Origin of the sequence: Streptomyces sp. NPDC006294, from assembly GCF_042870895.1 — a bacterium.
Lineage (GTDB): Bacteria > Actinomycetota > Actinomycetes > Streptomycetales > Streptomycetaceae > Streptomyces.
Genome location: NZ_JBIAHV010000003.1, coordinates 244,360 through 300,348, shown reverse-complemented (window position 1 = coordinate 300,348; position 55,989 = coordinate 244,360). Strand labels below are relative to the sequence as shown.

The window sequence follows — 55,989 nt, the reverse complement described above, 5'->3', positions numbered from 1 at the left end:
TGTACCGCTCGGCGCTGGACGGCCGGCGGATCCTCGTCCTGCTCGACAACGCCCGCGACGCCGCCCAGGTCCGGCCGCTGCTGCCCGGCACCGAGGGCTGCGCCGCACTGATCACCAGCCGGGTGCGGATGGTCGACCTGGCGGGCGCGCACCTGGTGGACCTGGACGTGATGTCCCCCGAGGAGGCGCTGCAGCTCTTCACCCGGATCGTCGGCGCCGAACGCGTCGGCGCGGAACGGAAGGCGGCGCTGGACGTGGTCGCGGCGTGCGGTTTCCTGCCGCTGGCGATCCGTATCGCCGCCTCGCGGCTGGCGGCCCGCCGCACCTGGACCGTGTCGGTCCTCGCGGCCAAGCTCGCCGACGAGCGGCGCAGGCTGGACGAGCTCCAGGCGGGCGACCTCGCGGTGAAGGCCACGTTCGAGCTCGGCTACGGGCAGCTGGAGCCGGCCCAGGCCCGCGCGTTCCGTCTGCTGGGCCTCGCGGACGGCCCCGACATCTCGCTCGCCGCGGCCGCCGCCGTACTCGAGCTGCCGCCGCACGCGACGGAGGACCTGCTGGAGGCGCTGGTCGACACGTCCCTGGTGGAGTCGGCGGCCCCCGGCAGGTACCGCTACCACGACCTGGTGCGCCTCTACGCGCGTGCATGCGCGGAGCGGGACGAGTCCCCGGAGGCGAGGGAAGCCGCCGTCTCCCACCTGCTGGACTTCTATCTGGCGACGGCGGCCCGGGTCTTCGCCATGGAGCGGCCCGGCGACCGGCTCGTGGTCCATCTGGAGCCGACGGGTGACGCCGGGCTCGAGTTCGCGCATCTCGACGACGCCCAGGACTGGCTCTACGCGGAGGCCCACTGCCTCCTGGCCTGCGCCCGGCAGGCGTCCCCCGGACCGCAGTTGCGGCGGGCGGTGGATCTGCTCTGGGCCGTGCAGAACCTGGCCGAGTCGGGAGCGAACTCGAAGGTCTACGAGTCCGTGGCCTGCGGCGCGGTCGAGGCGGCACGGGCCGCCGGCGACACCCGCACCGAGGGCCGGGCGCGCACGTCGATGACGAACGTCCATCTCGTGGCGGGCCGTTACGACGACGCGGACGAGGAGGCCGCCCAGGCGGCGGTCCTGGCCCGCTCGGTGAGCGACCCGGCGCCGGTCTACTGGTCGGACAACGACCGGGGGATCATCGCGTTCAACCAGGGGCGCCACGCCGAGGCGGAGGAGCATCTGCGGCGGGCGATGGAGGGGTCGCGGGCGGACGGCAACCTGCCGGGCGAGGCCAGCGCCCTGTGCAATCTGTCCCGTATCCACGTCGTCACCGACCGCCCGGACGAGGCCATCGCCCTGGCCCGGGAGGGTGTGGCGCTGTACGACCGGATCGGCCACGCGCTGCGGCTGGCCAATGCCCGGTACGCCCTGGGCATCGCGCTGACGGGCGCCGGCCGGCCCGCGGACGCCCTGGAGGAGCTGCACACCGCGCTCAACCTGTTCGAGGCGAACCGGCAGCGCCTGTGGGAGGGCACCACGCACTTCCGGATCGCCCAGGCCCATCTCGCCGCCGGCCGCCCCGCCCAGGCGGCCCAGCACGCGGAACAGGCGCTCGCGATGGGCTGCATCGGCGGCGACCGTACCCGCGGCAACACTCTGATCACGCTCGGCCGGGCGCTGGAAAGCCTCGGCCAGGCCGACCGGGCGCGCGCGTGCTGGCGCGAGGCGCTCCTGCTGCTCGAAGAGTCCGGCGCGGTCGAGGCCGAGGAGGCCCGGCAGCTGCTCACCACTGGACTCAGGGCGGCCTGAGCCGCCGGGAAAAGCGCGGGCCAGGGCGTTCATCGATTGTTTATGCTCGTCCGACACTCTCAGAGGTGTTCGGTCCGACGCGTCGGGGGGCCAACTGGACCGGGTACCCGGCCTTCTGCCCGGAGGCCATCGGGGGAGTCTCTGGGCGGAAGGCCATCTTCAGCCACGTCGGTCGATCCCAACGGGGGACAGAACATGAGCAGCACCGAGAAGAGCGACGAGCAGATCACCACCATGGGCGACCACCACTCGCCCGTCCCGCCCGCCGACGGGATCACGACCCTGGGCGACCACCACTCGCCGGCGCCGCCCGCCGACGGGGTCACGACGCTCGGCGACCACCACTCGCCGGTGCCGCCGGCCGACGGCACCGCCATCACGACGATGGGCGACCACCACTCGCCCGCTCCGCCGAAGGGCTGACACGACCAACAACGACGGGGAACGGCCGCGGCGGCGCGGAGGGGGAGCCGCCGCGGCCGTGGCATGTCCGGTGACACCCCTAGCCGGCCATGTGACTTGACGCACACCACGACACGGCGTCAACAAAGTCACTGTTCGGACAAAACCAAAAGGATCTCAGGCAGAAACGCAGCACAACCACTCGATCGCAGTGTGTACTTGGGCGCGTCCGCCCTCAACGGACCACATTCCCTGCCTTGCTGAGGTCCATATCGATGATCGAGATACCCGAGCTGGCCGCCGGCGGCCTGGCCGCCGGGACGCTGGCCGCCTTCGCCCTGGGCGGCGGACTGCTGCGCTCCCGCCGGGAACGGGACCGGCAGCGCACCGAGATCGAGACGCTGCGCGGCCGGCTCGACGCCTCCCGTGACGAACTCGCCGGGGCCACCGCCGCGTTCGCCGCCGAGGTCGAGCACCTGGCCGCGAAGCGCATGCCCGCGGAGGCGACCCGCTGCGCCCATCCGCACGTACAGGTCCCCGGACCGCTCGGCCCCGCCGGCGCGGGGACGGACTCGGTCCTCGAGGTCCTGCGCACGGCGATCGCCCAGGAGCGCAAACGGGTCGACGCCGCCGCCCGCGCCGGTATGCGCGGCACCACCCGGGAGATCCAGGCCGGTCTCTACCGGCTCCAGGACGTGCTGCACGGACTCCAGCAGCGCTACGACGACCCCGAACTCGCCCAGACCCTGTTCGCGCTCGACCACGAGAACGAGCAGTCCCTGCGCCGCGCGCAGGTCGCCGCCGTGGTCTGCGGCGCCTGGGTCGGGCTCGCCCGCGAGGAGTCGCACCTCGTCGACGCCGTCACCGGCGGCCAGGCCCGGCTCGTCGGCTACCACCGCGTACAGGTGCACCACCATCTCGAGCCTGGCACCGCGCTGGTGTCGCACGCCGTGGAGCCGGTCGCCATCATCGTGGCCGAGCTGCTCGACAACGCGCTGCGCCACTCGTCGCCGGACACGGGCGTCGTGGTGAACCTCGAACGCGTCCACCACGGCGTCACCGTGACCATCGACGACGCGGGCGTCGGCATGGCCCCCGACGAACGCGCCGACGCGCAGCGGATGGTGGCCGGCACCGACCCGATCCTGCTGTCCGAGCTCGGCGACCCGCCGCGGATGGGGCTCGCCGCGATCGGCCAGCTCACCCGGCAGTTCGACCTCTCCGTCGACCTGTCGACGCCCTCGCCCTACGGGGGCGTCCGCGCGGTCCTGCTGGTCAAGAACCATCTGCTGTCCCACATCGACCCCGTGCTCCACCCGCCCGCCGCGAGCGCCGCCCCCTCCACCCGGCGGCCCGAGGCCCAGGAGCAGGAGCCGCGGCCCGACCAGATCCACCAGGGCCGCGCCCCGCAGGAGGACGAGCCGGTACGCCCGTCCCCGGCCCCGTACGAACCCGCCCGCACACCGGCCCCCTCCGTGCCCGAGCAGGAACCCGAGCACGAGCACCAGCACCGGCAGGCCCCCGACCCCGGCCCCGACGGCGAGGTGCTCCCGCAGCGCCGCCGCCGCGTCCGCACCCGGCCGCAGACCGACGCCCCGGCGCCCAAGCGGCCCGCCCGCACGCCCGAGGAGTCCGCCGCGGCCCTCGGAGCCCTGCAGTCCGCCACCAACGCGGCCCGCGAGGCCGCCGCCACCGAAGGGAACGACCCCAGATGAACAGCCGCGAGACGGGCGACACGGCCTGGGTGCTCGACCCCATCCTCGAGATCCCCCACGTACGGGCCGCCGTGCTGCTCACCAGGGACGGTCTGGTCTCCGGGTTCTCCGCGGCGCTCGCCCAGGACTCCGCCGAACGCGTCGCCGCGATCACGTCCACCGTGCAGGGCGCCTGCCGCACCGCGGCCGCCGCGTTCGCCGACGCCTCCGCCGCCCAGCTGCGCCAGGTCGTCATCGAGTCCGACCACGGCTACATCCTGGTGGCGCCCACGGACCACGGGACCTGCGTCGCCGCGTACGGCGGACCCGAGGTGCGGCTCGACCTCCTGGGCCACCGGGTCCACTCGCAGGTCGCGCGACTCGGTGAGAAGGCGATGGCCGCCGCCCCGCGCGACGGCGTCTCTCCCGTATGACCGGCCGCCGGAGCGGCCGGCCGCTGGTCCCCGCCTACCTCTCCACCGGAGGCGTGGCCCGGCCCAGCCGCAACAGCCTGGAGCGCCTGTCCGTGCTGACCGGCACGGGCGGGCCCGCGCCCGCGGGGCTGCCCGCGGCCCAGCACGCCCTGCTCGGCGCGCTGGACGGCGGGTCGCTGACCGTGGTGGAGAGCGCGGCCGTGCTCCGGCTGCCGGTCTCCGCACTGCGGGTGCTCGCCGCAGCCCTGATCGACCAGGGACTGGTGAGCGCGCGCCCGCCCGTACCCTCCGCCGCCCCGCCCGACCGTGACCTGTTGAAGAGAGTGGCCGATGGCCTCCGCGCCCTCAAGCTCTGACCGGATGTCCAGCGCGTCCGCCCCGCCCGCCGCCCAGCACGGGCTGCATCTGCCGGACACCGCCAGGGAGTTGGTGAAGATCCTGGTGACCGGCCCGTTCGGGGTCGGCAAGACCACCCTGATCGACTCGGTGTCGGAGATCCGCCCGCTGCACACCGAGGAGCATCTGACCGAGGCGTCCGCCGGGGTCGACGATCTCGCCGGTGTCCGCGACAAGACGACGACGACCGTCGCCATCGACTTCGGCCGTGTCTCGCTGGGCGACTCGGTCGTCCTGTATCTGTTCGGCACGCCCGGCCAGGAGCGCTTCCGCGCCCTGTGGGACGACATCGCCTTCGGGGCGCTCGGCGCGCTCGTCCTGGTCGACACCCGCCGGATCGACGAGTCGTTCGACGTCCTCGGCCTCGTCGAGGAGTCGGGCGTGCCGTACGCCGTCGCGCTGAACACGTTTCCCGACTCCAAGCAGTACACCGAGGAGCAGTTGCGCCGCTCGCTCGACCTGGAGCCGGACACCCCTCTCGTCACCTGCGACGCCCGCGACACCAACGCGTCCGTCGACGCGCTGCTCGCCCTCGTCCAGCACCTCATCGACCGGATGACCCCGGAGGAACGGTGACCGCCTACCCCGCCCGCGCCGACGCGTTCACGCTGTCCGCCCCGGTACGCCTGTGGGAGGACGGCTTCGCCGCCGACCCGTTCGCCTACTACGCGACGCTGCGTGCCCAGGGACCGGTCGGCTGGGCCGAACTGGCCCCCGGCGTCTCCGCGTACATCGTCACCGACCGGCGCGCCGCGCTCGATCTGCTCCACGACACCGAGTCGTTCTCCGTCGACCCCCGGCCCTGGGAGAAGACGGTCGCGGAGGACTCGCCGGTCCTCGGCATGATGCGCTGGCGGCCCAACGCCCTGTTCTCCGACGGTGACGCGCACATCCGCTACCGCCGCACCCTGCTCGACGCGTTCGACCTCGTGGAGCCGCACGACCTGCGGGAGCGGGTGCACCGGTCCGTGGACCTCCTGGTGTCCCGCTTCGGGCCGGACGGCGAGGCCGACCTGGTCACCCAGTTCGCCCGCCCGATGATGGCGCTGATCTTCAACAACCTCTTCGGACTGCCCGACAGCGAATCGGGCCGGCTGGACGCGGCGCTCGGCCAGATGATGGAGGGCGGCGACCGCGCGGCCGAGGGCGAGGCCGAGTACGGCAAGTACGTGATGGAGCTGATCGGCGCCAAGACGGCCGAGCGCGGCGACGACCTCACCAGCCGGCTGCTCGACCACCCCCTGGGACTCACCCCGGAGGAGGTCACCTGGCAGGTGTTCCTCATGCTCGGCGCGGGCCACGAGCCCTCGGCGAACCTGATCTCCAACGCCCTGTCGCGCATCCTCGGCAACTCCGCCTACTACTCGACCCTCACCTCCGGCTCGCGTCCCGTGCTGGACGCCGTCATGGAGGTGCTGCGCTACGAGACCCCGCTCGCCAACTACGGCGTGCACTTCGCGCGCGAGTCGACGAGCTTCCACGGGATGTGGCTCCAGGCCGCCGTGCCCATCGTCATCTCCTTCGGCGCGATGGGCCACTTCGCGGAGCGGGACTTCGCCGGGGCGCACCATCCGCACGACGCCTCGCACATGTCCTGGGGCGCCGGTCCGCACTCGTGCCCCGTGAAGCAGCCCGCGCTGCTGATCGCCACGGAGTCCATCGAACGTCTCACCCAGTGGCTGCCGGACCTGCGGCCGCTGGTGCCGCGCGAACGGCTCGACTGGCGGCCCGGCCCCTTCCACCGATCGCTGACGGCGCTGCCCGTCGGCTTCACCCCTCGCAGCCCCGACCAGGCAGGAGACCGCGCATGACCGCGTCCACCCGTGTGGCCATCGATCCGTTCGGCGCCGACATCGTCGCCGAGAGCGCCCGGCTGCGCTCGCTGGGACCGGTGGTGCCCGTGGAGCTGCCGGGCGGGATCCCCGCCTGGGCGCCCACCGGTCACGACACCCTCAAGTCCCTGATCCTGGACCCGAGGGTCAGCAAGGACCCGCGCAAGCACTGGTCGCTCTTCCCCACGATCGGCGAGCAGCCGGACTGGGCCTGGATCCTGGGCTGGGTCGGCGTGACGAACATGCTCTCCACCTACGGCAGCGACCACACCCGGCTGCGCAAGCTCGTCGCGCCCAGCTTCACGGCCCGCCGCACCGAGGCGATGCGCGACCGGGTCGAGGCCATCACCGAGGAGCTGCTGGCCGGGATGGAGGCCGCCGGGGCGGACGGCTCGGTCGTGGACGTGAAGGCCGCGTTCGCCCATCCGCTGCCGATGCGGATGATCTGCGAGCTGTTCGGGGTGCCGGACCATCTGGTCGACGGCACCGCCCGGCTGATCGCCGCGATCATGGACACCTCGGACCCGAGCCCCGAGCACGGCGCCTTCGTCCAGGAGCAGATCGTCACGGTCCTCGGTTCGCTGATCGCCCACAAGGTCGAGAACCCGGGCGACGACATGACCACCGAGCTGATCAAGGTCCGCGACGAGGACGGCGACCGGCTCGGCGAGGAGGAGCTGCTCCACACCCTGCTGCTCGTCATCGGCGCCGGTTTCGAGACGACGGTCAACCTGATCGGCAACGCCGTCGTCGCGCTGCTCGAGCACCCCGAGCAGCTGGCCGCCGTACGGGCCGGTGAGCTGGGCTGGGACCGGGTGGTCGAGGAGGTGCTGCGCGTCCGGCCGTCCATCGCGAGCCTGCCGCTGCGTTTCGCGGTCTCGGACATCACCGTCGACGGTGTGGTGATCCCGGCCGGCGACGCCATCCTGACGACGTACGCCGCGGCGGGCAACGACCCGGCCCGTTACGGCGCCACGGCGGCCGACTTCGACGCCATGCGGGCGGCCGACGACCATCTGTCCTTCGGCGTCGGCGTGCACCGCTGCATCGGCGCCCCGCTGGCCCGGATGGAGGCGATCACCGCGCTGCCCGCGCTCTTCGACCGCTTCCCCGGACTCGCGCCCGCGTTCAAGGACGGCGAGCTGAAGCAGGTGCCGTCGTTCATCGCGTACGGCTGGCAGGAGATCCCGGTCCGCCTCCAGGGCTGAACCGGCCGCAGGTCAGCCGCCGCGGCGCGAGCGGAGCTCGGTCTTCAGGACCTTTCCGCTCGCGTTGCGCGGCAGCCCGGCGACGAACTCGACCTGCCGGGGCACCTTGTAGTTCGCCATCTCCCGCCGTGACCAGGCGATCAGGTCGTCGGAGGTGAGCGTCGAGCCGGGCCGGCGGACCGCGTACGCCTTGCCCACCTCGCCGAGCCGCGCGTCGGGCACGCCGACGACGGCCACGTCCGCGATGTCGGGGTGCAGGCCGAGCAGCTGCTCGATCTCGGCCGGATACGCGTTGAAGCCGCCGACGATGAACATGTCCTTGATCCGGTCGGTGATCCGCAGGTTGCCCGCCGCGTCGAGGACGCCGACGTCGCCGGTGCGCAGCCAGCCGTCGGGGGTGAGCGCGGCGGCCGTGCCCTGCGGGTCCTCGAAGTAGCCGCGCATGACGTTGTGTCCGCGCACCAGGATCTCGCCGGGCTCCCCGGGGGCGGCGAGGACGCGGACCTCGGTGCCGGGTATCGCCCGCCCGGAGGTGGTGGCGACGGTGCCCGGGTCGTCGTCCCGGCGGCACATGGTGACGATGCCGCTCGCCTCGGAGAGGCCGTACGCGGTCAGGACGGTGGCGACGCGCAGTTCGCCGCGCAGCCGCTCGACCAGTCGGAGGGGGACGACGGCGGCGCCGGTGACGACGAGGCGCAGGGCGCTCAGGTCGTGCCGGTCGCGGGCCGGGTGGTCGAGCAGCGACTGGTGCAGGGTGGGCGGGCCGGGGAGCACGGAGATGCGCTCGGCGGCGATGTTGGCGAGGACGGTGTCCACGTCGAAGACGGACTGGGGGACGATCGTGGCGCCGCGGGTGAGGCAGGCGATGACACCGGCCTTGTAGCCGAAGGTGTGGAAGAACGGGTTCACCACGAGATAGCGGTCGCCCTCGCGCAGCCCGGCCAGCTCGCTCCACAGGTCGTAGCAGCGCAGGGTCTGGGCGTGGGTGATGACGGCGCCCTTGGGACGGCCGGTGGTGCCGGAGGTGTAGACGATGTCGGACGGGTCCTCCGCCGTGACGGTCCCGGCCCGTTCACGCACCGTCGCGGCGGGGACGCCGTCGCCGCCCGCCAGGAAGTCCTTCCAGGTGCGGTAGTCCTCGGGTGCGGTGTCGGCGAGGACGACGACCTGGTCCAGGTCGGGCAGTTCGACGTCCGCGCGGCGCAGCGAGGCGACGTAGGACGTGCCGAGGAAGGTGCCGGTGACGAAGAGGAGCCGGGCGCGGGAGCGGCGCAGGACGTAGCCGGCCTCGGCTCCTTTGAAGCGGGTGTTGAGCGGGACGAGCACGCCGCCGGCGCTCACGGCGCCGAGCGCGGCGACGATCCAGTCGAGGGTGTTGGGGGCCCAGATCGCGACCCGGTCGCCCTTCTGGATGCCGGCGGCGATGCACGCGGCGGCGGCGCGCTCGACGCGTTCGCCGAGCTCCGCGTACGAGATCCGGGTGCGGCCGTCGACGACGGCCTCGCGCCCGCCGTGCCGCCGCGCGGCGCTCCGCACCAGCTTCGGGATGGTGCCCCACTCCAGGTCGCCGCGTCGCATCGCATGCCTCCTGTACGGCCGTCCGCACTAGCTGACGGTACGTCAGATTAGCTGTACGCTCCGGCCATGGCGACCCTCAAGGACAAGGCAGCGATCGTCGGAACCGGCCGGACGGCCTTCGCCAAGCGGCTCCCGGAGCCGGAGAGGACCCTGGCCTGCCGCGCGATCCTCGCCGCGCTCGACGACGCCGGCATCTCCCCCTGCGAGGTGGACGGCTTCGCCTCGTACACGATGGAGGAGACCGACGAGGTGGAGGTCGCCAAGGCCATCGGCGCCGGCGACGTCACCTTCTTCTCCAAGGCGGGTTACGGGGGCGGCGGCTCCTGCGCCACCGTCGCGCACCTGGCCGCGGCCGTCGCCACCGGCCAGGCGCGGGTGGGCGTCGCCTGGCGGTCCCGCAAACGCGGCTCCGGACCCCGCCCCTGGACGAGTACGGCCGCGCAACTGCCCACCCCCGCCCAGTGGACCCGGCCCTTCGGCCTGCTGCGGCCCGCCGACGAGATCGGGATGCTCGCCCGCCGCTACATGCACGAGTACGGCGCGACCCGCGACCACTTCTTCAACGTCGCCCTCGCCTGCCGCAACCGCGCCAACCAGAACCCCGCCGCGATGATGTACGAACGCCCCCTGACCCGCGAGATGTACATGACCTCCCGCTGGATCAGCGAACCGCTCTGCCTCTTCGACAACTGCCTGGAGACCGACGGCGCGCTCGCCTGCGTGGTCGTGAGCGCCGAGCGCGCCCGCGACTGCCGGCAGCGGCCCGTGTACGTCCACTCCGCCGCCCAGGGCCTGCCCGCGCAGCACCACGGGATGGTCAACTACTGGAACGACGACCCGCTCACCGGACCCGCGTGGACGGCGGCACGGCAGCTGTGGAAGCAGGCCGACTTCGGCCCCGAGGACGTGGACGTGGCGCAGATCTACGACGCGTTCACCCCGCTGATCCCGCTGTCGCTGGAGGGCTACGGCTTCTGCGGCCGGGGCGAGGGCGCCGCCTTCACCGAGGGAGGCGCGCTGGAGATCGGCGGCCGGCTGCCGCTGAACACCGGCGGCGGCGGCCTCAGTGAGGCGTACGTCCACGGCTTCAACCTGATCACCGAGGGCGTCGCGCAGCTGCGCGGCGCCTCGACCGCCCAGGTGCCGGGCGCGGAGACCTGCCTGGTGACCGCCGGCGAGGGCGTACCGACATCGGCACTGCTGCTGAGGAGCTGAGATGCTGCGACCGGTCATCGACGACGACGGCGCCCCGTTCTGGGCGTACGCGGCCCGCGACGAGCTGCGCGTCCAGGCCTGCGCCGCCCCCGGCTGCGGCGAGCTGCGCTTCCCGCCCCGCCCCTGCTGCCCGCACTGCGGCTCGTTCGCCGTCGAGTGGCACCGGATGAACGGCCGCGGCCGCATCTGGTCGTACGTACTCCCCCACCCGCCGCTGCTCCCCGGTTACGCCGAACAGGCCCCCTACAACGCGGTCGTCGTGGAACTCGCGGACGCCCCGCGCATCCGGCTCGTCGGCAATGTGGTGGCCGCCCCGGACGCGCCGCTGAACTCGGTCGACCCGGCCCGGCTGCGCATCGGCGCCGGGGTGCGCGTGGTGTTCGACGGCGACGCGATGCCGCGCTGGCTGCTGGAGCGCTCATGAGCGTCCGGGTGGAGACGGACGAGGACACCGGCGTCGCGCTGGTCACCCTCGACCGGCCCGCGCGGCACAACGCGATCGACCTGGCGACGGCGGCCGAACTCCGCTCGGTGTGGCGGGAGTTCCGCCACGAGACGTCGGTGCGCGCGGTCGTGCTCACCGGCGCGGGCGGCAAGGCGTTCTGCACGGGCATCGACCGCTCGGCCGAGGTCCCGCAGCCGCCCTCCCCCTACTCGGTGGACGACCCGCTCCTCACCGTCGGCCCCAAGGCCAACGACCTGTGGAAACCGGTGATCGCCGCCGTGGAGGGAATGGCCTGCGGCGGCGCCTTCTATCTGCTCGGCGAGAGCGACTTCGTGATCGCCTCGCGGGAGGCCACGTTCTTCGACCCGCACACGACGTACGGCATGGTCAGCGCCTACGAGACCGTCTACTTGGCGCAGCGGATGCCGGCCGGCGAGGTCGCCAGGACGGCCCTGATGGGCACGGCGGAACGGCTGACGGCCCGCCGTGCGTACGAGATCGGCCTGGTCTCCGAGCTGACCGGGCCGGGCGGTGCCGTGGCGGCGGCGCTGCGGGCCGCGGCGGTGGTGGCCTCGCACCCGACGGACGCCGTCCAGGGGACGGTCCGCGCGGTGTGGTCGGCCGGTGAGGCGTCGCGCGCGCGGGCGCTCGCCCATGCCCCGCACCTGGTCGCGCTCGGCAACCTGCCGCCACAGCGGCAGGCCGAGCTGTTCACGAGCGGGCGGGGCAGGGGCGGCTTCCGGCTGCGCTGAGCCCCTGGGGACCCGGCCGGGGGCTCAGATCCGGCTGACCCGCGTGACCTCGCACTTGGTGTACTCCGAGCCGTCGCCCGAGCCGGTGTACGGCGTGGTCAGCTCGGCGGTCCGGGTGGCGTCCGCGGCGACGGCGATCCCGGTCTTCGTCGCGGTGGCGGGCACCACGGTGCTGCCGGCGCCGCCGGTGAACTTCATGGTGACGTTGTAGTCGTAGTCCAGCGCGCCGCTGTTGTCGATGCTGATCTTCGCGGTCAGGTTCTTCGCCGCCGGGTCGTACTTGCACTCGGTGATGCTCACATCGCGGGCGGCCTTGTCGGCGCTGGAGCCGCCGGGCACCGAACCGCCCGAGCCGCCCGAACCGCTGGAGCCGCCGCTGCTCGAAGAGCTGCTGGAGCTGCTGCTGGAGTTGTCGCAGCCGCCGCCGGAGCCGCGGGCTCCGGTCAGTGCGACGATGGCGATGCCGAAGACAGCGATGGCCCGCACATGACGGATCTTCACGTTTCAACCCCCGTTGAAAGTGTCGGTAGATGGGCTCGATTGACAAGCGCACGTCACCCTAGCAGCGGCAACGGCGGCCTCCGGCCCACGCACGCCGACGGCGGCCGCCCCGTGGGGCGGCCGCCGTCGGCGTGACAGGACTCATGTGCGGGGCGGGGCGGACCACTCCGCCCCGCGGTTACTTCGTCGGCTTCTTGCCCGTAATGCCCAGGTGCACCAACAGGGCGAGATTCGACCTGAGTTCGGCCTGCTTGACGCCCCAGGTCGTAAAGCCCTTCTGGTGCGAGGCGACGGCCGCCAGCATCGCCACCAGAGACCCGGCCATCGCCGCGGGGCTGACGTCCTTGTCGACCTTGCCCTTGCCCTGAAGCTCCTTGACGGCGTCCGTGAGGGAGTTGGTGACCGAGTTCAGGACCTTCATACGGATCTTGTAGAACCGCTTGTCGCCCTCGGCCGCACCGAGATCGACGACCCGGAGGATCGCGTCGTTGCGACGCCAGAAATCGAGGAAACCCTCGACGAGTTCCTCCGCGGTCTGCCAGCCGGCCTTGCCGGTCCAGGAACGCCCGGAGACCAATTCGGTCAACTGAGCGCCTTCCTTGGCCATTTCCTCCGCGATCTCCAGTACGGCGCCCTCGACGTCGGGGAAGTACTGATAGAACGTCGCGGGCGAAGTGCCCGCTTTCCGGGCCACGTCGATGACTTTGACGTCCCGGTAGGGCGAGGAACTGAGCATCTCGCTGAGGCAGTCGAGCAGCTTCTGCCGCGTCGCCTGGCCGCGTCGTCCCGCGACCCGGCCGTCGACGGTGCGCACTTGTCCTGTCATGCCGTCAGCTTACCGAGGGGTGATCGGGGCGCGATTCGGCCGACTGCAAATGGGGTGCCGACCACAGAGCGCAATAGTGTTATCAACAGCCTGTGGACAACTTCGGTGGACAACTCAGCGAAATCAGCCCCGCCCTGATCGGCTTCGAACGTCCACCCCCAACCACTTCCCCCACCGCAAAGCAGGGCCTTTCCGTTCAAAGGTTCGATTTGATTCCGCGCGCACCGCGCGCTGCGCCGTTAGCTTGAAAGTGACGGGCACCACACCGGGTACCACGCCAGGTACCGCACCGGGCGCCGCACCCAGGGAAGGAATCAGGTCCATGGCCGCATTCACAGAGGGCACGCCGTGCTGGGTGGACGCATCGCTCCCCGACGTGGAGGCGGGCAAGCGCTTCTACGGCGAGCTCTTCGGATGGACCTTCACCGAAGGGGGCGGCGGCCAGGTCCCCGGCGGCGGCGCACGCGCACGGCACGCCGACGCGTACAGCGACGGACGCCTCGTCGCCGCGCTGACCCCCAAGCGGGACGGGCGGATGCCCACCGTCTGGGGCGTCTACTTCGCCACCCCCGACGCCGCCGCCCTCGGCCGGCGCATCACCGAACAGGGCGGCCAGGTGATCAGCGACCCGCTGCCCGCCGGCCGGAACGGCACCTCCGCGGTCGTCGCCGACCCCGGCGGCGCGGTGTTCGGCCTGTGGCAGGCGGACCGGCGTACGGGCTTCGAGAAGCACGGCGAACCGAACTCGTACTGCTGGACCGAGGTGTACACCAGGGACCCGGAGCGCACCGACGCCTTCTACGAGTCGGTGTTCCGCTTCCAGGGCACGGACCTGACCGGCCCCATGGCGGGCTTCCGCATGTGGTCACCCGCCGGCACGGAACCGGGCGAGGCGACCGCCGTCGGCGGCCGCAGTGTGTTCACCGACGAGTTCCCTCCCGAGATGCCCGGCCACTTCCTCGTCTACTTCTGTGTCAACGACTGCGACGCGGCCGCGGAGACCGTCGCCCGGCTCGGCGGCCGGGTCCGCAGCGCGCCCGCCGACACCCCGTACGGCCGGATCGCCACCTTCGGCGACAACCAGGGCGCCGTCTTCGCGGTGCTCGCCGAGCCGGACCGGTCGGCGGCGCCCGGCCGGGAGCAGCGCGACGAGGAGACGGCCGGGAGCCGCGGATCCCACCGGTTCGAGCCGCCGGCGCCTGACCCCGCGAAGGAGCCGGAAGCGGCCGTGACCAGGCCCTTCGAAACCCCCGGCGCCGACGAGCACGAGGCCGAGGACCCCGGCGGCACCGCCCGCCGGAAAGCGGGCTGAGTCCTCACCGCGCGCCTTGCCGGCGAGGGCGGCGCGGTCGTACGGCGGCCTCACAGAAGTGCCCGAATCGCGGTGAGACACCCCGATCCGCCCCCGGGTTCGCAACCGTGGCCCCGGACAGGAAGAATCAGGGTGCTCACCGCTGAGGGTCTCGATGGTGAGACCCTGCACGGGGCTGTATGTGACGGGCTTCAATTCGTGGGAGCCCGTACGGGGAGGTGGCACGCAAGTATGGAGCAGCTGACGCAGCACGACCCGAGACGGATCGGTCCGTTCGAGGTGCTGGGCCGGCTCGGTGCCGGCGGCATGGGACTGGTCTATCTCGCGAGGTCGGCATCCGGCCGCCGGGTCGCGATCAAGACCGTGCGAACCGAGCTCGCCGAGGACCAGCTGTTCCGCGTCCGCTTCACGCGCGAGGTGGAGGCGGCCCGCGCGGTCAGCGGCTTCTACACCGCCGCCGTGGTGGACGCCGACCCGCGGGCCGCTGTGCCGTGGCTGGCCACCGCGTACGTACCGGCGCCCTCGCTCGAGGAGGTCGTCAACGAGTGCGGGCCGCTGCCCGCGCAGGCCGTGCGGTGGCTCGCGGCGGGCATCGCCGAGGCCCTGCAGTCCATCCACGGCGCGGGCCTCGTCCACCGCGACCTCAAGCCGTCCAACGTGCTGGTCGTCGAGGACGGGCCCCGGGTCATCGACTTCGGCATCGCGTCCGGCGTCTCCAACACCCGGCTGACGATGACCAACGTCGCCGTCGGCACCCCCGCCTACATGTCGCCCGAGCAGGCGCGTGACTCCCGCAGCGTGACCGGCGCGAGCGACATCTTCTCGCTCGGCTCCACCCTCGTCTTCGCCGCCACCGGGCACGCCCCCTTCCACGGCGCGAACCCGGTGGAGACGGTCTTCATGCTGCTGCGCGAAGGACCCGACCTCGAGGGGCTGCCCGACGAGCTGCGGCCGCTGATCGACTCCTGCATGCAGATGGAGGCCGCGCGGCGGCCGACCCCCGAGGACCTGCAGGCACAGCTCGCGCCGCACCTCTTCTCGTCCGGCGGCGACGACAGCGGCACCGCCTCCGCGTGGCTGCCCTCACGGGCCAACGCCATGATCGAGACCCGTCGCGGCGGCGGCCGCGCCACGGCCGCGGCCCAGCGTCACGCGCCCTCCCGGCCCGCGACCCCGCCGCCCGCCCCGCAGGCACCACCGCAGGCACCACCGCAGGCGCCCCCGCCCCCGCCGGTCGCGCCCGACGGCGGTCCCGTACGGCTGCCCGGCTCCAACGTGCCCATCGGCCCCGGTCCACGGGTCGCGGACGCCGGCCGCGCCGCGCTCGCCGAGGCCGCCCCCGCCACCGGCTGGGTCCGCCCGCCCGGCGGGCTGAACGGCGCGGAGCCCGGCGCCGTGGCCACGGCGCCCGCGCCGGTCCCGCCGCCCGCCCAGGCGCCCGACCCCGGTCCCGGTCACTGGCGGCCGTGGCGTTTCCGCATGTCGAACGATGTCTGGGGCACGCCGGTCGTCGACGGCGACCTGCTGTACGTCACCTCGTTCGAGGTCCACGCCCTGGACGTGGGCACGGGCCGCCGGCAGTTCAAGACCCGTGACGTGGCCTGGGCGATGGCCGTCGCCGCGGGCCGTATCCACGCCTCCGACGGGCCGACGCTGTACGCGCTGGACGCCACGAGCGGCAGCGAACGGTGGCGGCTCCGGACCGACGCCTGGGTGTACTCCCTCAAGGTCGACCGCGGCACGGTCCTCACCGGCACCCGCGGCGGCGGCGTACAGGCCTGGGAGGCGTCCAACGGCGAGAAGCTCTGGGAGGTCACCGGCGCCCAGACCGACTTCGAGACCCCGGAGGCCGGCCCCGCGATCTTCGGCGACACCGTGTACGTCTGGAAGGACGCGCGGCTGCGCGCCCTGGAGGCCCGGACCGGCGACGAGCGCTGGTCGTACCCGATCGGCGACGCGGCCTCGTGCGGAAACGTGCCCGTTCGGGTCCAGCCGGCGCCCGACGGGTACGTGTACGTCTCCGCGGGCACCCGCGTGCTCGCCTTCGACATCGCCTCCGGCCTGGTGCGCTGGCACTTCGAGGCCCCGGCCGTGTTCCTCTCCCCGCCGGCCTTCGCCCCCGGCCCCGCCGTGACCGGCGGCGGCGTGTACCTCGCCGACTACCTCGGCACCGTCTACGCGCTCGACGCCACGACCGGCAAGGACCGCTGGCGCATCGCGACCGAGTCCCGCCAGTCCAGCGAGCCGGTCCTGGTCGCCGCGGGCAACGTCCATGTCGGCAGCGGCAGCGCGCTCTACACGCTCGACGCGGTGACCGGCACCCCGATGTGGCGCTTCGCCGCGGGCGGCGAGGTCGTCGGCGCCCCGGTCGTCGCGGACGGCCGCGTCCACTTCGGCTCCGCGGACCACGTGCTCTACACCCTCGACGCGAGCGGCGGCCAGCTCCGCTGGAAGCTCGCGACGGGCGGCGAGATCACGGGGTCGCCGGCGGCGCGGAACGGGGTGGTGTACGCGTGCAGCAAGGACCGGTGCGTGTACGCGCTGGACGCGGTGAAGGGCACGGCGACGGGCCGCGGCTCTCGCTGACGCGGCGGATCCGCTGCGCGGGCCTTGTCCCCTACCCTCCCCCTGCGAACGCCGGCCGGGCCGACCGTGTCAGCCTCGCCGGCGTTGGAGGCGCGGGTCCGGGCAGAGCCCGGTTACGGGAAAGGGAGAGTGGGGGAACACGCCCGCCGCAGGCGGCACCCGCCCCACCCGCATGTCGACGACGCGGACCCGCGCGTTCCGGATCGCGCTCGCGGGGTACCCGACCCCCCGTCACACCACCCCGCGGCTGACACAAGGAGGCCCGGCGATGATCCGCAACGTCATCGGTTCGATCCTCGCTCTCGTCGGAGCGACGGCCGCCGTATGGAGCCCCTTCCGTGACTGGTACGACGGCCGCCTCGGGCGCGACTACCGCATCCAGGACCTCTTCGGCGGCATCAGCCAGAACGAAGGCGCGCTCGTCACGTCCATCCTGCTCCCCATGGCCTTCGCCGCCCTCGTCACGCTGGTCGGGCTGCTGCTCAGGTCCCGGCTGCTGGTGATGCTCGCGGGCGTGATCGTGCTGGGGTTCACCATCCTCTGGATGGTCCGCCAGGGCCAGGCCGCCGGGAGTCTCACGGCCGGCGGTGACGGCGCCGGGCTCGGCCTGGGCGTGGCGCTCGCCGGCGGCGGCGGTGTGCTGCTCCTGCTGGCCGCCGCGCTGATGAGCGGCCGCACCGCCCTGCGGCGCAGGCGGGAGGAGCCGTACGACGAGGAGCCCCCGGGGCACGCGCCCGCGGACGACTGGGGTCCGTACGACCAGGAGCCGAACCACCCCCACCGGGACGCGGACACCGCGCCGTACCGGCAGCAGCCGTACGACGAGGGTCCCGAGCACGGCGCTCCGGAGCGGCACTCGAGGTTCAGGCGCCACTGACCTCGCGGCGCGAGATCCGGAAGATCCGGATCTCGCGGTCGACGCGCGCCTGGTAGGCCGCGTACGGCGGCCAGAAGCGTACGGCCGCCTGCCACGCCTCCGCCCGCGCCGCGCCCGTGAGGAGCGTCGCGCGGACGGGGATCGTCGTGCCCTGCAGGCTGACCTCCGCGTCGGGGTGGCGGAGCAGGTTCGCCGTCCAGGCCGGGTGGGCGGGCCGGCCGAAGTTGGAGCCGACGAGGAGCCGGCTGCCCGTCTCCTCCGGCACGCAGGCGAGCGGTGTGGACCTCGGCAGCCCGGTTCGCGCGCCCCGGACGGTGAGCACGAGGCCGGGCAGCATCCGGGCGCTCGGCAGCACCTTTCCCCGGGTCAGGCGGTGGACCGCACGGTCCAGCGCGGGGACGGCGTGCGGCGCGACCTTCGCGAAGGCGCGGGTGGCGGAGACCTTCTGGATCAGGCGGAGGGCGGTGGACATCAGGCCGCCGTCCCCTCGAAGAGCCCGGCCCGCTCGGCGGCGGCGTCCCGCAGCCGGTGCACGGGGCCGAAGAGCGTTTCGTCGGCGGCGGCCCGCTCGACGTACCGGTGCGCCCCGCCGTCGCGGGTGCCGCCGGTCAGCCGGACCGTCTCGCCCGCGACGGTCCGCAGGGCGTCCAGGCCCTGCGCGAGCGCCGACAGGCCCGCGGCAGGGTCCCAGGCCGCGTAGTACGCCGCGGAGCGGGCCGCCTGGACATGGACGTACAGGTCGGCGAGCCGGTGCCGGGCGGCCTCGCCTGCCGGGAGGTGACCGGCGGCCCCGGACAGTACGCCGGCCGCCGCGCCCGCCGCCTCCGCCGCGAGCAGCGCGGCGACCGTGCGGCCGGTGGCGGCGAGGGCGCCGGGGACGTCGGCGCCGTCGTCCGTGCCGAGGAGCGCGGCGGGGCAGTCGCGGAGCTGGAGCGCGGCCCGGGGCCGGGTCGGGTCGGGGGTCGTGAGCGGGGCGCGGGTCAGTCCGGGCGCTTCCGCGTCGACCTGGAAGAGCAGGGCGCGGCTGCGCGGGAAGCCGCCGGTGTGCGCGGCGACGAGCAGCAGCCGCGCGCTGTGGGCGTCGAGGACGTCCGGCGCCTCGCCGTACAAGGTCCAGCCGTCGCCGCCGCACCGGGCCTGGATGCCGCCGGCCCGGCCGCCGCCCGCCCATGTGCCGGCGGTGTTGTCGCCGGTCAGGGCGAGCGCGTCGCCGAGGCCGCCGGGGACGGCGAGGGTGCAGGTGAGAGTGGTGTCCGCGATACGCGGCAGGAGGGCGGCGCGCTGTTCGGGGGTGCCGAGGGCGAGGACCAGGGGTGCGGCGAGACCGGCCGTGGCGAGCAGCGGGGACGGCAGCATGACCCGTCCGGCCTCCTCCGCGGCGACGGCGAGGTCGGCGAGAGGACGGCCCGCGCCCCCGTACGCGGCGGGGAGCGCGAGGCCGGTCAGGGCGAGCCGGGCCCATGTCTCCTGGTCCAGCCCGTCGGCGCCCGGGCCGGTGAGCGATGCGCGCACCGTGCGGCGCACCTCGTCCTGCTCGGCGGTGAGGACGGCGTCCATCCGAGGCTCCTCTCCACAACGACACGTGACCCGGCAACGGACCTGACGGGCCGTCATGTTAGATCCGCCGGGCGCGGATGCCCAGACGTCTCCCGTACCCGTCGTCCGCTGCCTGATGTACCGTCAGTTCTATGCCCTCCACACCGCGCAAGGTCGCCGTCGTCGGCATATCCCTCTCGGACTGCGGCCGTGTCGACGGCCCCACCCCCTACGCGCTGCACGCCCAGGCGGCCCGCCGGGCGCTCGCCGACTCCGGCCTCGACCACTCCCTGGTCGACGGCCTCTGCTCGGCCGGTCTCGGCACGCTCGCGCCGGTCGAGGTCGCCGAGTATCTGGGGCTGCGGCCGGTCTGGGTGGACTCCACGGCCGTCGGCGGGGCGACCTGGGAGGTCATGGCCGCCCACGCGGCCGACGCGATCGCCGCAGGTCACGCCGACGTCGTACTGCTGGTCTACGGGTCGACCGCACGCGCGGACATCAGGGCGGGGCGGCGCACGTCCGACCTCTCCTTCGGCGCCCGCGGCCCGCTCCAGTTCGAGGTGCCGTACGGTCACACGCTCGTCGCCAAGTACGCGATGGCCGCGCGCCGCCATATGCACGAGTACGGCACCACCCTCGAGCAGCTCGCCCAGGTGGCGGTCCAGGCCCGGGCGAACGCCGCCGCCAACCCGGACGCCATGTTCCGCGACCCGATCACCGTCGACGACGTGCTCGACGGGCCGCTGATCGCGGACCCGTTCACCAAGCTGCACTGCTGCGTCCGCAGCGACGGCGGCTGCGCGGTGCTGCTGGCGGCCCAGGAGTACGTACCGGACACCGCGCAGCCGCCGGTGTGGATCCTCGGCGCCGGCGAGCACGTCTCCCACACCACCATGTCCGAGTGGGACGACTTCACCCGCTCCCCGGCGGCGGTCAGCGGCCGGCTCGCGTTCGAGCGGGCCGGGGTGCGGCCCGGGGAGATCGACGTCGCGGAGATCTACGACGCCTTCACGTACATGACCCTGGTCACCCTGGAGGACCTCGGGTTCTGCGCCAAGGGCGAGGGCGGCGCGTTCGTGGAGCAGGGGCGGCTGCTGCGCGACGGCGAGCTGCCGGTGAACACCGACGGCGGCGGCCTCTCCGCCTGCCACCCGGGGATGCGCGGCCTGTTCCTGCTGGTCGAGGCGGTACGCCAGCTGCGGGGCGAGGCGGGCGGCCACCAGGTGCGGGCGGCGGACGGCCGGCTGCCCGAGCTGGCGGTCGCGTCGGGGACCGGGGGCTGGTTCTGCTCGTCGGGGACGGTGGTGCTGGGCCGGGGGTGAGCCGCCGTCACCGGGGCGCGGGATGTTCAATGCCTCCATGGACCACGAAGAGCGCGACCCCCGGGCCGCCTTCCGCGCACTGCTGCACGCGCAGCGGGTCTGGGACGTCCCGCTGCCCGCGTTCGACCCGGCCGGCGCGCCCGCCGAGCCGCTGCCGCTGTTCCACCGGTGGTTCGCCGAGGCCGTGGCGGCCGGGCAGCGCGAGCCGCACACCATGACCCTGGCCACGGTGGACGAGCAGGCCCGCCCCGACGCGCGGATCGTGATGCTCCACGACGCGGACGAGCACGGCTGGCACTTCGCGACGCACGCCACGAGCGCCAAGGGCCGGCATCTGGCGGCCCGGCCGGAGGCGTCGCTCGTCTTCTACTGGCCCGTCCAGGGCCGCCAGATCAGGGTGCGCGGCCGGGTGAGCGCCGCGTCGCCCGAGGAGAGCCGGGCGGACCTGGCCGTCCGTTCGACGGGGGCGCTCGCGGCGGCGCTGACCGGCCGGCAGAGCGAGGTGCTGCCGTCGGTGGCCGCGCTGGCCCGCGCCTCCGGGGCCGCGTGGGAGCGCGCGCGGTCGGAGCCCAACGCACCGGTGCCGTCGTGGACGCGGTACGTGGTGGAGCCGCGCGAGGCCGAGTTTTTCCAGGGCGACGAGCGGCGTCGGCATCTGCGGCTCCGCTACCGGCGGACGGCGGACGGCACGTGGGAGCGGGAACTGCTCTGGCCGTGACGGGGGCGGCGTACGGGCCGGAGGAGAGGCGTCACGCGGGGCGGAAGACGGGCACGGTCACGCCGTCCTCCCCCGTACGGAAGTCGGCCGTCAGCTCCATCCCCACGGCCAGCCGCTCCGGTGCGCAGTCCACGACCTCGGTCATCATCCGGGGCCCTTCCGCCAGTTCGACGAGCGCCGCCGTGTACGGGACGCGGTCGCGGTGGGGCCGCAGGTCGTTGCGGTGGACGACGGACCAGGTGTAGAGCGTCGCCCGGCCGCTCGCCCGTTCCCAGCCGGCGTTCTCGCTCCAGCAGTGCGGGCAGAACTCGCGTGGGTAGTGGTGCGGCCGCCCGCAGTCGGCGCACCGGCGGATCAGCAGCTCGCCCGCGGCGGCCGCGTCCCAGTAGGGGCGGGTGAAGTCGTCGATGCCGGGGGTCGCCGGGGTGGCGTCGGTGCGCGGACCCCGGCCCGTCACAGGAAGAGTCCGATGGCGTGGTCGAGCGACCAGGTCTGCCAGGACATGGCGAAGAGGGCGACGAGCGAAATCAGGGCCATCATGGCGTTCTGCCCCTGCTCGGCCCAGTCGTGGATCATCAGGACCAGATAGAGGACGTTGAGCAGCAGCCCGCCCGCCAGTGCGATCGGCGTGAGGAATCCGGCGACGAGCCCGAGGCCGAGGGCGAGTTCGGCGTAGACGACCACATAGGCCATGCCCCTGGGCCGGGGCGTCACGACCTTCTCGAAGCCGGTGCGGACGGGCCGCCAGCGGTGTTCCGCGGCGACGCCGGCCGCCCAGGCGATACCCGTCCCGCGCTCGAACCAGCCCTTCTTGTCCTTGTGACGCCAGCTCTCCAGCCACCACAGGCCGAGGCCGATACGCAGGACGGCGGCCCATTCGGCGCCGGTGAGCCAGATCGTCCGCATGACCACCCTCCTTTTCTGACGGTACGTCAGTTTCGGCTGGACACCGGCGCCCGCGCAAGAGGGCGGGGCGCCGGGACGCACACAAGGTGTCCGGGTCGTGACCGATTCGCAACCGAACCCGGCCTTGACTGAGACCCATCAATTCGGTGGGTCACTACGCTTTCACCCATGGCCGCCGAAAAGGACACGCACAGACACCCGGGCACCCACCGGACGAACGACCGTCCCGTGTACGTCGTCGGGGGCGGCCCGGGCGGTCTCGCCGCGGCGGCCACCCTGCGGCAACGGGGCGTGCGGGCCGTCGTGCTGGAGAAGTCCGAGGCGGTCGGCGCCTCCTGGCGGCGTCACTACGACCGGCTCCACCTGCACACCACCCGCAGCCTCTCCGCCCTTCCGGGCCTGCCGATGCCGCGCTCGTTCGGCCGCTGGGTCTCGCGCGACGACGTCGTGCGCTACCTGGAGAAGTACGCGGAGTTCCACGAGCTGGAGATCGTCACCGGCGTCGAGGTGTCCCGTATCGAACCGGCCGGGAGCGACTGGCTGCTGCACGCCACCGGCGGCCGGGAGCTGACCGGCCGGGCGGTCGTGGTGGCCACCGGCCACAACCACACGCCGCACCTGCCCGACTGGCCGGGCCGCGAGACGTACGGCGGCGAGCTGCTGCACGCCCGCGACTACCGCGAACCGGCACCGTACGCGGGCAAGGACGTCCTCGTCGTCGGGGTGGGCAACACCGGCGCCGAGATAGCCGTCGACCTGGTCGAGGGCGGGGCCGCGCGGGTACGGCTCGCGGTGCGCACCGTCCCGCACATCGTGCGCCGCTCCACGGCCGGCTGGCCCGCGCAGCGCACCGGCATCCTGGTCCGCCGGCTGCCGGTGCGGCTGGTGGACGCGGCCGGGGGCCTCATGTCCCGGATCGCCGTGCCGGACCTCGCCGAGCACGGGCTGCCGCGCCCCGGCACGGGGCTGTACTCCCGCGTGCGGCAGGGCGCGATCCCGGTGCAGGACGTGGGTCTGATCGACGCCGTCCGCACGGGCCGGGTCGAGCCCGTCGCGGCTCTCGAGTCGTTCGACGACGGCAAGGCGGTGCTGGCGGACGGCAGCCGGATCGCCCCGGACGCCGTGATCGCCGCGACCGGGTACCGACGGGCGCTGGAAGGCATGGTCGGGCACCTCGACGTACTGGACGAGCGCGGCCGGCCCGTGGTCCACGGCGGCCGGACACCCCGGCAGGCGCCCGGCCTCTACTTCACCGGTTTCACCAATCCGATCAGCGGCATGCTCCGCGAGATGGCGATCGACGCGCGCAAGATCGCGAAGGCGCTGTCGTAGCCCCGGCTCCCGGGCTCCCCCGGCCGGGCGGGCATTGTGTGTGCGGCACCTGTTCCTGACTTTCCGTCAGTTCGCTAATCTGACTGTGCGTCAGTTAAGTGGCCGGCAGCTCGGCCATCGAGCAGGAGCGGAGACCAGCGATGCTCGGATCGACTCACGGCACACTCACCTCCGGCCTTCGCGCGCGCGTCGTCGCCTGCGGCGATCAGCCCAGAAACGCCGTCCACGAGGCGGCCGGACCGGCCGCCCTCGCCGGCGACCTCGACGTCGGCGGCCGTCCGCTGCACGCGCCCGTGCCCGACCTGGACCGGTTCTTCCACCCCTCCTCCGTCGCCGTCGTCGGCGCCTCGGACACGGAGGGCCGGCCGAACACCGGCGTCACCCGGCAGCTCGTCGACTGGGCCGCCCGCGCCGGCGCGCGTCTGCACCCGGTGCACCCCACTCGTACGAGCGTCTTCGGTCTGCCCTGCGCACCGTCCGTGGCCGACCTGCCGGAACCCGTCGACCTCGCCGTGCTGCTGGTCGCCGACCCGCTGCCGGTGATCGAGCAACTCGGCGAGGCGAAGGTGCGGTTCGCCGTCGCCTTCGCCTCCGGTTACGCGGAGACCGGCGAGGAGGGCGCCGCCGCCCAGGCGCGGCTGGCGGCCGCCGTGGAGCGTTCCGGTGTCCGGCTGCTCGGTCCCAACACCAATCTGAACGCCTTCGAGAGGTTCCGCGACGACCTCGAAGGGCCGGCGATCGCCCTCGTCACCCAGTCCGGCCACCAGGGCCGGCCCGTCTTCACCCTCCAGGAGCTGGGCATCCGCCTCTCCCACTGGGCGCCCACCGGGAACGAGGCCGACCTCGAGACCGCCGACTTCGTCTCGTACTTCGCCGAGCGCCCCGAGGTCGGGGCCATCGCCTGCTACCTGGAGGGCCTGAAGAACGGCCGCTCCTTCCTGCTCGCCGCCGACCGGGCGGCCCGCCGGGGGGTGCCGGTCGTCGCCGTCAAGGTGGGCCGCACCGAGACCGGGGCGCGTACGGCCGCTTCGCACACCGGCAAACTCACCGGCAGCGACCAGGTGGTGGACGCGGCGATGCGGCAGTTCGGCGTGATCCGCGTCGACGGTCTCGACGAACTCCAGGACACCGCGGCCCTGCTGGCCCGTGCGCGCCGGCCGGCCGCCGACGGGGTGGCCGTGTACTCGATCTCCGGCGGTACGGGGGCGCACTTCGCGGACCTGGCGACCGCGGCGGGCCTGCGGCTGCCGCGGCTCAGGGAGGCACGGCAGGACGAACTGCACCGGTGGATACCGCCGTATCTGAACGTGTCGAACCCGATCGACAACGGCGGCCACCCGGTGGGCGATGCGCGCGGCCGCCGGATCATCGACTCGATCCTGGCCGATCCGGAGATCGGCGTGCTGATCTGCCCGATCACCGGACCCTTCCCACCGATGAGCGACCGGCTCGCCCAGGACCTGGTCGACGCGGCGGAGACCACCGACAAGCTGGTGTGCGTGGTGTGGGGCTCGCCGCTCGGCACCGAGTCCGCCTACCGCGACACGCTGCTCGGCTCCTCCCGCGTCGCCACCTTCCGCACCTTCGCCAACTGCATCACGGCGGTGCGCGCCCATCTGTCCCACCACCGCTTCACGGCCCGCTACCGCTCCCCCTTCGACGACGCCCCGCGCACCCCGTCCCCGTCCTTCCGCAAGGCGCAGGCGCTGATGCAGCCGGGCCGGCAGCTCAGCGAGCACGCGGCGAAGAGCCTGCTGCGCGCCTACGGGATCCGGGTGCCGCGCGAGCAGCTCGTCACCAGCGCGGCCGCCGCGGTACGGGCGGCGGCGCTGGTCGGCTACCCGGTGGTGATGAAGGCGTCCGCGCCGCAGCTCGCGCACAAGACGGAGCTGGGGCTGGTCAGGATCGGCCTCACCTCCGCGAGCCAGGTGCGCGACACCTACCGCGAGCTCACCGACATCGCCCGTTACGAGGGCGTCGGCCTCGACGGCGTCCTGGTGTGCCAGATGGTCGAGCGGGGCGTCGAGATGGTCGTCGGGGTCGCCCAGGACGAGCTGTTCGGCCCGACCGTGACGGTGGGGCTCGGCGGCGTCCTGGTCGAGGTGCTGCACGACACCGCCGTACGCGTCCCGCCCTTCGGCGAGGACCAGGCCCGGGACATGCTCGGCGAGCTGCGCGGCCGCGCCCTGCTGGACGGGGTGCGGGGCGGGCCGCCGGTCGACGTGGACGCGCTGGTCGAAGTGGTCCTGCGGGTCCAGCGGATGGCGATGGAGCTCGGCGACCAGCTCTCCGAACTGGACGTCAACCCGCTGATGGTGCTGGAGCGCGGGCAGGGCGCGGTGGCGCTGGACGCGCTGGCGGTGTGCCGGTGACGCCGGGGGTCCTGCACCGGACCGACGGGGCCGTCTCCTGGATCACCCTCGACCGGCCCGAGGTGATGAACGCGGTGACGCCGGACCAGCGGGAGCGGATCATCGCCCTCCTCGCCGCCGCGTCGTCGGACCCCGCGATCCGCGCGGTCGTCGTCACCGCCACCGGGCGGGGCTTCTGCGCGGGCGCCGACCTGCGCGGCACGCCGTCGGGCGCACCGGCCCCGGGTGACGTCGCCCGTACGATCCGGCTCGGCGCGCAGCGGCTGATCGGGGCCGTACTGGACTGCGAGAAGCCGGTGATCGCGGCGGTCAACGGCACGGCGGCGGGCATCGGCGCCCACCTGGCCTTCGCCTGCGACCTGGTCCTGGCGGCGGAGGGCGCGCGCTTCATCGAGGTGTTCGCACGCCGGGGCCTCGTGCCCGACGGCGGCGGCGCGTACCTGCTGCCCCGGCTGGTCGGCCCGCGGCGCGCCAAGGAGCTGATGTTCTTCGGCGACGCACTCTCCGCCGAGGAGGCGGCACGCCTGGGCCTGGTCAACCGGGTCGTCCCCGCGGACGCCCTCGAGAAGACGGCCCAGACCTGGTCCACCCGCCTCGCCACGGGCCCGACCCGCGCTCTCGCCCTGACCAAACACCTGATCAACACCTCCCTGGACACGGACCGCGCGACCTCCTTCGCGACGGAGGCCGCGTCCCAGGAGCTCAACATGACGACCCACGACGCCCAGGAGGGCGTGCGGGCATTCCTGGAGCGCCGCGCGCCGCGCTTCGAGGGGCGATGAGGGGCTGGCCCCGTGGTCCGATGCGCGTGGGGCGGCCCTGCACCAACCGGACAACCGGGCCGCGCCCCGGAGCTGTGACCTTCCGCCCCGTGAACCGCGCTCGAGGGTTACTTTCTGACGGCACGTCAGGTTCAATGGACAGCGTGATGGGACACGCAGCCATGGCCGCCACCGCCGTCCGGTATCTCCGGTCCGCCGGAGGGGCCGTCGACGCCGAGGTGTACGAAGCGTCGTCTGCGCCCGCGCTGCGGGCGGTCGGGGAGGACGAGCGGCCGCCGGTCGGGCCCGGTGCGTTCCGGCGGGTGCTGGGGCACTTCGCCAGTGGGGTGACCGTCGTGACGGCCGTCGACGCGGACGGGCCGGCCGGGTTCGCGTGCCAGTCCTTCGCGTCGCTGTCGCTCGAACCACCGCTCGTGGTCTTCATGGTCGGGCGTACGTCCACGACGTGGCCGCGGATCGCTCGGGCCGGGCGGTTCTGTGTGAACGTGCTCGGCGAGGAACAGGGCGGGCTGTGCCGGGGCTTCGCCGTCAGCGGGGCGGACAAGTTCGCCGGGGTGGCGTACCGGGCGGCGCCCGTGACCGGGGCCCCGCTGCTGGACGGGGTGGCGGCCTGGATCGACTGCACGGTTCAGGCGGTGCACACCGGCGGCGACCATCTGATCGTGGTCGGCCGGGTCGAGGCGCTGGACGCGGACGAGGAGCGCGCGCCGCTGCTGTTCCACCGGGGGCGGTTCGGGCGCCTCTCGGGGCTCGACGTCTGATTCCCGCCAGCGGCGGCGCCGCCCGTCGCGGAGGCTGGGCCCATGACCACCCCACACGAGACACGGGCCATCGACCCGGACGTACTGAAGCAGTTGCGGGAGCGTGACGACGCCGGGCACACCCGGCGGCCGTTCACCGACCCGGAGGGCGGCGCACCGCTGCGCTGCTGTCTGCGGCACAGCGAGGCCGGTGAGCGCATCGTCCTCGTCTCGTACGCGCCGCTGCGCCGCTGGGCGGCCGGGACCGGCGCGGAGCCCGGTCCGTACGACGAGTGCGGGCCGGTCTTCATCCACGCGCAGGAGTGCGCGGGCTGGACATCGGGGCCCGGCTACCCCGCCGAGCTCCACGGCGCGCGGCGGGTGTTGCGCGCGTACAGCTCCGACGGGCACATCCTCGGCGGGACGCTGGTCGAGGTCCCCCGGGAGCGCGCCGGGGAGGTGGACGCCGTCCTGCGGGACGTGTTCGCCGACCCGGCGGTGGCGTTGGTGCACGTCCGCGCCGTCGAGCACGGCTGCTTCATGGCCGAGGTCCGGCGCACGGAGCCGGCCTGATCCGGCCCCGCACCCCCGGGCTCAGAGAGGCTTCGGCAGCGGCCTGCGGCGGATGACCAGGGCCAGCAGGGCCGCCGCCGCGCACAGGGCGCCGGAGGCGTACCAGACCACGTCGTACGAGCCGAAGACGTCGCGGGCGACGCCGCCGGCGAAGGCGACGACGGCCGCGCCGACCTGGTGGGAGGCGAGGACCCAGCCGAAGACGATCGCGCTGTCGTCGCCGTAGTGCTCGCGGCACAGGGCGATCGTCGGCGGGACGGTGGCGACCCAGTCGAGGCCGTAGAAGACGATGAAGAAGATCATCGGCGGCTGGACGGTCGGCGCGAGCAGCATCGGCAGGAAGAGCAGCGAGACGCCGCGCAGCGCGTAGTAGACGGCGAGCAGGCGGCGCGCCTCGAAGCGGTCGGTGAACCAACCGGACGCGATCGTGCCGACGACGTCGAAGACGCCGATCACGGCGAGCAGTGACGCGGCCGCGGTGATGGGCATGCCGTGGTCGTGGGCGGCGGGTACGAAGTGGGTCTTGACGAGGCCGTTCGTGGAGGCGCCGCAGATCGCGAAGGTGCCGGCGAGGAGCCAGAACGGGCCGGTGCGGGCCGCCCGGAAGAGTACCTGGACCGCCCTGCGCGCCGCTCCCGGCACCGGGTCCGGCTTGGGCGTGAAGCCTTCCGCGCCGTACGCGGCGATGCCCACGTCCGCCGGGTGGTCGCGCAGCAGCAGCCAGACGAACGGGACGACGGCCAGCGCGGAGAGCGCGACGGTGATCGCGGCGGGCCGCCACTCGTGGTTCTCCACCAGCCAGGACAGCAGCGGCAGGAAGACGAGCTGGCCGGAGGCCCCGGCCGCGGTGAGGATGCCGGTGACCAGGCCGCGGCGTTTGACGAACCACCGGTTGGTGACGGTGGCCGCGAAGGCGAGCGCCATCGAGCCGGAGCCGAGGCCGACGAGTACGCCCCAGTAGAGGACGAACTGCCAGGGCGCGGTCATCCACACGGTGAGCACCGAGCCGGCCGCGATCACGGTGAGCGCGACGGCGACGACGCGGCGGATGCCGTACCGGTCCATCAGGGCCGCCGCGAAGGGCGCGGTCAGTCCGTACAGCGCCAGGTTCACGGAGACGGCGAAGCCGATCGTGCCGCGCGACCAGTCGAACTCCGAGTGCAGTGGCTCGATCAGCAGGCCCGGCAGGGACGCGAAGGCCGCGGCGCCGATGATCGTCACGAAGGTGACGGCGGCGACGTACCAGGCGCGGTGGATGCGGGGCGGTCGGCGCAGTGGCTGCTCAGAGCCGGGGTGCGGGGCGGTTGTCTGGGTCACGTCACCCAGCTTCCGGTTCCGTGCCGTACACAACGAGTGGCCCGACAGACAGTGTTCGATAGGATCGGGCCATGACGGAGACCCGGCGGCATCGTGTGGTGGTCCTGGCCCTGACCGGGCTGCTCCCCTTCGAGCTGGGCATCCCGCACCGGATCTTCGGGCGCGCCAAGGCCGCCGACGGCGGTCTGCTGTACGAGACCGTCACCTGCGGTCTCGCCGCGGGCCCGGTGCAGACGGACGCGGACTTCGCCGTCACCGTCGAGCACGGCCCGCGGATTCTGGCCACGGCGGACACGGTCGTCGTCCCCGCCTCGTACGAGCTCGGGCCGGTCTACGAGGAGGGCCGCCTCACCGACGAGCTGGCCGCCGCCCTCGCGTACATCCGGCCCGGCACCCGGATGGTGTCCATCTGCACGGGCGGGTACGTGCTGGCCGCCGCCGGATATCTGGACGGGCGCCCCGCCACCACCCACTGGTCGTGCGCCGAGCACTTCCAGCGGCTCTTCCCGTCCGTCGCGGTCGACACGGACGTGCTCTTCATCGACGACGGCGACGTGCTGACCTCTGCGGGGGTCGCCGCCGGGATCGACCTGTGTCTGCACATCGTGCGCCGCGACCACGGCGCGGCCGTCGCCAACGAGGTCGCCCGCCGGACCGTCGTACCGCCGCACCGCGACGGCGGGCAGGCCCAGTTCATCCACCGGCCCGTCCCCGAGCCGCAGGTGGCGACGACCACGGCCGCCAGGGCCTGGGCGCTCGCCCGGCTCCACGAGCCCTTGCAGCTGCGGGACCTGGCGGACCAGGAGTCGATGTCGGTACGGACCTTCACGCGGCGCTTCCGCGAGGAGGTCGGCATCAGCCCCGGGCAGTGGCTCACCCAGCAGCGGGTGGAACGGGCCCGGCATCTGCTGGAGTCCACGGATCTGTCCATCGACCAGGTCGCCACGGACGCCGGGTTCGGCACGGCCCAGTCGATGCGCCAGCACCTCCAGGCGGCGCTGGGCGTCCCGCCGACCGTGTACCGGCGGACGTTCCGGGCGCGCGCGGTGCGCGCCGAGGACTGACGGGCAGCAGGCGAAGGGCCGGCGCCGGTCAGAAGGTGAGCACGCCGCGGGCCACCCGTCCGTGCCGGGCGTCGTCCGCCGCCTTGGCGAAGTCCTCCACGGGGTACGTGGCGGTGACCAGTTCGTCGAGGAGGAGCAGGCCCCGCCGGTACAGGTCCGTGTAGAGGGCGATGTCGTGCTGCGGGCGGGAGGAGCCGTAGCGGCAGCCGAGGACCGACTTGTCCAGGAAGAGGGACGCGGGCAGGAAGTCGGCCCGCGCCGACGGGGACGCCATGCCGAGCAGGACCGCCTGGCCGCGGCGGTCGAGCAGGTCGATCGCCGCGCGGATCAGCGCGGTGCTGCCGACGCACTCGAAGACGTGGTCCGCCCCGGTGGGCAGGACCTCCCGCACGCCGTCGACGGAGGCGAGGAAGTCCGTGGCGCCGAACCGCCGCGCCGCGGCCTCCTTCGCCGGGTTGCTGTCGACGGCGACGATCGCCGACGCGCCCGCGATCCGCGCCCCCTGGAGGACGTTGAGGCCGATGCCGCCGGCGCCGATGACGGCGACGGTGTCGCCCCGTTCGACCCTCGCCCGGTTGAGTACGGCGCCGACGCCGGTCAGGACCGCGCAGCCGATCAGCGCGGCGGAGGTGAGGGGGACGTCCGCGGGGATCTTCACGGCCTGGACGGCCTTGACGACCGTCCGCTCGGCGAAGGCCGAGTTGGCGGCGAACTGGAACACGGGGACGCCCGCGCGGGAGAAGGGGCGGCCGGGGCGGCCGATGGCCCGGCGGCACATCGTGGGGCGGCCACGGTCGCAGTCGGCGCAGGCGCCGCAGTTGGCGAGGGTGGACAGCGAGACGTGGTCGCCGGGGGCGACATGGCCGACACCCGGGCCGACCGCCGCGACGACGCCGGCGCCCTCGTGGCCGAGGACGACCGGCACGGGGAAGGGGATCGTGCCGTCGACGACGGACAGGTCGCTGTGGCACAGGCCGGCGGCGGCGATCTCGACCAGGACCTCGCCCGGGCCGGGGGCGCGTATCTCCAGGTCGTCGACGACCCGGACCTGCGCCCCGTCGAACACGACACCTTTCACCACGGCTCCTTCGGCCGGCCGGGCGTCCGCCCGGCGATGACGATATGGCGACGGACCTCGCACGGGCCGTCACGCGGTCCGAGCGGCTCACCCTGTCCGAGCTGTCGGCGCACGGCTTGTACCCGGGCCACGCGGTCCGAGCTGTCGGCGCGCTTCACGCGCCCAGCCGGGTGCCGCGCCGGGCGGCGGCCGACATGGCCTCCAGCTGCGCCAGCAGCGGCATGGGGTCGGTGCCGACCGTGCCCGGCAGGAAGTCGGCGATACGGTCCGGGGTCCACGGCCCCTCGGCGTAGGCGGCGCGCAGTTCCCTGGGCTGGGCCCAGACCGCGATCTTGGGGCCGGCGATCGTGTAGACCTGCCCGGTGATCCTCTCGGCGCGGGCGCGGTCGGAGAGCAGATAGACGACCAGGGCGGCGACGTCCTCGGGCTCGCCGATCTCCTTGAGCTCCATCGGGACGCCTGCCGACATGCGGGTGCGGGCGACGGGGGCCACCGCGTTCGCGGTGACGCCGTACTTGTGCAGCCCGAGCGCCGCGCTGCGGACGAGGGAGATGATCCCGCCTTTCGCCGCCGAGTAGTTGGCCTGCGAGACGGACCCCTGGTGGTTGCCGCTGGTGAAGCCGATGAGAGTGCCGGAGCCCTGGGCCCGCATCACCGGGGACGCGGCGCGGAAGACGGTGAAGGTGCCCTTGAGGTGGGTGGCGAGGACGGCGTCCCATTCCTCCTCGGCCATGTTGAACAGCATCCGTTCGCGCAGGATGCCGGCGACGCACACGGCCCCGTCCAGGCGTCCGTACTCGGCGAGCGCCACGTCCACCAGGCGCCGGCCGCCCGCCATGGTGGCGATGTCGTCGGCCACGGCGACCGCCGTGCCGCCGGCCGCCTCGATCTCCTCGACGACGGCGTCGGCGACCTCCGACGTGGGCGAGGCGCCGTCGACCGAGACGCCGAGGTCGCCCACGACGACGCGCGCGCCCTCGGCGGCGCAGGCCAGCGCGACCGCCCGTCCGATGCCGCGGCCGGCTCCGGTCACGGCGACGGCCTTGCCTGCCAAGAAGTTCCCCACGACCGGCCCCTTCCCGTACTTTCTGACGGACCGTTAGATTCTGGGGAGTCGGACGCACGAACACAAGCCCCGGGGAGGGCCCATGTCACTGCCGGCCGCGTTCCACGACATCGCGAAGCGCGTCAACAACTGGGGGCGCTGGGGCGGCGACGACGAGATCGGCACGCTGAACCTGATCGACGACGAGGTGGTGACGGGCGCGGTCGCCGAGGTGCGCAGTGGCGTGCGGGTGCCTCTCGCGCTGCCGCTGCGGCAGGGCGGGGTGCAGACCGGCGTCATCCCGGGGCGGATCGACCCGCTGCACACGATGGTGCAGATCAACCAGGAGCTCTTCGGGCCCGGCACCGTCGCGACCAGCGACGACACGGTGACGATGGGCCTCCAGGCCGCCACCCACTGGGACGCCCTGACCCACGCCTCGCACTCGCGCCGCCTCTACAACGGGCGCCCGGCGGACACCGTCACCCCGCACGAGGGCGCCCGCTTCAGCGGCATCGAGAAGATCCCGCCCGTCGTCTCCCGCGGCGTGCTGCTGGACGTGGCCCGCGCGAAGGGACTCGACCGGCTGCCCGGCGACCACGCCGTCACACCGGAGGACCTGGACGAGGCGGCCGCGTACGGGCGCGTCACCGTACGCGGCGGCGACATCGTCCTCGTACGGACGGGACAGATCCGGCTCCTGCTGGGCGGCGACCGGCACGGCTACGGGTTCCCGTCGCCCGGTCTTTCGGTGCGCACGCCCGAGTGGTTCCACGCCCGGGACGTCGCCGCCGTCGCGAACGACACGCTCACCTTCGAGATCTTCCCGCCGGAGATCGACGGCCTCTGGCTGCCGGTGCACGCGCTGCACCTCGTGGAGATGGGCATGCTGCAGGGTCAGAACTGGAATCTGGAAAAGTTGTCCACAGCCTGTGCACAGAGGGGCCGGTACGCGTTCCTGCTCTCCGCGATGCCGGAGCCGTTCGTCGGCGCCACCGGCACACCCGTCGCGCCGGTGGCCGTGCTGTGAGGCCGAAGACGGGCTCAGGCCCGCGCGCCGCGACGGAGGCCGGCTCAGGCCCCGCGCGCCACCACGGGTGCGCCGGTCAGCCGGGGCGCGCCCGCGGGCAGACCGCGGTCCACCTCGCACCAGATGGACTTGCCGGCGCCCTCGCGCTGCCAGCCCCAGCGGTCCGCGAGCCCGTCGACGAGCTCGAGGCCGCGGCCGCCGGTGTCCTCGCCCCGCGCGTGCCGGGGGCGCGGCGGGCAGGCGCTGACGTCGACGACCTCGACCCGGACCGTGCCGGCCTCGGCGGCGCCGCCGCCGAAGAGCATCCGCAGCACCGCCGGACAGCCGGTGTGCACCACGGCGTTGGTCACCAGCTCCGAGATCAGCAGGATCAGCGTCTCGGCCAGCCGCTCGTCGTCGCCCACCGGGGACTTGACGAGCCGCGCCCTGGCCCATCTGCGGGCCCGCCCCACTTCCGAGGGGTCGGACCCGATCTCCAACTGCACCTGAAGCACCTGCACCGCTCACACCACCCGAACCGGCGGACACATAGCCTCGCGCCTCACAGCCATAACGGAATGTGATTCCCTTACAGCACAGCTTGATTGACTTACAGTCACCGCTACAAGCGCTTCGGGCATATTCCAGCGCGAAGGAGTACGCGTGGTGCATACTGTGCGACGCACTCCGCGACGAGTCGAACACAGTGCCGCAGAACGCATTCGCACAGGCCGAACAGTGCGCATCGACGGTTCCGGGACCGCCGTACCGGCGGCACCGTGAGACCCCGTCATCGCAGCGACTCGCATCCAACGGAGCGTACCGGAGTGGCGCGCCGACTCCGCCCTGTGACGAGTCGTCCGAAGGACACAACCCGATATCGACGCAACGTGACGAATCAGAGCGCTGAGGCCAAGGCTTGCGCGTTCATCTCCTCGGCCTGCGCCGTCGTCAGCCACATCCGGCCGCGCAGCAGGGCGCGTTTGAGGAAAAGGTGGACGTCCGCCTCCCAGGTGAAGCCCGTCCCGCCGAACACCTGAAGACAGTCCCGGGCGTTGCGCACCGCCGCGTCGTCGGCCAGCAGCTTGGCCCCCGCGGCCTGCGCCGGGCCGGGGACGACGGCCGCCGCGTAGACGGCCGCGCGGGCGACCTCCGTACGCACCAGCATCTCGGCGCACAGATGCTGGACGGCCTGGAACGCGCCGACGGGCCGGCCGAACTGGACGCGGAGCCGCGCATGGCGCACCGCCTCCTCGAGGGTGCGGGCGGCGCTGCCCAACTGCTCGGCGGCGGTGAGCAGGACCGCGGGGACCGGCAGGGCCGCGGACGGCGGCGGCGGCGTGAGCGGAAGCCGGTGCAGCGGCGTGAGCGGGTCGAGGGACCGCACGGCGGCCGCCTCCCGCACCTGCACGACAGCCGGTGTGTCCCCGAGTGTCACGACGGCGTCCGCGTCCTCGAAGTGCTGTACGAAGGGGGCGAGTTGGTGCGCACAGGTGACGACCGCCGTACCGTCCGCCGCGCCCGGCACGGTGCCCGCCGCAAGTTGGGTCGCCACCAGCGGCCCGGGCAGCAGCGCCCGGCCCGCCTCCTCGAAGAGCAGCACCGCCTCCGGCAGCCCCAGCCCGACGCCGCCTTCGCTCTCCGGCAGCCGCAGCGCGAAGAACCCCGCCCGCCCCAGCTCGCGCCACAGCTCCCGGTCGACCCTGCCGCCGTGGTCGACGGCGGCCCGCAGCGCCTCGCGCCCGAAGCGGCCGGCGAGCAGCTCACGGAACGCGCCGCACAGCGCCCGCTGGTCGTCGGTGAGCCGGAAGTCCATCAGCGCCCCCTGGGCAGGCCGAGGATGCGCTCGGCGACGATGTTCCGCTGGATCTGCGAGGTGCCGGCGGCGATCGTGTACGAGAGGGAGGACAGCCGCTGCACGGTCCACGGCCGTGCCAGGTCGAGCGCGTCCGGTCCGAGAACCTCGGCGGCCGCGTCGAACAGCTCCTGCCGGGCGTGCGAGTAGCGGAGCTTGAAGACGGAGCCTCCGGCGCCGGGGACGCTGCCGCTCGCGGCCGCCTCGCTGACGTTCCACTGGACGAGCCGCCACAGCGCCGTGAACTCGGCGTGCAGCCGCCCCAGTCCGCGGCGGACCACCGGATCGTCCCACCTGCCGTTGGCCCGCGCCACGGCGGCCACCTCGGCAAGGGTGCGGCGGCAGGCGACGACCTCGCCGGCGAAGGCGGTGCCGCGCTCGAAGGAGAGCGTGACCATGGTGACGCGCCAGCCGTCGTTCTCCTCCCCCACCCGGCAGTCGGCGGGCACCCGCACCTCGTCGAGGAACACCTCGGCGAACTCGGCGGATCCGGCGAGGGTGCGCAGCGGCCGTACGGTGACGCCGGGCGCGTCCATCGGCATCGCGAGCCAGGTGATGCCGCGGTGCCGGGGGGCGGCGGGGTCGGTGCGGACGAGGAGTTCGCACCAGTCGGCGACCTCGGCGTGCGAGGTCCAGATCTTCTGCCCCGTCACGACGTACGCGTCGCCGTCGCGGACCGCCTTGGTGCGCAGCGAGGCGAGGTCGGAGCCGGCGTCCGGTTCGCTGAAGCCCTGGCACCAGATCTCGTCACCGCGCAGGATCGGGCCGAGCCAGCGTTCCCGCTGCTCGGGGGTGCCCTCGGCGGCGATGGTCGGCCCGGCGTGCAGCAGTCCGACGAAGTTGGCGCCGACGTACGGCGCTCCGGCCCGCTCCGTCTCCTCCAGGAAGATGAGCCGCAGCGCCGGGGACGCGTCCCAGTGCACGTTCCCGTAGCCGGCTTCGTACAGCGCCCGCTGCCAGGCGGTGTCGTACGCGCGTCGCGCCGCCCAGTCGTCGGGCGGCGGCTGCGGGGGCAGCTCCGGCAGGGCGGTGGCCAGCCAGTCGCGCAGCCGGGCCCGGTACTCCTCCTCGGCGTCCGTGTACGCGAGGTCCACTACGCGTCCAGGTCCAGGCCGAGCATGCGGATGGCGTTGCCGCGCATCAGCTTGTGGACGGTCTCGTCGTCGAGGTCCTTCACATGGTCGAGGGCGACCTCCTTGGTGTGCGGGAAGGTCGAGTCGACGTGCGGATAGTCGGTCTCGAAGGTGGCGTTGTCGCGGCCGACGACGTCGAGCGAGGCGACGCCGTGCTTGTCGCGGAAGAAGCAGCAGAAGATCTGCCGGTAGTAGTAGGTGGACGGCGGCTCGGGGATCAGATCGCGCACCCCGCCCCAGGCGCGGTGCTCCCGCCACACGTCGTCGGCGCGCTCCAGGGCGTACGGGATCCACCCCATCTGGCCCTCGCTGTAGGCGAGGGTGAGGCGGGGGAAGCGGACGAGAACGCCGCTGAAGAGGAAGTCGGTCATCGACGCCATGGCGTTGTTGAACGACAGCGCGGCCTGCACGGCGGGCGGCGCGTCCGGGGAGGCGGCGGGCATCTGGGAGGACGAGCCGATGTGCATGTTGACGACCGTGCCGGTCTCCTGGCAGACGGCGAAGAAGGGATTCCAGTAGCCGGAGTGGATCGACGGCAGCCCGAGGTGGGTCGGTATCTCGGAGAAGGTGACGGCGCGCACGCCCCGCGCGGCGTTCCGGCGGATCTCGGCGACGGCGAGCGTGACGTCCCACAGCGGCACGATGCACAGCGGCACGAGCCGGCCGCCGCTGTCGCCGCACCACTCCTCGACCATCCAGTCGTTGTAGGCCCGTACGCAGGCGAGCGCGACCTCCTTGTCGTGGGCCTCCGCGAAGGTCTGGCCGCAGAACCGCGGGAAGGTCGGGAAGCACAGGGACGCCTCGACATGGTTCAGGTCCATGTCCTTGAGGCGTTCCGCCGGGTCCCAGCAGCCGGGCCGCATCTCGGCCCGGGTGATGCCCTCGAGGGTCATGTCGTCGCGGCCGAAGCCGACGGCGGCGATGTTGCGTTTGTACGGGAACCTCAGGTCCTCGTAGACCCACCAGTCGGCGGGCGGCCCGTCGGGGTCCATGGTGATCCGGTACTTGCCGCCGACGTAGGCGAGCTCCCCGATGCCGGTGGTCAGCGGCTTGGGGCCGCGGTCGCGGTACTTGGCGGGGAGCCAGGTCTCGAAGAGGTGCGCCGGTTCGATGACGTGGTCGTCGACGCTGACGATCCGGGGCAGTTCCTTTTCCATCGGGACCATCCTTCTGACGGTGCGTCAGTTCAGGCCGCCAGGCTAGCCCCGCACCCCTGGACCGACAAGGCGCACGGACCTACGATCTGACGTGCCGTCAGTTCTTGCCCGCTCGCGGAGGTGCCCGGTATGGACGAGACCGCACACGCACTGGGCGCCGCCGCCACGCTGTGGGAACTCGTCGCCCGCCGCGCCGCGCTCACCCCCGACCGGCCCGTGCTGCTCCAGGACGGGCGCAGCCTCACCTTCGGCGAACTGCGCGACCGCGCGGAGCGGACCGCCGCCGGGCTGCACGCGATGGGCGTCCGCCCCGGCACGGTCGTCGCCTGGCAGCTCCCCACCCGCATCGAGACCGTCCTGCTCACCGTGGCCCTCGCCCGGATCGGCGCCGTCCAGTCGCCGGTCATCCCCTTCTACCGGGACCGCGAGGTCGGCTTCGCGCTACGGGAGTCCAAGGCCGCGTACTTCGCCGTGCCGGGCGAGTGGCGCGGCTTCGACTTCACGGCGATGGCGCGGCGGGCCGGCGCGCGCGGCGTCTTCGAGGCGTACGGCTCGCTGCCCGACGGCGACCCCTCCGTACTGCCCGCACCGCCCGCCTCCGGCACGGACGTGCGCTGGATCTACTGGACGTCCGGCACCACGTCCGACCCCAAGGGCGTGCTGCACACCGACCGTTCACTGATCGCCGGCGGCTCCTGCCTCGCCCACGCGCTGCGCCTGTCAGCGGACGACGTCGGCTCGATCGCCTTCCCCTTCGCGCACATCGGCGGCCCGGACTACCTGGTCATGCTGCTGCTGTACGGGTTCCCCGCGGTCCTCTTCGAGAAGTTCGCCCTGCCCGACGCGCTGGACGAGTACCGCCGCCACGGCGTGACCACCGCCGGCGGCTCCACCGCGTTCTACGCGATGTTCCTCGCCGAGCAGCGCAAGCGGCCCGGCCGCAGGCTGATCCCCACCCTGCGGCTCCTCGCGGGCGGCGGCGCGCCCAAGCCGCCCGAACTCCACCGCGCCGTGGTCCGCGAGATGGGCGTCGTCCTCACCCACGGCTACGGCATGACCGAAGTCCCGATGATCACCATGGGCAGCCCCGACGACACCCACGACGACCTCGTCCACACCGAGGGACGCCCGCCCGCCGGCATGGAGATCCGGATCACCGACGGCGAGATCCGACTGCGCGGCGAGGCCGTCTGCCGGGGCTACCTGGACCCGGCCGCGACGGCCGCCGCCTTCGACGCGGACGGCTTCCTCCGCACCGGCGACCTCGGCCGTCTCACCGCCGACGGCCACCTCGTGCTCACCGGGCGGGCCAAGGACGTCATCATCCGCAAGGGCGAGAACGTCTCCGCCAAGGAGATCGAGGACCTGCTGCACACACACCCGGCGGTGGGGGACGTGGCGGTCGTCGGCCTGCCGGACCCTGAACGGGGCGAACGCGTCTGCGCGGTCGTCGAACGCGCCCCGGGCGCGGCGGACCCGACGCTGTCCGACCTCACGACGTACCTGCGGTCGCGGGGCCTGGCCACCCACAAGCTCCCGGAACAACTGGAGCTGCTGGACGCGCTGCCACGCAACGAGGCACTGCGCAAGGTCCTGAAGTACAAGCTGCGCGAACGCTTCGCGTAGCGGGCGCGGTTCGGTGGGTCCCGATTACGCGTCCGGGCGGGGCCCGGTCCGGGTCGTTCGGTGTCCGGGTGCCGCTCCGGTGGTCTGCGGCCCGGCCGGGCGGTCACCGGCGCGCACCCATCCCTGGCGGAAAGCGCCACCGTCCCATGGGCGACCACCGGGCGGGACGGGCCCCACGGGCCGGACCCGCCCCCGGGGACGCAAGCGCAACGACCGGGTCCGACCGGGCCCCCGGCTACTCCGGTTCGGGGGTGACGTAATACGCCGCGAACGCCGCCAGGACGTCCTCCTCGCCGATGCGGCCGTCGCCGTCCACGTCCAGCACCGCGCCCGCGGCCGCCGCGACCCCCGCGTCGACGCCCAGCGCGCCGAGCGCGCGCTCCACGGCGGCCGTGGTCACGCCGCGGCCGTCCACGTCGGCGAGCCGCATCACGGCGTGCACGAACGGCCGGGCGATCTCGCCGAACCGCTTCGGGTTGTCGCGCAGTCTCTTCACCGCGCTGGTCGCGAACTCCTCACGCGACACCCGCTGGTCGCCGTCCACGTCGGCGATGCCTGCCATACCCTGCCAAAACGCCTCCGCACCGCTGTAAAGGTTCTGCCCCTTGTCGGAGCGGGCGGGCACGGAGAATTCTGCGAGCAGCCTGGCCGCGGCCGAGCTGAAGTCCTCGCGGTCGATGTAGCCGTTGCCGTCCTGATCGAAAGCGGCGAACCGGGATGCGATCTTCCGCTCGTACTCTGCGCTGTCCATGCGGGGAGCGTAAGGCCCCGGGTGCCGGACTGTGTACGCGGCCGGGCAATTGCACAGCGGCAACGCCGAAGCGAAGGGCAGGTGACGGGTGTGCGACAGGGCGTACGGGGGCGCGCGGACGAGGCGTGAGGGCGCGTGAAGTTCAGGGCGCGTAAGCCGAGAACCGGGACATTCGGCGCGTCACGCCGTCAGCGGCTGCGCACCGTCGTCGGTGGCCGAGCCCGTGTCGGCGTAGACCTCGAAGAGGCGGCGGACGCCGAGCGCGCCCAACACCCGGTTGACGTGCGAGCCGTCCTCCGCGCCGCGGGCCGGCAGTATCAGCCGCAGCCGGCCCCGGCACGAGCGCATCAGCCGGCGCGCGGCGATCAGCACGCCGACGCCGCTGGAGTCGCAGAAGAACACCTCCGAGAGGTCGAGCACGACATCGTGGTGCCCGGCGGCGACCGCGTCGTGCACCCGCTGACGCACCACCGGCGACGACACGAGATCGAGCTCTCCGCGCACATGCAGCACGGTCCACGAGCCCTGCCGGCTCTCGGCCACATCGAGCATCACGTCTGGACCCCTCCTCGTACCGGCCGCAGAAGACCGGAAGCTGCCCTTCCACTGCCGCTGCCCGACCGGCCGTCGCTGAAACGCGACGTTCGTCACGGAGTGTTTCCGCGGCTCCCCCGACGGGTTCCTACCCGCCCTGGCCCGTACCATCCCGGAGTGCGAAGAGGGCCGGTTTGCGGCAAAGGCACGTACGTTGTCCGCCCGGCGCACTACATTCGAATGAGCGACACGTACGAAGGCAGAGGCAGCAGGGGCAGAGCGCAGCTTGGGGGCCGCATGACCAAGGACACACCTCAGCGCTGGGACCGCAGGATGCAGCAGCGGCTGGCACGCGGCGAGGCCGCGGCGCTCGGCGAGCTGTACGACAGGTTCGCCGCGCTCGTGCACAGCCAGGCCCACCGTGTGCTCGAGGACCACGAGGCCGCCGACCAGGTCACCCGCGAAGTGTTCGGGTACATATGGGAGAACCCGGACGCGTACGACCCCAAGCAGGGATCCATGCGGTCCTGGGTGGCGAAGCTCACCAACAGCCAGGCCGTGCACCGGCTGCGCCAGAGCGAGTCCGCGGCGCTCGCGGAGAGCGGCGGGGGCACGGCGGAGGAACTGGAGCAGAAGGTGCGCAGGGCGGCCGTCGCGGCCCGCGCCGACTACATCGTGACGTCCATGCCGGCGCCGCTGCGGGCCGCGCTGGAGCTGGCGTACTTCCAGCGCAGGGACTACCGCCAGACCGCGGCCGACCTCGGCGTCACGGAGGACGAGGCGAGGCGGCGGCTGCGCCTGGGGCTGCAACTGCTGTCCACGGCGAACACCCGCGCTTTCGAGGGCTTTTCCCCGCCCGGCTACGGATCCGCCCTGTGAACGGGCCTCTGAGCGGCGGTGAGGGTGACGGCGAAGGGGTACGGGGTGTGCCGCGCATTCCGTCTCCGCGCAGCGCCGCGGACGACCTCCACCCGGGCGCGTACCGCCCCGGGGCGGCAGGGCCGTCCGGCACGGCGCCCCGGGCCGAGCCCGCGCCGGACGGACCGCGCCCGGTGAAGGCGGACGGCGTGAAGGCGGCCCGGTCCGGGGCGGACGGTGCCGGCCCGGCCGCCGCCCCCTCCCACAAGGTGCTGAAGTCGCTGCTCGGCGCCTGGGCGCTCGCCGCGTGCTCCGCCGAGGAGACGACGGCCGTCGAGGACCATCTCGGCGACTGCGCCCAGTGCGCGGACGAGGCACTGCGGCTGCGGGACGCCGTCGGGCTGCTGCACACCGACCGCGACCTGGACCTCGACCCGATGCTGCGGTTCCGGGTGCTGGAGAACTGTCTGGGCCGGCGGCCCGCCCGTATCCCGGTGCCCGCGTGGGCCGATCCGTACGACGCGGAGACCGCCAGGCTCGACGCGCTGCTGCAGGACATCGGCGACTCGGAGTGGCACGCGCCGGTGCGGCTCAAGTGGTTCGACGGCAAGGAACAGGTGAGCCGCCGTACGACGGTGGCCGGTGTGATCGGGCATCTGCTGACCGTCGACGGCCTGGTCGTGGGCGCGCTCGGGCTCGACGACCCGCTGGGCCCGCACGCGCCGCTGCCGCCGGCCGCGCGCACCGAACTGTTCTGGGACGCCGCGAAGCACCCGCCCACCGGCGCGATCCGCGAGCCGTGGCGCGACCAGAGCCACGCCCTCATCCGCACGGTGTCCTTCGCGGGCCGCGGCGTCGACGAGACGTCCGTGTCGTACGGGGCGTTCGCGTTGCCGCTGCGGGACGCGCTGCTCGACCGGGCCTTCGAGTGCTGGATCCACGCGGACGACATCGCCGAGGCCGTGGCCTATCCGTACGCGTCCCCGAGCGGCACCCATCTCAACCGCATGATCGACCTGGCGGCCCGGCTGCTTCCGGCGGCCCTCGCGGAACGCAGACACGCAGGGCTCGCCGGGCCGCCGCAGCACCTGGTCACGGCGGGCTCGCCCGGCCGCTCGCTCCACCTGGAGGTCGAGGGCTCCGGCGGCGGCAGCTGGTACATCGCCCTCGACTCCCCGGCCGCCGTCGGCTGCCCGGACAGGTCCGTCGCCCAAGTCGCGCTCGACGGAGTCGAGTTCTGCAAACTGGTGGCCGGCCACGTCTCCCCCGAGGAGGCGGCCGCCGGCCAGGACGGCGACCGCGAGGCGATCCGCGACGTACTGTTCGCGGCCGCGGCGCTGAGCCGCCTGTAGCGTCCCCGGCGCATACGGGCACGGGCTCAGCGCTGCGCGGGCAGGTCCCGGCGGTGGCGGACCGGGGAGAGGAAGACGGGCAGGAAGGCCAGCGCGAGACAGCTCGCGCCCGTCCACAGGGCGGCGTCCAGTCCCGCGAACGCGCCGAGCAGGCCCGCCGTCGCGGAGCCGACGGCGATCGCGCCGGTGAGCATGAAGCGGAAAGTGGCGTTCATGCGGCCGAGCAGCGGGTCCGGGGTCAGCCGCTGGCGCAGGCTCACCCCGAGGACGTTGTCGACGCCGACCTTGAACATGACGACCAGCCAGCCGGCCCCGGCGACCCACAGCCACACGCCCCGGTCGACGAGCGGCAGCGCCAAAGCGGCGGGCGCCACCCAGAGGCCGGCGAGGCCGAGGGTGCGGCCGTGCCCGAGGGTCCGGCCGATCGGGCGCGCGCAGCGTGCGCCGAGGAGGACGCCGGCGCCACCGGCCGCCCAGTAGAGGCCCAGCGCACCGGCGGACAGGCCGAGTTCGCGGATGAAGAGCACCGGGAGCAGCGTGTTGACGATCTGCGAACCGAAGTTGATCAGGGAGGCCGTGAACGCGAGGGCGCGCAGCTCCGGGTTGCGCAGGACGTGCCGCACGCCTTCCGCGATCTGCGCCCCCAGCCGTCCGGCGGGCATCCGCGGCACGGCGGGGGCGGCCCCGGCCGCGGCCGTCCGCCGGGGTGCGACGGCCAGCCTGAGGGCCGACGCCAGATACAGCAGGCCCACCCCGACGACGGCCACCGGCGCGGTGAACAGCTGGACGATCCCGCCGCCCGCGCCCCGGCCGGCCACGTTGCCGGCGGCCTGCAGGCTCACCACCGCCGCGTTCGCCGGCACCAGGGCCTCGCGGTCCACGAGCCGGGGCAGGAAGCTCTGCGAGCCCACGTCGAAGAAGACCGTCGCGCAGCCGCCCAGCAGCACGACCGTGTAGAGCTGGCCCAGGGTGAGCACGTCCAGCGCCCAGGCCGCCGGCACCGAGGCGAAGAGAACGGCCCTGGCCAGGTCGGCGGCGATCAGCACCGGACGGTGCCGCAGCCGGTCCACCCAGGCCCCGGCCGGCAGGCCGATCAGCAGGAACGCCACCGTGCTCAGCGTGGCCAGCAACCCGACCTCGCCCGCGCTCGCGTCCAGCGCGGACACCGCGATCAGCGGGACGGCCACATAGCCGATGTTCGAGCCGAGCTGGCTGAAGAGGGTGGCGGTGAACAGGCCGCGGAACTCACGGGAGCGCCAAGGGCTCGGCTGCGGAGGGCACTCGGGGGCGGGCCTGGACGTGGAACCGGGCGGCGACGTGGGCATGGCGTTTACGCTGCCCGGACTCCGCCGCGCGCTCCAATGATTTAGCCTCGGCCGAATGGTGCTGGAAAGCCGCCCCGAGGGCGGCACGCTGGAGATCGCCTTCTCCGCCGAGGACGTCGCCCGCACACGCTTCGCCGTCTCCCCGCTGTGGGAGGCCGTCGCCAGTGTGCGGGTGCTCAAGGGCGCGGACACGCTCGGGACGCACCGCCGGTGGCTGGAGCGCGTACGCCCGCGTCTCGCCGCGGCGAAGCTGGACCTCGCCCCGCTCTCGGCGCTGATCGGCGCGCCGCCCGCCGGCATCCCCGGCTTCCTGGTGGCGCCGCCCACCACCCCGCAGCCCTCGCTCGAGGTGGAACTCGCGGCCCTGCGGTCCACGCCGCACACGCTGATCCGTACGACGACGCCGGCCGCCCGCGAAGGGGTCGCCGCCCTGCGCGCGGACCCGGGCCGGGGGCTCGCCCGGCTGGTGGACACGATCGCCGCGTACTGGGAGGTCGCGCTCGCCCCGTACTGGCCGCGCATCCTCGCCCTGGTCGAGGGCGACATCCTCTACCGGGCCAAACGGCTCGCGGAGGGCGGTGCGCGCCGCCTCTTCGACGATCTGGACCCGCGCGTCACCTGGGACTCCGGCACCCTCCAGGTGCTGCACCGCTGTGTACGCGGCGCCCGGGACCTGGAGGGCCGAGGCCTGCTGCTGGTGCCGTCCGTGTTCGGCGGGCAGCGGATCTTCTCGGACGTGGACAGCCCCGACTGGCAGCCCACCCTGCGCTATCCGCCCCGGGGCACGGGCACCCTGTGGGAGGCGCGGTCGCAGCCGCTGTCCGACGCCCTGGCCGGGGTCCTCGGCCGCACCCGCGCCCTGCTGCTGGCGGAGCTGTCGTCCCCCGCCTCCACCACCGAACTGGCCCGGCGGCTCGGCCACTCCGCCGGCGGGGTCTCGCAGCACCTGACGGCGCTGCGCGCGGCCGGCCTGGTCAGCGCGCACCGTACGGGGCGCGTGGTCCTGTACGCCCGTACGCACGTGGGCGAGTCGCTGGTGGGCGAATGACCCCCGGACACCCGCGACTCATTCGCCGCCGACGCTGAGGTTCGGGTTGCCGTCCGGGCCGTGCGGCTTCAGCTCGATCTGGATGGTGTGCGTGGTGTCGCGTGCCGCGGTCGCGCCGCCGCCGGCCGTCAGCACGCCGATCCGCAGCTCGGCCCGCCCGCTGCCCTCCCGCCGCACCTGCACGGCGAATTCGAGGTGCACGCTCTCCACGCTGAACCGCAGATCCCGTCCCTCGCCCGCCCGTTGGGCGCGCTCCAGCTCGTCACGGACCTGACCGATCACCTCGGCCAGCCCCACGACCGCGGTTTCGTCACGCTCAGCCATCGCGCACCCCGTCTCCCGTAGTTATCGTTACGCAGTATGAGCGAGCCGCTTCGCACATCCAACTCCACCGTTCAGGAGGAGAGTTGGCGGATACGTCTGCTCCGGGGCCCGGACCGGACGGACAGGCCGCTCGGCGCCGGCGTGCTGCTCCCCGGCGGACTGGTGCTGACCTGCGCGCATGTGATCCTGCTGCGCCCCGACTCCACCGGTGCGCGCGCCCCGCGGGAAGAGGTGTACGCGGACCTGCCCCGGATGGCCGCCGGCGACGGGGCGCAGCCGCTGCGCGCCCGGCTGCTGAGGGAGTACCTCGTCATGCCGACGGGGCAGTACGGCGGCGACCTGGCGCTGCTCAAGCTGGACCACGAACCGGCGGTCCCCCATGCCGTCCTGCACCGCCAGATCCCGGCGCGTGGCGACATGGTGCACTTCACCGGGTACCCGGAGGACCTGCCGGGCGGTGAACATCTGGACGCCCGGCTGATGGGCCGCGGCGGTCCCGCGCCGACGCCGGAGTGGGTGCAGCTCGACGCGCTGAACGCGCCGTACGTGGTGCGGCTCGGGTACAGCGGGTGCGCGGTGGTGCACAGCCGTACGCGGCGCGTCATCGGCATCGTGGCGCACCAGTTCGGCACGCCGCAGGCGCGGGTGCGCCGGGACCACGCGTACATGATCCCGACCGAGACGGTGCTGAAGCATCTGCCGCTGGAGCGGCTGGGGCTGACGGTCACGGGGAAGCCGGCCGTCTCGCACGATGTCGCGGTCGCCCACGACCGGACCGCCTCCGGGCGTGTGCCCGGTCTGCACCGGCGGCTGACCCGGTGGCTCGACGGAGCGCCGGACACCGATCCGGTGGAGCCGGTGTTCGCCGGGGAGGGCGAGCACGACCTGCTGCACACGGTCAGGTCGGTGCTCACCCTCGCCGACCGCGAGCAGAGCCCGCCGGAGACACACCCGTCCCGGACGAGCGGGACGGGTGCGGCGGACGGGGCGGACGATCCGCAGGCGGGCACGATCGACATCGCCGTCGACGCGACGAACCGGACGGTGGCGGACCTGGCCAGGGACGCGGCGGAACGGATCGGCCTGGACCCGCTTCCCGACGACACCGAGGGCGGTACGGGCGGCGGCGCGCGGTCCGGCCGCGATCTGCTCGACCGGATCGCGGAGGAGAGCCCGCCGCTGAGTGCCGCGTTCCTGTCCGTCGACCGGTCGGCCTCCGGCGACGACGAGATGCTGCGGCTCCTCGCCGCACTCCTCGCCCGTGGCCAGAGCCGGCTGCTGCTCGTCTTCAGCGACCCGCGCTCCCCGCTCCTCGCCCGGGTGCGCACGGAACTGCTCGGCCCCGACTGGGCCGCCCGCCGCACCGAACGGCTGGGCATCCGGGTCAGCCGGCTCGCGGAGACCGAGCAGCGGCTGCACCAGCTCTCCGGCCGGCGGCCCGCCGCCCTCGCGCCCCGGCTGCGCCGGACGCTCGAACAGCTGGGCCCGGACGGCCCGTTGAACGGCTCCGAGGACCAGCCGCACGCCCTGTTCCGCTGCGCCGTCGACATCGAGGCCGCGCTGCTGGACGCGGAGAACGCCGAGCAGGAGCTGAACGGCCCCGCCGGACCACGCGAGTTCGTCGTCGAGCCCCCGGGCGACGGGCTGACCGACCTGCCCGCCGTCGCCGTGCGCGACCCCGACGCCCTGGTCACCGGTCAGACCGGCGACCGGCTTGCGGGCGGCGAGCGGCTGCATCAGCAGTACGAGGTGGTGGGACCCATCGGCCAGGGCAGCCACGGCAAGGTGTATCTCGCCCGCGACCTGCTCCTGGAGAACCGCCCCGTCGCCCTCAAGGGCATCCTCGACCCGGGCGATCCGGCCGCCGTGCTCCAGGCCCACCAGGAGCGGCTGCGGCTCGTCAGTCTCAACCACCCGTCGGTCATCCGGGTCGTCAACTACGCGCGCCACGAGCCGACGGCGGCCGAGTTCATCGTCATGGAGTTCGCCGACGGGGCGCCGCTGTCGTGGGTGGGGTCCAGGATCGCGCGGCGGGTCGAGCCGTTCGCGGGGCCGCGGGTGCGGGAGTTCATCGTCGCGTACGGTCTGCTGGTCCTCGAGGCGCTCGACTACCTGCACCGGGAGGAGAGGCTCGTCTACGGCGACCTGTCGCTGACCAACGTCCTCCACTGCGGCACCGGCATCAAGCTCATCGACGTCGCCGGCGTACGCGAGCCCGGCGCACCGGGGCCGGTCAGCCACCGGCCGCCCGAAAGCGGGCCCACCGGCGGGATGACCACCGCGGGCGACCTCTACACGGTCGGCGCGGTCCTCGGGGAACTGCTCGCCAAGGACCCGGCGCCGCCGTCCGACCTCGGCACCGAGTCGCTGCGGCGGGCCCTGTCCCGCGCCACGGCCGCCGATCCGAGGCAGCGCTACGCCTCCGCGCAGGAGATGGCCGTCCAGTTCCGCGGGGTGCTGCGCGAGCTGCGGTCGCTGCGGCTGGACGAGGAGACGTTCGAGCCGTCCCCGCTCTTCGACTCGGCCGCCATCGCGCTCGACGGCCGGCTGGGCAGACCGCCGCCGCTCGAACGCTGGCGGGCGGACGGGCCGGCCGACCGGCTCGGCGCGCATGTGCCGGAACCGGCGGAGGCGGCCGTGGCCCTGCCCGTGCCGAAGGCCGACGTGCGGGACCCGAACTGGAAGGAGCTCCAGCGCACCTCGCACGACGACCCGGCCGGGCTGCTGCAGCTCAGCAACGAGTGGCTGCCGTCGCCCGAGCTCCATCTGCTGCGCTGCCGGCTCCACCTGGAGCTCGCCGGCACCCGCCGCCACGGCCGCGACAAGGAACTGGTCACCGCCGCGGTGGAACTGGACCGGGCCGGGCGGCTGCTCGGCGACCGGTCCCGCTACGACTGGCGACTCGACTGGCACCAGGGCCTGACCCAGCTGGCGCACGGACGGCTGAACCGGGCGCTGGAACGCTTCGACGCGGTGTACGCGGCGATACCCGGCGAGTACGCGCCCAAGCTGGCGCTCGGCTACTGCCACGAGAAACTCGCCGACGAGTGGCGGACCGGTGAGCCGGCGGCCGGGGAGACGCGGGAGGAGCACGAAGAGCAGGCCATGCTCTTCTACGACGCGGTCTGGCGGCGCAACCACGCACTGGGCGCGGCGGCCTTCGGGCTGGCCCGCATCCACCTCGCCCGCCACAGCCCGGACCGGGCCCTGGCCTCCCTCGACGGCGTCCCGCCCGACTCCCGGCACCGCACCGCCGCGCGTACGGCCATGGTCCGCATCCACGCCGGCACACCGACGGTCGCCTCCGCGATCCGCGCCCACGCCGCGCTGCACCGGCTGGCCGGGCACGAGGGCCTGACGGACCCGCAGGCGCAGGAACGGCTGATCGCGGAGCTGCGGGAGCAACTGCTGGAACTGGTCCGGGCGCAGGGCCCCGACGTGCTCGCACAGCTCCGCGCCGCGCTGCCCGCGGCGGTGCCGGTGCCGTCGACCGAACGGGAACTGCGCGAGCAACTGTCGACGAGCTACCGCCGGCTGGCCAAACAGGTCCCGCGCACGGACCGGGCGGAGGGAGCGGCGCTGGCGGAGGCACTGCTGGACAACGCGTACAGCACGCGGCCGTTGGGGCTGCGGCACGCGAGGGCGCGGGCGGGCGGGGGCACGTGGGCGTGGCGCCGCCGCCCCGCGCCCCGCGGCTGACCGCCTGCGGCGGGGCGCCCAACCGGGGGCGGGCCCCGGGCCCCGCACCGCCCTCCGGGCGGCGGGCCGGGCTCCGCCCGGGCCCGGTACCGCGCTTCGCGCGATGGCCTCAATCGCCGGCCGGGCTTGAGTTGCCCGGCAACTTCAGCCCCGCTGGGGGCACCTCCCACGGCCGCCAGGCCGTAGGGGGAGTTTGAGGCGCGGGTCCGGGCAGAGCCCGGTTTCGGGAAGGGGCTGGGTGGGGAACAGGCCGCCGGAGGCGGGACGGGCGAGGGAGGGGACGGATGAGCGTCGTGGGGTGGGGCAGGGCGCTGGGGCGGTGGAGCGCCGGGGCCGGGCCCGGACTGTGGGCGTGGGCCGTCGGGCGCGGACCGCGCGGCCGGCGGCCGACCGCCGCGTTCCTGCGGCGCCGCATGCTGATGCTGCCCGCCCTCGCGTTCGTCGCGCTCGCGCTCTGCGCCGCCGCCTACGCCGACGTGCACGACCGCTCCGAGCGGCTGCGCCACCGCTCCGTCCCGGCCCTGGAGGGGCTGGCGCACGCGCGGACGTCACTGGGACTGGCGCAGGCGCAGGCCGAGTTGCGGCTGCTGACGGCCGCGCAGGCGGGGAAGGTCGAGCTGGGTGAGACGTACCGTTCGCGGCTGACGGAGGCGTCGCAGAGCCTCAACCGGGTCGCCCAGACAGGGGCGCTGAGCCGCGGGCAGGAGCAGGAGCTGCGGGTGGTGTCCGGGCTGGTCGTCGCGTACGGGGACAAGATCGCCTGGGCGGACCGCAACCGGTCCAGCGACGTGCTGCGCGAGGCCGGTGTCGCGTACGCGGCGGACCTGCTCGACAGCCCCTCGGGCACGGACGCGACCGGCCAGGAGGAGGAGCCGACCGCGGTGCTGGACCGGATCGAGGGGCTGGAGCGTCAGCTGCGGCAGGAGACCGCGGGCCTGGCGGCCTGGAGCCCGCTGACGCTGACCGCCGCCGCGGCCGCCGTGCTGACGACCGCGGTGTTCGGTTTTCTGGCGGTCGGCACGGCGGTGTTCCTGCGGGACCGGCTGCGGCTGGTGAGCGTGCAGCTCGCGGCCGGCGCGCTGCCGGTGCTGCTCACGCCGGTGCTGCTGGCGTTCGGCGGGGCGCAGGAGCAGGGCGCGCAGCAGGGCGCGCGTACGGCGGTGGCCGAGCTGGCGGACGTCGGGGCGGTCCGGGCCGCGCCGCGGGAGATCGAGGAGACGACGGACACGGCGTACGCCCGGATCAGCGCGGCGAACCCGGACGGCTGGTCGCTCACGGCGGGGATCGTCGTCCCGGCCGCCGGGGTCGGCGCGCTGGCGTGCGGGGTGACGCTCTACCTCTACGGCAGGCCGTATCCGGCCGCCCGCACGGCCCTGAGACGGAAGTACACCGAGGCGTGAGGAACCCATGACGAGACACGGGAGACGCGGGGGCCTGCGGGTGCTGCTGGCCGGATGCCTGATCGCCGTGGCGTCGGCGGCCGGCTGCGGCGGTCCGCCGGAGGCGCGCACGCTGGTCGTGCTCGGTCCGTGGACGGACGGCGAGGAGACGCCGTTCGTCGACGCGCTGGCCGCCATCGGCCGGCAGACGGGGCACCGTTACGTCTACAAGGGCACCCGTTCGCTGCGCGAGACGCTCGTCGCCCAGCTCCAGGCGGGCGCGCCGCCGGACATGGCGATCCTCAACAGCCCCGGCGAGCTGGCCGAGTACGCGCGGGCCGGTGATCTGCATCCGCTGCCGGAGCGGGTGGCGGGCGCGGCCGTCACGCCGTGGGCGCCCACGGTCACGGTCCAGGCGGCGGGCGGTGAGGCGCGGACCCGCGCGTACTGGGCGCCGATCCGGGTGGATCTCAAGTCGCTGGTGTGGAGCCGCGCGGACGCGGCGGACACCGAGCCCGTGTGGTGCGTGGGCCTCGGTTCCGGCGCGACCTCCGGGTGGCCCGGCACCGACTGGCTGGAGGACCTGATGCTGCAGCGCAGGGGCTCGGCCGCGTACGAGGACTGGGCGACGGGCCGGACACCGTGGGAGAAGACGCGCCCGCTGTGGGAGGAGTGGGGGCGGCTGCTCACCGCGGGCGGCCGCACACCGGGTGCGCAGGAGCTGGCGGACTTCCAGCTGCTCGACGACCGCCGCCTCGGGCTGCTGAACCGCGGCGACTGCACCCATGAGCACCAGGGCTCGTTCATCCGCAGGCACTACGGCGACGACGTGCGGCCGACGCCGACGGCCCGCTATCTGGCCGGGGTGCCGACACCGGCGGAGGACGGCGAGAACGCCTTCGAGGTGTCCGGCGACATGGCCGCCGTGTTCCGCGAGAGCGACGCGGCGTGGGACCTGCTCGGCCGGCTCACCTCAAAAGAGGCCCGCCAGAGCTGGGCGGACGCGGCGCTCCCCGGTGAGCGGCCGTTCTTCCCCGGCCATGCGGCGTCCTCGGTCCCGGCGTCGAGGCCCACCGCGGCGGTGCAGCGGCTGTTCGACACGGCGGGCCGGATCTGTTTCGACGCCTCCGACGCGATGCCGCCGACACTGCGGGACGCCTTCCACCGGGCGGTGCTGGAGTTCGTGGGCGACCCGCGTGACAGGGCGCTGCTGGACCGGCTGCTCGGGCAGCTGGAGGCGGAACGGCAGCTGCAGCTCCAGGAGAAGGCGTTCGTGCTGGACGACCTGTGCGACAACCCGGTCCCGGACTAGCCGGTCCGGGCCTCGGGGCGTCAGGCGAAGACGACCGTACGGCGGCCGTTGAGCAGGATGCGGTGCTCGGCGTGCCACTTGACCGCACGCGCCAGCGCCTGGCACTCGACGTCCCGGCCGACCGCGACCAGCTGCTCGGGGGTGACCTCGTGGCCGACCCGTTCGACCTCCTGCTCGATGATCGGACCCTCGTCGAGGTCGGCCGTCACATAGTGCGCGGTCGCGCCGATCAGTTTCACGCCCCGGGCGTGCGCCTGGTGGTACGGCTTGGCGCCCTTGAAGCTCGGCAGGAAGGAGTGGTGGATGTTGATGATGCGGCCGCTGAGCTGCTTGCAGAGATCGTCGGAGAGCACCTGCATATAGCGGGCGAGCACGACCAGCTCCACGTTCTCGTCGTGCACCAGCTCCAGCAGCCGGGCCTCGGCCGCCGCCTTGGTGTCCTTGGTGACCGGGATGTGGTGGAACGGGATGCCGTACGAGGAGACGAGCTCGGCGAAGTCCGTGTGGTTGGAGACGACGGCCGCGATCTCGACGGGCAGGGCGCCGGTGCGCGACCGGAAGAGCAGGTCGTTCAGGCAGTGCCCGAACTTGCTGACCATCAGGACGATCCGCATCCGCTCCTCGGCGAGATGGATCTGCCAGTCCATCTGGAAGGCGTCGCCGACGGCGGCGAAGCTGGCCCGCAGCTTGTCCACCGTGACCGGGGCCTCCGCGGAGAAGTGCACCCGCATGAAGAACAGACCAGTGTCCCTGTCACCGAACTGCTGGCTGTCCTCGATGTTGCATCCGGTGATGAAGAGGTAGCTCGAGACGGCGTGCACGATGCCCTGTTTGTCCGGGCAGGAGAGCGTCAGGACGTACTGGTCGGTCATCCTCGTAGCCTGCCACATCCGGCGGCCGGGCCCGGGCGGACGTCCGTCAGGCGGACCGCGTCATGATCCGCAGCACCTCGAGGGAGCGCGGCGGGGCGTCGGGGTCCTCCCCGTCGCTCGCGGCCATGCTCACATGCGCGTCGCGCGCCGCCCGCACGGCCTCCGGCCAGCCGTGGTGCTCCAGATACGCGGAGACCGGGGCGTCCGCGCCGACCTGGTGCATGATCCGCAGCACCCGCAGCACGGCGACGTCCACGAGGGCCGCCTCTGCGGAGTCCCGGAAGATCGTCCCGACGTACTTCTCGGCGGACCAGTTGTCCAGCCAGGTGTCCTCGACCAGGCGGTACACGGCATCCGTGACGTCGCCGTATCCCTCGAGCCCCGCCAGCCAGCATTCCTGGTGGAAGACGGGGTCGGAAAGCATGTGCAGCGCCGAGCGCACATTGCTGCGCCAGCGCCACCAGGGCATGTCGTTGAGCGGCATGCCGCCCATGGTGGGGGAGCGACGGCCGCGACGGGAAGAGTTGTCCGAACCTTGCTGCACGCCTTCGATCGTACGTTCCCCTTTCGCTCAACCGGACCCACCCCGGCAATTCACTTCGACGTCACCCCGCGTTGCACCACGCTCACCGTGCCGTTACCTGCGACCGGAAGCGTGCACAGTCATGACCGGTAGGCGTGACTCCTCCTCCCCTCGCCCCTGCAAGACCTTCTCAGTCCGTACGGCGTGTACGGCGGCGGTGGCGGCCGGAGTGTCGCTCATCGCCGGATGCGGCGTTCTCCCTGGAGACCCGGGGGGCTCCAGGGGGACCGTCACCGTCATGACCTTCGCCCCCGAGGACACCAAAGCCACCAACATGCCCGGTATGCCGTCGATGGCCGAGGCGTACGCCCGCTGGGCCAAGGCCAACGGCGGCATCGACGGCCACGAGCTGCGCGTCATCACCTGCAACGAGCAGAACACGCCGAAAGGCGCGGCGACCTGCGCCCGCGATGCCGTCGACGAGGGCGCCGTCGCGGTGGTCGGCTCCTACAGCCAGTACGGCGACGCCTTCATGGCGCCGCTGGAGGCGGCCGGCATCCCCTTCATCGGCGGATTCGGCGTCTCCGACGAGGAGTTCACCAGCTATCTGTCCTATCCGGTCAACGGCGGCCAGGCCGCCCTGCTCGCCGGGAACGGCGAGCAGCTGGCCGACGTCTGCGACCGGGTCGCGCTCGTACGGCCGGACAGCCTGGCCGGCGACGACCTGAACGAGCTCCTCAACGCCGGCCTGACCCGCGGCAGGGCACGCAAGTCGGCGGACATCCTCGCCGCCGACAACGCCACGGGCTACTCCGACGAGGCGCGGCAGGCCCGCGAGCGGGCCGCGGAGCCGGCCGGGACCGGTACCGCGGACGGGGCCGACGACGGCCGGCCCGGCTGTGTCACAGCGGCGCTCGGCGACCGTACGGAGACCTTCTTCGACTCGTACCGGCGGCTGCCGGACGACGGCCGGGACATCAGGATCTCGTCGGTCATGGGCAGCGTCGGGCAGCCCCTCATCGACAGCACCGGCGGCCGCAACGGCCTCTACGAGGGCGCCTACGTCACCGGCTGGTACCCGGACGCGGCCGACTCCCGCTGGGACCGGATGCGCGACGTCATCCGCACCCACGCCTTCGGCGACAACACCCTGGATCCGGCGGACGCCGGCGTGCAGACCACCTGGATCGCGTACACCGTGCTGGACAAGGTCATCCGGGCGATCGACAGCGACAGCGTCACCCCCGGCAAGATCTCGCACACCCTCGACCAGGGGCTGAAGGTGTCGACCGACGGCCTGACGCCGGACCTGCGGTGGGGTTACGAGGACATGCTCGGCGCCGCCGACTACCCGCGGATGGTCAACAGCAGTGTGACGTTCCAAGTGGTGCGCGACGGGCGCCTGGTGACGCAGCGCCAGGACTTCGTGGACGTCGGCCCGACCCTGCTGGAGGCGTCGTAGCCCCGCGGGGCCGCACAGCCCCGGCCCACCACCGCCCCTGCCACCGCCCCTGCCACCGCCCCCGGTCCGCAATTCCCGGAATTCCCGGCCGGGGGCGCTTCCTTCGTCTCAGAGCTGGCGGCTGCTGCGCTCGGTCAGCTCGTACTTGCGGGCGATCGCGTTCCACAGCTTCGACGCCTGGTTCTTGGCCGTCGTGGCCTCGCTGCTCGCCTGGTTGCCCATGGCCGTCTGCTTGGTGTCGCGCGCCTTGCCGTCCTTGCAGCCCTTCTTGCCCTTGACCTGCTGCGCCCACGCCGCGTAGTGGTCGTCGGCGGACGCCGACGCCTGCCACGCCTCGGTGAGCGACGCGGTCAGCGCGGCGTTGTCCGGCAGCTTGTCCACGGACAGGGCGTTCAGCCGGGTCACCAGGTCGCGCCGCTGCTGGGCGGCGTCCTTCAGATCCGCGGTGGCCCGGTCCAGGTTCTTGCACGCTCTGATGTTCTGCACCGAGCGCACGACGGCGTCGCGGCTGCTGCTGCTGTCGGCGAGGAGCCTGTCGAGTTCCTTGGCCTGCGGCTCGGCCGGGTCCTCCTCCTCGGCGGAGGGGCTCGCCGCGCTCGGCGTGGGGGACTCGGCCGCGACGATCTTGTCGGGGGCCGGGTCCGGGTCCTTGTCGTCGTCGCCGAACATCACGGCGCCGACGCCGATACCGAGCACGGCACACCCGATGACGAGCGCGGCGACGACGGGCGCGGTGGACCGGCGGCGCGGCTCCGGCTCGGGGTCGTACGGCGGCTCGTACCGGCCCGGCTGCTGGTAGCGGGGGGACGGCGGCTCCTCGAAGCGGGGCATCTGCTGGGTGGCGTCGGCCGGTTCGGCCCCGTCGTGGCCCTCGGAACGGAAGAGGCTGTCGAACTCGGCGGGCGGCCGGCGGTCCTCAGGGGCGCCGGGCCGGACGCCGAAGGACGCCCCGGGGGGCGCGGGCGGCACGGGCGCGATGTACTGCGTGGCGTCCGCGTCGGGACCCTGGGGGGCGCTCTGCGGGCTCTGCCCGTCCTGCGGTCCGCCGGCGTCGACTCGCCCGAGGAAGGTCGTCGACTCCGCGGGCATCTCGGGCGGCAGCGCACCGGGTCCGACGGGCGCGATGTACTGCGTGGCGTCGGCGTC

General features: G+C 73.6%; 51 protein-coding genes and 1 pseudogene (1 of these 52 only partly in view). 31 read left to right on the top strand and 21 right to left on the bottom strand.

Annotation, left to right across the window (positions count from 1 at the left end):
• The 8 genes from ACFYOP_RS06915 to ACFYOP_RS06880 all read left to right on the top strand — a co-directional run.
• Positions 1-1,781: the 3' portion of a BTAD domain-containing putative transcriptional regulator gene (locus tag ACFYOP_RS06915; protein WP_356899142.1), read on the top strand. It extends 1,165 nt beyond the left edge of the window; only the last 1,781 of its 2,946 coding nucleotides appear in the window; its start codon lies beyond the left edge, outside the window; it ends in the stop codon at positions 1,779-1,781.
• A 195-nt stretch (positions 1,782-1,976) separates the two neighbouring features.
• Entirely contained in the window at positions 1,977-2,204 is a 228-nt protein-coding gene (locus ACFYOP_RS06910) for a hypothetical protein (protein ID WP_356899141.1), read from the top strand.
• Positions 2,205-2,458: 254 nt separating this feature from the next.
• On the top strand, positions 2,459-3,898 hold the full coding sequence (locus ACFYOP_RS06905; RefSeq protein WP_356899140.1) for an ATP-binding protein: 1,440 nt from the start codon (positions 2,459-2,461) through the stop codon (positions 3,896-3,898).
• Complete coding sequence (locus ACFYOP_RS06900; RefSeq protein WP_356899139.1) at positions 3,895-4,311, top strand: roadblock/LC7 domain-containing protein; 417 nt, start codon at positions 3,895-3,897, stop codon at positions 4,309-4,311. Before ACFYOP_RS06905 ends, ACFYOP_RS06900 begins: the two co-directional genes overlap by 4 nt.
• Entirely contained in the window at positions 4,308-4,667 is a 360-nt protein-coding gene (locus tag ACFYOP_RS06895; protein ID WP_356899138.1) for a DUF742 domain-containing protein, read from the top strand. Before ACFYOP_RS06900 ends, ACFYOP_RS06895 begins: the two co-directional genes overlap by 4 nt.
• Before the next feature lie 4 nt (positions 4,668-4,671).
• Positions 4,672-5,283, top strand: coding sequence for an ATP/GTP-binding protein (locus ACFYOP_RS06890; protein WP_356899137.1), 612 nt, complete (start codon positions 4,672-4,674; stop codon positions 5,281-5,283).
• Positions 5,280-6,518: a cytochrome P450 gene (locus ACFYOP_RS06885; RefSeq protein ID WP_356899136.1), complete on the top strand. Its 1,239-nt coding sequence runs from the start codon at positions 5,280-5,282 to the stop codon at positions 6,516-6,518. Before ACFYOP_RS06890 ends, ACFYOP_RS06885 begins: the two co-directional genes overlap by 4 nt.
• Positions 6,515-7,747 (top strand): cytochrome P450, encoded by a 1,233-nt coding sequence (locus ACFYOP_RS06880; protein ID WP_356899135.1) that lies wholly within the window; start codon positions 6,515-6,517, stop codon positions 7,745-7,747. Before ACFYOP_RS06885 ends, ACFYOP_RS06880 begins: the two co-directional genes overlap by 4 nt.
• A gap of 12 nt (positions 7,748-7,759) precedes the next feature.
• Here the strand turns inward: ACFYOP_RS06880 and ACFYOP_RS06875 are convergent, their stop codons facing one another.
• Positions 7,760-9,325 carry a FadD3 family acyl-CoA ligase gene (locus ACFYOP_RS06875; RefSeq protein WP_356899134.1) on the bottom strand — a complete coding sequence of 522 codons (1,566 nt, stop codon included), beginning with the start codon at positions 9,323-9,325 and terminating at the stop codon, positions 7,760-7,762.
• A 66-nt stretch (positions 9,326-9,391) separates the two neighbouring features.
• Here ACFYOP_RS06875 and ACFYOP_RS06870 point away from each other — a divergent pair, with 66 nt between their 5' ends.
• Genes ACFYOP_RS06870 through ACFYOP_RS06860 form a run of 3 tightly spaced genes read left to right on the top strand, consistent with a single transcriptional unit; the run spans position 9,392 to position 11,737 of the window.
• Positions 9,392-10,540 carry a lipid-transfer protein gene (locus ACFYOP_RS06870; RefSeq protein WP_356899133.1) on the top strand — a complete coding sequence of 383 codons (1,149 nt, stop codon included), beginning with the start codon at positions 9,392-9,394 and terminating at the stop codon, positions 10,538-10,540.
• A gap of 1 nt (position 10,541) precedes the next feature.
• On the top strand, positions 10,542-10,964 hold the full coding sequence (locus tag ACFYOP_RS06865; protein ID WP_356899132.1) for an OB-fold domain-containing protein: 423 nt from the start codon (positions 10,542-10,544) through the stop codon (positions 10,962-10,964).
• A complete protein-coding gene (locus tag ACFYOP_RS06860) occupies positions 10,961-11,737 on the top strand; it encodes an enoyl-CoA hydratase/isomerase family protein (RefSeq protein ID WP_356899131.1) in 777 nt (258 codons plus the stop codon). The genes ACFYOP_RS06865 and ACFYOP_RS06860 overlap by 4 nt, the downstream gene beginning before the upstream one ends.
• A 24-nt stretch (positions 11,738-11,761) precedes the next feature.
• Here the strand turns inward: ACFYOP_RS06860 and ACFYOP_RS06855 are convergent, their stop codons facing one another.
• A complete protein-coding gene (locus ACFYOP_RS06855) occupies positions 11,762-12,238 on the bottom strand; it encodes a hypothetical protein (RefSeq protein WP_356899130.1) in 477 nt (158 codons plus the stop codon).
• 178 nt (positions 12,239-12,416) lie between these two features.
• Complete coding sequence (locus ACFYOP_RS06850) at positions 12,417-13,064, bottom strand: TetR family transcriptional regulator (RefSeq protein ID WP_356899129.1); 648 nt, start codon at positions 13,062-13,064, stop codon at positions 12,417-12,419.
• A 322-nt stretch (positions 13,065-13,386) separates the two neighbouring features.
• Between ACFYOP_RS06850 and ACFYOP_RS06845 the strand changes: the two are divergent.
• From ACFYOP_RS06845 to ACFYOP_RS06835, 3 genes and pseudogenes are all read left to right on the top strand, one after another.
• Positions 13,387-14,169 (top strand): annotated as a pseudogene (locus ACFYOP_RS06845) (VOC family protein); the annotation flags it as partial.
• Positions 14,170-14,607: 438 nt separating this feature from the next.
• Positions 14,608-16,962, top strand: coding sequence for a PQQ-binding-like beta-propeller repeat protein (locus tag ACFYOP_RS06840; protein WP_356899128.1), 2,355 nt, complete (start codon positions 14,608-14,610; stop codon positions 16,960-16,962).
• Positions 16,963-17,230: 268 nt separating this feature from the next.
• Positions 17,231-17,839: a hypothetical protein gene (locus ACFYOP_RS06835; protein ID WP_356899127.1), complete on the top strand. Its 609-nt coding sequence runs from the start codon at positions 17,231-17,233 to the stop codon at positions 17,837-17,839.
• Here ACFYOP_RS06835 and ACFYOP_RS06830 read toward each other — a convergent pair.
• Positions 17,826-18,311 carry a nitroreductase/quinone reductase family protein gene (locus tag ACFYOP_RS06830; RefSeq protein ID WP_356899126.1) on the bottom strand — a complete coding sequence of 162 codons (486 nt, stop codon included), beginning with the start codon at positions 18,309-18,311 and terminating at the stop codon, positions 17,826-17,828. The genes ACFYOP_RS06835 and ACFYOP_RS06830 overlap by 14 nt on opposite strands.
• Positions 18,311-19,396, bottom strand: coding sequence for an acyl-CoA dehydrogenase family protein (locus ACFYOP_RS06825; protein WP_356899125.1), 1,086 nt, complete (start codon positions 19,394-19,396; stop codon positions 18,311-18,313). The genes ACFYOP_RS06830 and ACFYOP_RS06825 overlap by 1 nt, the downstream gene beginning before the upstream one ends.
• 131 nt (positions 19,397-19,527) lie before the next feature.
• Here ACFYOP_RS06825 and ACFYOP_RS06820 point away from each other — a divergent pair, with 131 nt between their 5' ends.
• Complete coding sequence (locus ACFYOP_RS06820; RefSeq protein WP_356899124.1) at positions 19,528-20,697, top strand: acetyl-CoA acetyltransferase; 1,170 nt, start codon at positions 19,528-19,530, stop codon at positions 20,695-20,697.
• Positions 20,698-20,734: 37 nt separating this feature from the next.
• On the top strand, positions 20,735-21,415 hold the full coding sequence (locus ACFYOP_RS06815) for a pyridoxal 5'-phosphate synthase (RefSeq protein WP_356899123.1): 681 nt from the start codon (positions 20,735-20,737) through the stop codon (positions 21,413-21,415).
• A 31-nt stretch (positions 21,416-21,446) separates the two neighbouring features.
• On the opposite strand, the gene ACFYOP_RS06810 is transcribed toward ACFYOP_RS06815, so the two are convergent.
• Together ACFYOP_RS06810 and ACFYOP_RS06805 are read right to left on the bottom strand one after the other, a co-directional pair.
• The gene (locus tag ACFYOP_RS06810) at positions 21,447-21,872 is read right to left on the bottom strand and encodes a Zn-ribbon domain-containing OB-fold protein (RefSeq protein ID WP_356899122.1); all 426 of its coding nucleotides are present in this window, start codon (positions 21,870-21,872) and stop codon (positions 21,447-21,449) included.
• Positions 21,869-22,321: a DoxX family protein gene (locus tag ACFYOP_RS06805; protein ID WP_356899121.1), complete on the bottom strand. Its 453-nt coding sequence runs from the start codon at positions 22,319-22,321 to the stop codon at positions 21,869-21,871. Before ACFYOP_RS06805 ends, ACFYOP_RS06810 begins: the two co-directional genes overlap by 4 nt.
• A gap of 168 nt (positions 22,322-22,489) precedes the next feature.
• Between ACFYOP_RS06805 and ACFYOP_RS06800 the strand changes: the two genes are divergently transcribed.
• From ACFYOP_RS06800 to ACFYOP_RS06780, 5 genes are all read left to right on the top strand, one after another.
• Entirely contained in the window at positions 22,490-23,653 is a 1,164-nt protein-coding gene (locus ACFYOP_RS06800) for an NAD(P)/FAD-dependent oxidoreductase (RefSeq protein ID WP_356899120.1), read from the top strand.
• A gap of 140 nt (positions 23,654-23,793) precedes the next feature.
• Positions 23,794-26,025 (top strand): acetate--CoA ligase family protein, encoded by a 2,232-nt coding sequence (locus ACFYOP_RS06795; protein ID WP_356899119.1) that lies wholly within the window; start codon positions 23,794-23,796, stop codon positions 26,023-26,025.
• A complete protein-coding gene (locus ACFYOP_RS06790) occupies positions 26,016-26,807 on the top strand; it encodes an enoyl-CoA hydratase/isomerase family protein (RefSeq protein ID WP_388450989.1) in 792 nt (263 codons plus the stop codon). The genes ACFYOP_RS06795 and ACFYOP_RS06790 overlap by 10 nt, the downstream gene beginning before the upstream one ends.
• A 161-nt stretch (positions 26,808-26,968) precedes the next feature.
• Positions 26,969-27,568, top strand: a complete 600-nt coding sequence (locus tag ACFYOP_RS06785) for a flavin reductase family protein (RefSeq protein WP_356899153.1) — start codon at positions 26,969-26,971, stop codon at positions 27,566-27,568.
• 42 nt (positions 27,569-27,610) lie between these two features.
• Entirely contained in the window at positions 27,611-28,120 is a 510-nt protein-coding gene (locus tag ACFYOP_RS06780) for a DUF1203 domain-containing protein (protein WP_356899118.1), read from the top strand.
• 21 nt (positions 28,121-28,141) lie between these two features.
• Here the strand turns inward: ACFYOP_RS06780 and ACFYOP_RS06775 are convergent, their stop codons facing one another.
• Positions 28,142-29,437, bottom strand: coding sequence for an MFS transporter (locus ACFYOP_RS06775; protein WP_356899117.1), 1,296 nt, complete (start codon positions 29,435-29,437; stop codon positions 28,142-28,144).
• Positions 29,438-29,508: 71 nt separating this feature from the next.
• Between ACFYOP_RS06775 and ACFYOP_RS06770 the strand changes: the two genes are divergently transcribed.
• On the top strand, positions 29,509-30,501 hold the full coding sequence (locus ACFYOP_RS06770; protein ID WP_356899116.1) for a helix-turn-helix domain-containing protein: 993 nt from the start codon (positions 29,509-29,511) through the stop codon (positions 30,499-30,501).
• 28 nt (positions 30,502-30,529) lie between these two features.
• On the opposite strand, the gene ACFYOP_RS06765 is transcribed toward ACFYOP_RS06770, so the two are convergent.
• Both ACFYOP_RS06765 and ACFYOP_RS06760 read right to left on the bottom strand, forming a co-directional pair.
• Positions 30,530-31,579 carry a Zn-dependent alcohol dehydrogenase gene (locus tag ACFYOP_RS06765; RefSeq protein ID WP_356899115.1) on the bottom strand — a complete coding sequence of 350 codons (1,050 nt, stop codon included), beginning with the start codon at positions 31,577-31,579 and terminating at the stop codon, positions 30,530-30,532.
• 154 nt (positions 31,580-31,733) lie between these two features.
• On the bottom strand, positions 31,734-32,645 hold the full coding sequence (locus ACFYOP_RS06760) for an SDR family oxidoreductase (protein WP_356899114.1): 912 nt from the start codon (positions 32,643-32,645) through the stop codon (positions 31,734-31,736).
• A gap of 82 nt (positions 32,646-32,727) precedes the next feature.
• Here ACFYOP_RS06760 and ACFYOP_RS06755 point away from each other — a divergent pair, with 82 nt between their 5' ends.
• The gene (locus ACFYOP_RS06755) at positions 32,728-33,654 is read left to right on the top strand and encodes a cyclase family protein (protein WP_356899113.1); all 927 of its coding nucleotides are present in this window, start codon (positions 32,728-32,730) and stop codon (positions 33,652-33,654) included.
• 44 nt (positions 33,655-33,698) lie between these two features.
• Here the strand turns inward: ACFYOP_RS06755 and ACFYOP_RS06750 are convergent, their stop codons facing one another.
• The 4 genes from ACFYOP_RS06750 to ACFYOP_RS06735 form a co-directional block, all read right to left on the bottom strand.
• A complete protein-coding gene (locus ACFYOP_RS06750; protein ID WP_356899112.1) occupies positions 33,699-34,154 on the bottom strand; it encodes an ATP-binding protein in 456 nt (151 codons plus the stop codon).
• Between the two features lie 377 nt (positions 34,155-34,531).
• Positions 34,532-35,449 carry an acyl-CoA dehydrogenase family protein gene (locus ACFYOP_RS06745; protein WP_356899111.1) on the bottom strand — a complete coding sequence of 306 codons (918 nt, stop codon included), beginning with the start codon at positions 35,447-35,449 and terminating at the stop codon, positions 34,532-34,534.
• Complete coding sequence (locus tag ACFYOP_RS06740) at positions 35,449-36,582, bottom strand: acyl-CoA dehydrogenase family protein (protein WP_356899110.1); 1,134 nt, start codon at positions 36,580-36,582, stop codon at positions 35,449-35,451. The genes ACFYOP_RS06745 and ACFYOP_RS06740 overlap by 1 nt, the downstream gene beginning before the upstream one ends.
• A complete protein-coding gene (locus ACFYOP_RS06735) occupies positions 36,582-37,778 on the bottom strand; it encodes an amidohydrolase family protein (RefSeq protein ID WP_356899109.1) in 1,197 nt (398 codons plus the stop codon). The genes ACFYOP_RS06740 and ACFYOP_RS06735 overlap by 1 nt, the downstream gene beginning before the upstream one ends.
• Before the next feature lie 129 nt (positions 37,779-37,907).
• On the opposite strand from ACFYOP_RS06735, the gene ACFYOP_RS06730 reads away from it, so the two are divergent.
• The gene (locus ACFYOP_RS06730; RefSeq protein ID WP_356899108.1) at positions 37,908-39,404 is read left to right on the top strand and encodes an AMP-binding protein; all 1,497 of its coding nucleotides are present in this window, start codon (positions 37,908-37,910) and stop codon (positions 39,402-39,404) included.
• 235 nt (positions 39,405-39,639) lie between these two features.
• Here ACFYOP_RS06730 and ACFYOP_RS06725 read toward each other — a convergent pair whose 3' ends face one another.
• Both ACFYOP_RS06725 and ACFYOP_RS06720 read right to left on the bottom strand, forming a co-directional pair.
• The gene (locus tag ACFYOP_RS06725) at positions 39,640-40,155 is read right to left on the bottom strand and encodes an EF-hand domain-containing protein (RefSeq protein WP_356899107.1); all 516 of its coding nucleotides are present in this window, start codon (positions 40,153-40,155) and stop codon (positions 39,640-39,642) included.
• Between the two features lie 180 nt (positions 40,156-40,335).
• Entirely contained in the window at positions 40,336-40,710 is a 375-nt protein-coding gene (locus tag ACFYOP_RS06720; protein WP_356899106.1) for an STAS domain-containing protein, read from the bottom strand.
• A 276-nt stretch (positions 40,711-40,986) separates the two neighbouring features.
• On the opposite strand from ACFYOP_RS06720, the gene ACFYOP_RS06715 reads away from it, so the two are divergent.
• The gene (locus tag ACFYOP_RS06715) at positions 40,987-41,568 is read left to right on the top strand and encodes a sigma-70 family RNA polymerase sigma factor (protein WP_356899105.1); all 582 of its coding nucleotides are present in this window, start codon (positions 40,987-40,989) and stop codon (positions 41,566-41,568) included.
• A complete protein-coding gene (locus ACFYOP_RS06710) occupies positions 41,565-42,899 on the top strand; it encodes a maleylpyruvate isomerase N-terminal domain-containing protein (protein WP_388450984.1) in 1,335 nt (444 codons plus the stop codon). Before ACFYOP_RS06715 ends, ACFYOP_RS06710 begins: the two co-directional genes overlap by 4 nt.
• A 26-nt stretch (positions 42,900-42,925) precedes the next feature.
• On the opposite strand, the gene ACFYOP_RS06705 is transcribed toward ACFYOP_RS06710, so the two are convergent.
• Positions 42,926-44,224 carry an MFS transporter gene (locus ACFYOP_RS06705; RefSeq protein WP_356899103.1) on the bottom strand — a complete coding sequence of 433 codons (1,299 nt, stop codon included), beginning with the start codon at positions 44,222-44,224 and terminating at the stop codon, positions 42,926-42,928.
• 55 nt (positions 44,225-44,279) lie between these two features.
• On the opposite strand from ACFYOP_RS06705, the gene ACFYOP_RS06700 reads away from it, so the two are divergent.
• Positions 44,280-45,272 (top strand): winged helix-turn-helix domain-containing protein, encoded by a 993-nt coding sequence (locus ACFYOP_RS06700; RefSeq protein WP_356899102.1) that lies wholly within the window; start codon positions 44,280-44,282, stop codon positions 45,270-45,272.
• 18 nt (positions 45,273-45,290) lie between these two features.
• On the opposite strand, the gene ACFYOP_RS06695 is transcribed toward ACFYOP_RS06700, so the two are convergent.
• Positions 45,291-45,596, bottom strand: a complete 306-nt coding sequence (locus tag ACFYOP_RS06695; RefSeq protein ID WP_356899101.1) for a trypco2 family protein — start codon at positions 45,594-45,596, stop codon at positions 45,291-45,293.
• A 36-nt stretch (positions 45,597-45,632) separates the two neighbouring features.
• Here ACFYOP_RS06695 and ACFYOP_RS06690 point away from each other — a divergent pair, with 36 nt between their 5' ends.
• The 3 genes from ACFYOP_RS06690 (at position 45,633) to ACFYOP_RS06680 (ending at position 51,986) form a co-directional block, all read left to right on the top strand.
• Positions 45,633-49,295, top strand: a complete 3,663-nt coding sequence (locus tag ACFYOP_RS06690) for a tetratricopeptide repeat protein (protein WP_356899100.1) — start codon at positions 45,633-45,635, stop codon at positions 49,293-49,295.
• 284 nt (positions 49,296-49,579) lie between these two features.
• Complete coding sequence (locus ACFYOP_RS06685) at positions 49,580-50,695, top strand: hypothetical protein (RefSeq protein WP_356898343.1); 1,116 nt, start codon at positions 49,580-49,582, stop codon at positions 50,693-50,695.
• A gap of 7 nt (positions 50,696-50,702) precedes the next feature.
• Positions 50,703-51,986: an extracellular solute-binding protein gene (locus ACFYOP_RS06680; RefSeq protein ID WP_356898344.1), complete on the top strand. Its 1,284-nt coding sequence runs from the start codon at positions 50,703-50,705 to the stop codon at positions 51,984-51,986.
• A gap of 20 nt (positions 51,987-52,006) precedes the next feature.
• Here ACFYOP_RS06680 and purU read toward each other — a convergent pair whose 3' ends face one another.
• Positions 52,007-52,858: a formyltetrahydrofolate deformylase gene (purU, locus tag ACFYOP_RS06675; RefSeq protein WP_356898345.1), complete on the bottom strand. Its 852-nt coding sequence runs from the start codon at positions 52,856-52,858 to the stop codon at positions 52,007-52,009.
• Between the two features lie 46 nt (positions 52,859-52,904).
• Entirely contained in the window at positions 52,905-53,351 is a 447-nt protein-coding gene (locus ACFYOP_RS06670; RefSeq protein WP_356898420.1) for a hypothetical protein, read from the bottom strand.
• Between the two features lie 172 nt (positions 53,352-53,523).
• On the opposite strand from ACFYOP_RS06670, the gene ACFYOP_RS06665 reads away from it, so the two are divergent.
• Positions 53,524-54,843 (top strand): ABC transporter substrate-binding protein, encoded by a 1,320-nt coding sequence (locus ACFYOP_RS06665; protein ID WP_356898346.1) that lies wholly within the window; start codon positions 53,524-53,526, stop codon positions 54,841-54,843.
• Between the two features lie 108 nt (positions 54,844-54,951).
• Here the strand turns inward: ACFYOP_RS06665 and ACFYOP_RS06660 are convergent.
• A partial coding sequence (locus tag ACFYOP_RS06660; protein WP_388450979.1) for a hypothetical protein occupies positions 54,952-55,989 on the bottom strand: 1,038 nt, incomplete at its 5' end.

Bases quoted from the DNA above. Each gene is read 5' to 3' on its own strand.
- ACFYOP_RS06730 (WP_356899108.1), top strand. From the start codon at position 37,908: ATGGACGAGACCGCACACGCACTGGGCGCCGCCGCCACGCTGTGGGAA.
- ACFYOP_RS06825 (WP_356899125.1), bottom strand. From the start codon at position 19,396: ATGGACGCCGTCCTCACCGCCGAGCAGGACGAGGTGCGCCGCACGGTG.
- ACFYOP_RS06700 (WP_356899102.1), top strand. From the start codon at position 44,280: ATGGTGCTGGAAAGCCGCCCCGAGGGCGGCACGCTGGAGATCGCCTTC.
- ACFYOP_RS06805 (WP_356899121.1), bottom strand. From the start codon at position 22,321: ATGCGGACGATCTGGCTCACCGGCGCCGAATGGGCCGCCGTCCTGCGT.
- ACFYOP_RS06665 (WP_356898346.1), top strand. From the start codon at position 53,524: ATGACCGGTAGGCGTGACTCCTCCTCCCCTCGCCCCTGCAAGACCTTC.
- ACFYOP_RS06785 (WP_356899153.1), top strand. From the start codon at position 26,969: ATGGCCGCCACCGCCGTCCGGTATCTCCGGTCCGCCGGAGGGGCCGTC.
- ACFYOP_RS06795 (WP_356899119.1), top strand. From the start codon at position 23,794: ATGCTCGGATCGACTCACGGCACACTCACCTCCGGCCTTCGCGCGCGC.
- ACFYOP_RS06880 (WP_356899135.1), top strand. From the start codon at position 6,515: ATGACCGCGTCCACCCGTGTGGCCATCGATCCGTTCGGCGCCGACATC.
- ACFYOP_RS06820 (WP_356899124.1), top strand. From the start codon at position 19,528: ATGCCCTCCACACCGCGCAAGGTCGCCGTCGTCGGCATATCCCTCTCG.
- ACFYOP_RS06725 (WP_356899107.1), bottom strand. From the start codon at position 40,155: ATGGACAGCGCAGAGTACGAGCGGAAGATCGCATCCCGGTTCGCCGCT.
- ACFYOP_RS06690 (WP_356899100.1), top strand. From the start codon at position 45,633: ATGAGCGAGCCGCTTCGCACATCCAACTCCACCGTTCAGGAGGAGAGT.
- ACFYOP_RS06840 (WP_356899128.1), top strand. From the start codon at position 14,608: ATGGAGCAGCTGACGCAGCACGACCCGAGACGGATCGGTCCGTTCGAG.
- ACFYOP_RS06770 (WP_356899116.1), top strand. From the start codon at position 29,509: ATGACGGAGACCCGGCGGCATCGTGTGGTGGTCCTGGCCCTGACCGGG.
- ACFYOP_RS06745 (WP_356899111.1), bottom strand. From the start codon at position 35,449: ATGGACTTCCGGCTCACCGACGACCAGCGGGCGCTGTGCGGCGCGTTC.
- ACFYOP_RS06865 (WP_356899132.1), top strand. From the start codon at position 10,542: ATGCTGCGACCGGTCATCGACGACGACGGCGCCCCGTTCTGGGCGTAC.
- ACFYOP_RS06830 (WP_356899126.1), bottom strand. From the start codon at position 18,311: ATGTCCACCGCCCTCCGCCTGATCCAGAAGGTCTCCGCCACCCGCGCC.
- ACFYOP_RS06705 (WP_356899103.1), bottom strand. From the start codon at position 44,224: ATGCCCACGTCGCCGCCCGGTTCCACGTCCAGGCCCGCCCCCGAGTGC.
- ACFYOP_RS06780 (WP_356899118.1), top strand. From the start codon at position 27,611: ATGACCACCCCACACGAGACACGGGCCATCGACCCGGACGTACTGAAG.
- ACFYOP_RS06680 (WP_356898344.1), top strand. From the start codon at position 50,703: ATGACGAGACACGGGAGACGCGGGGGCCTGCGGGTGCTGCTGGCCGGA.
- ACFYOP_RS06900 (WP_356899139.1), top strand. From the start codon at position 3,895: ATGAACAGCCGCGAGACGGGCGACACGGCCTGGGTGCTCGACCCCATC.
- ACFYOP_RS06800 (WP_356899120.1), top strand. From the start codon at position 22,490: ATGGCCGCCGAAAAGGACACGCACAGACACCCGGGCACCCACCGGACG.
- ACFYOP_RS06685 (WP_356898343.1), top strand. From the start codon at position 49,580: ATGAGCGTCGTGGGGTGGGGCAGGGCGCTGGGGCGGTGGAGCGCCGGG.
- ACFYOP_RS06695 (WP_356899101.1), bottom strand. From the start codon at position 45,596: ATGGCTGAGCGTGACGAAACCGCGGTCGTGGGGCTGGCCGAGGTGATC.
- ACFYOP_RS06850 (WP_356899129.1), bottom strand. From the start codon at position 13,064: ATGACAGGACAAGTGCGCACCGTCGACGGCCGGGTCGCGGGACGACGC.
- ACFYOP_RS06895 (WP_356899138.1), top strand. From the start codon at position 4,308: ATGACCGGCCGCCGGAGCGGCCGGCCGCTGGTCCCCGCCTACCTCTCC.
- ACFYOP_RS06860 (WP_356899131.1), top strand. From the start codon at position 10,961: ATGAGCGTCCGGGTGGAGACGGACGAGGACACCGGCGTCGCGCTGGTC.
- ACFYOP_RS06835 (WP_356899127.1), top strand. From the start codon at position 17,231: ATGATCCGCAACGTCATCGGTTCGATCCTCGCTCTCGTCGGAGCGACG.
- ACFYOP_RS06715 (WP_356899105.1), top strand. From the start codon at position 40,987: ATGACCAAGGACACACCTCAGCGCTGGGACCGCAGGATGCAGCAGCGG.
- ACFYOP_RS06905 (WP_356899140.1), top strand. From the start codon at position 2,459: ATGATCGAGATACCCGAGCTGGCCGCCGGCGGCCTGGCCGCCGGGACG.
- ACFYOP_RS06890 (WP_356899137.1), top strand. From the start codon at position 4,672: ATGTCCAGCGCGTCCGCCCCGCCCGCCGCCCAGCACGGGCTGCATCTG.
- ACFYOP_RS06910 (WP_356899141.1), top strand. From the start codon at position 1,977: ATGAGCAGCACCGAGAAGAGCGACGAGCAGATCACCACCATGGGCGAC.
- purU (WP_356898345.1), bottom strand. From the start codon at position 52,858: ATGACCGACCAGTACGTCCTGACGCTCTCCTGCCCGGACAAACAGGGC.
- ACFYOP_RS06870 (WP_356899133.1), top strand. From the start codon at position 9,392: ATGGCGACCCTCAAGGACAAGGCAGCGATCGTCGGAACCGGCCGGACG.
- ACFYOP_RS06755 (WP_356899113.1), top strand. From the start codon at position 32,728: ATGTCACTGCCGGCCGCGTTCCACGACATCGCGAAGCGCGTCAACAAC.
- ACFYOP_RS06815 (WP_356899123.1), top strand. From the start codon at position 20,735: ATGGACCACGAAGAGCGCGACCCCCGGGCCGCCTTCCGCGCACTGCTG.
- ACFYOP_RS06875 (WP_356899134.1), bottom strand. From the start codon at position 9,325: ATGCGACGCGGCGACCTGGAGTGGGGCACCATCCCGAAGCTGGTGCGG.
- ACFYOP_RS06735 (WP_356899109.1), bottom strand. From the start codon at position 37,778: ATGGAAAAGGAACTGCCCCGGATCGTCAGCGTCGACGACCACGTCATC.
- ACFYOP_RS06670 (WP_356898420.1), bottom strand. From the start codon at position 53,351: ATGGGCGGCATGCCGCTCAACGACATGCCCTGGTGGCGCTGGCGCAGC.